Raw genomic sequence first — 56,526 nt, forward strand, 5'->3', positions numbered from 1 at the left:
ATCATCGGCGGACATGAAGCTCTCATCGGCGAGCTTGCTGGCCTGAATGGGGCTGGCGGTCGACATCGCAGGCTCTTCCTTCGCTGGTTGCGGCCGCCGCGGGCGTTCCGCCCGCGGCGCTGCGCGACGGGTTCAGATCTTCTGGACGTGGATGGCCTCGGCGAAGATGAGGTCGACCATGTCGCCGCGCCGAAGCCGCTTCAGATCGTTCGCAATCTCGGGATCGACCACTTTGTGGGTCCGCGGCCCCGCCGGGCCGACATAGCTGACGATGCCGGTCGCGGGATCATAGCGCTCGAACTTCGCGGTCAGGGTGAGCGAACGCTCGACGAACCGGTCGGGCAGATTCTGGAAGCGCGGCTGGCTGACCTCTTCCATGTAGACGATCTCCGGCCGCGCGCCCCTCTTCGCGCGCCGGGCGCCAAGCAGCGCCCCTTCGACGCGCCGGATCTGCAGCCGGTCGCCCGGACGCAGGGCATTCAGATCGCCGAAGATCTCGGGCACCATCAGCCGCCAGGCATAGTCGCCCTGGCGGATGGCGACGATCCGGGTCGCCGGGTTGACGGTGACGACATCGACATCGAGCCGCTCGACCTCGACCGCCCCGACGCCGGCAACGACCACGGTTTCACTGGTCACCGTGGGATAGGTCGCGCAGCCCGCGGCGCCGAGCGCCAGAGAGAATGCGAGAATCCAGCTTGCATGCTTCGACATCGGAACTCTCCACCCAGAAGGTCAACGCCCTGCTCTATTCACCAGACCTGCGGAACCGCCGCGGCTGGCGTTCGTGAATTGCCTGCCTGAGCTCCGCTTCGAGCCCATCGATCAGATGCCTGTACTCATCGCACCGCGCGGCGGCCCCGGGCATCTCCGAAGCTTCCCAGCGACGCAGCGCCGTCTCCGCCTCGGCGAGGTCTCCACAGATATTGCGGAAGCTCTCGCTGCCGCGCACCAGCTCCTCGATCACAGTCTTGTGTTTCGGCAGACGCCGGATGGCAGCCAGAACGCCCGTATCCATAGGATCGAGCCCCCCGCGAAAGGCCACAATTATGTGGCCGCAGAGACGGGTTGGGAGTAAATAACGAGAGGTTACGCAGAGACTGCCGCCTTGCCTTGCCTTTTCTGATCGGATTTCCGGCTCGGGGGAGCCTATTCCGTGGAGCAGCAACGGTCCTGGAATTGCGATGACGACACCGCCGCGCCGCCGGGGCCGAACCCGCCGGAGCAGGAAATCCGCGCGCAGCTCGACCGAATCCTCGCCAGCACCGAATTCAATGTCCCGGCGCGCGTGCGCCAGTTCCTGATCTATGTGGTCAACGAGACGCTCGCCGGACGGGCGGACCGGATCAAGGCCTATACGGTGGCCGTCGAGGTCTTCGGTCGGGACGCCAATTTCGACATCCAGAACGATCCCGTGGTGCGCATCGAAGCCGGCCGCCTGCGGCGTGCGCTGGAGCGCTATTACCTGCTGGCCGGAAGCTCGGCTCCGGTCCTGATCGAAATCCCCAAGGGGGCCTATGTTCCCCGCTTCCACTGGCAGCCGGAGCATGAGGATGACGGGCCGCCCGGCTCGCAGCCTGCGTTCCTAAGCCGGCATGGCAGCGCCGCCGCCCCGGCATGGCGCGGGCGGTACCGGCTCGCTGGCTCGCTGCTCGCGCTGGGCACGCTCGCCGCCGTTGCTCTCGTCTGGGCTGTGGACTGGCCGCAATCCGCAGGCACCGCTGCAGCCCTGCCCACTCCGCCGGGTCCGTCCCTGACGCTCAAGCCCTTCGCCAACCTCTCCGGCCAGCCGGAAGTGAACTACTACGCCGCCGGCCTCACCGATGAACTGCTGGCACAGCTCGTCCGCTTCAAGGAGCTGACCGTGCTGGCGCGCGACGTTTCGGGAGATGCGCCGCCGGGCGACATGGCGGGCAAGGCTCCGCGCCTCGCCGGCAGCCGCTACCTGCTGGAGGGCGGCATCCGCCTTTCCGATGGCAAGCTGCGGGTATCGGCGCGCGTGCGGGACGGCGAGAGTGCGGCCATCCTGTGGGCGGGAATCTATGATGCCGACCCGCGCGAAAAGACGATCGTCGACATCGAAACGACGATCGCCGCGACGGTCGCGACCGCCATCGCCCAGCCCTACGGGGTGATCTTCGCCAATCCGCCCCGCCCCCGACCGGACAAGCGCGGCCCGGACCTGCTGCCGCAGGAATGCTCCTACCGCTTCTACCATTACCGCACCGTGCTCGCCCCGATCGAACACGCGCAGGCGCGCGAATGCCTCGAGCAGGTCACGGCGCGCTATCCCGAGCATGCGACCAGCTGGGCGATGCTGGCCTATCTCTATCTCGACGAGGAAAGGTACAAGCTGAACCGCAGCCCGGGCTCGCCGCCGCCCATGGCGCGGGCGCGCGCCAGCGCCGAGCGCGCGGTCCGGCTCGCTCCGGAGAATGTCCGGGGCCTGCAGGCACTGATGACGGTGCTCTTCTTCAGCGGAGAGGCCAGCGAGGCACTGCGTATCGGCCTGCAAGCGCGCGCGCTCAACCCCAACGACACCGAACTGCTCGGCGAGTTCGGCGCCTGGGTCGCCCAATCCGGGAACTGGGCGCGCGGCGCCGGCATGATCGAGGAGGCGATGGCCAAGAATCCCGGCCAATCAAGCTATTATACCGGGCAGCTTGCCCTCGCCTCCTATATGCAAGGCGAGGATACGCGTGCCGTCGCCCTGATCAAACGGGCCAATCTTCAGAATTTCTCGATCTATCACTTCGTCGCGGCACTGATCTTCGCCCGTCACGGCATGTCTCACGAGGCGTCTCAGGCCCGTGCCGAGTTTCTGAAGCAGCGTCCTGGGTTTTTCGCCGATTTCGACGGCGAGCTCGACCGGCGCAACTTCAACGCGAGAGATCGCGCAATCCTGATCCGGGGCGCGCTTCAGGCCGGTTTTCCGGTGCGGACGCAGCTCTCCGCCTGGGATGAACGGTCCTCCAGCGCGGCGCCTGCCGCGGAGCCGAGCCAGGGCTCGGCCCAACGTAGCCAACCGTAACCTACTTCCCGAGACGGCATTTGCGACCTGCACTGCATTGCGAAGTGGAGTGCAGCGGCTGGCGGCGATGCGGCAGAAGCCGGTTTCGCCTCGGCGTTCGGGTTCCCCCGCGCCCGCGCCCGACTGCAGCCACTCTACCGCCGGAGGTCCGATGCTCGCACCGATCCATCGTCAGGCGCCGCTCGCCGCGCTGCTGGCCATAGCGCTGAACGGAGGCACGGCCGCGGAAGCTGTCGCGCAGATGCCGACCGGCGCGTTCCAGGGCGCATGGATCGAACAGGGCGAGGTCTGTGCGAGCGCCTTCGCCCTGAAGGGAGGCGCGATCGTCTTCCGGCGTCCGGCGAGCGTCTTCGCCCCGGCCTTCATCGTCGCCGGCCGGCGACTGTCGACACCGCTCGCCTCCTGCCGGATCGTCAGCGTCAGCCCGAAAGGGGAGCGCCAGATCCTGAATCTGAGCTGCACGACGAGCATCTCGGTCGGTGCAGCCCATGCCATCGTCGCGCCGGCCGAAGGCGGAATGCTGACGCGCTATTTCAGCGCCGACGGCGGAAGTGGAACCAACTACCAGCGCTGCGGCCTGGACGCGCTGAAGCCGCCCTGAGGCCGGGCGCAGTCCGAAGGTGACCGGCGGAACGGCGGTCCGCCGACCAGGAGATCGGAGGAAGCCATGTCAGCTCTCGTGCACATTGTGGACGGTGATTCATCCTCCCAGGCAGGGATAGACGACCTGCTGCGGGCCTGCGGCTACCGGACCAAGGCTTATGGCAGCGCCGACGAGATCCTCGGCCAGATTGCGGACGACGCGAGCGCGGGCTGCATCGTCCTCGACGTTCAGGTGCCTGACACCGTCGTGCCCGATCTGTTCGACAGGCTGAGCAAGGCCGGTTCGTGCCTCCCGGTCATCTGCCTCGCAGGGGAAAGTGACGTCCGCACCGGCGTCAAGGCGATCAAGGCCGGCGCCGAGGATTTCTTCACCAAGCCGGTGGCGTCGGAGGAACTGATCGTCGCGATCGATCGCGCCATCGCGCGGCACCGCCTCGCCAGCGAGCAGGAATGCTGGAGCCGCGCCGCGAGGCAAAGATTGCGGCTCCTCACCCCGCGCGAACGCGAGGTCTTCGACCTCGTCATCCGGGGCAAGCTGAACAAGCAGGTCGCCTTCGCCCTCGGAACGACCGAGCGGACGGTGAAGGCGCATCGCCGCAAGGTGATGGAGAAGCTGCAGACCCGCTCGCTCGTCGAGCTCGTATCCTGCGCCGAGCGCCTCGGCCTCCTGCGCAATGACGATCCTTAGCCCGGCCGGCATCTTCACCATCAGACGGGGTCGAGCATCGTGTCGCCCGCCCACCACATGCCCGCCGGGTTGAAGGCGCCGCGCGCCGCGGCGTTCGCCGGCATCCTGTTCTCCATCCTCTTGCTTTCGGCGATCCTCTTGGTGCTGCAGACGCTGCGGCTGCATCCGCGCGACCCCGGCGACTGGCTCGGCGCCCAGGCCTGGAAGGTCGAGCTCGCGCTCCACCTGATCCCTTTTGCCGGCATCGCCTTTCTCTGGTTCATGGGCGTGCTGCGCGACAGGCTGGGCACGCAGGAACATCCGTTGTTCGCGACGGTCTTCCTCGGCAGCGGCCTGCTCTTCGTCGGCATGCTGTTCACGGCGGCAGCGGCCATCGGCGCGATCCTCACCGCACATGCGGCGCTGCCGCGCGAACTCGCCGGCTCGGCGACCTTCATCCTGGCGCGGTCCTTTTCCTATTTCCTGGTCAGCGTCTACGGGCTCAAGGTCGCCGGCGTATTCCTGATGACCGCCTCGACCATCCTGCTGCGCACCGAGATCACCGCACGCTGGACCGCCCTCTGCGGCTATGCCGCGGCCGCCTTCCTCTTGCTCGGCAGCCATGTCGTCGACGGCGCCTTCCTGGTCTTCCCGCTCTGGGTGCTGATCATCAGCGGTGACATCCTGGTCCGTGAATACCGCCGCAAGGACGCCGCGCTAGACTGATCCGGAGAGCCCGTCGTCCGCCGGTCCCTGGCTACCGATCCTGGCCGACGCCGGCTGTCCGGCAGAGCCGGGCTCGCGGCCGGCGAGCGCACTGACCGCGTCCTCGACATCGTCGAAGATCGTCGTCGCCTCCGGCCCTTCGAAGAAGCCCGCCCGATGCAGGATCTCCCAGGGCTCCCGGTGGAGTTCAGCGAAAACCAATGTCAGGCCGAGCCCCGACAGATCCGTCCGCAGCTTCTGCAGCATGGCCACCCCGGTCGTATCGATCTGCGCGACGGCGCTGGCATCGACGAGGAACCATTTGGTGCCCGGCGGCACCGATTGCGCCGCGCTCTCGAAACGGCCGCGCAGGAAATCGGTATTGAAGAACAGGATGCTGCCCTGCACCAGAAAGATCACCATGCCCGGCACCGGCGCCGCGCGCTCGCTGCGATGGAGCTTGTAGAAGCCCGGCCTGCCGGCGATCCGTCCGAGCAGCGCGACGCGCGGTCGCATCTCCTTGAGCAGGACATGCAGCAAGGTGCCGGCGATCGCGATGACGACACCGCTGAGCACGCCGAGGCTGATCGCGCCCCACATGCTGATCAGGGCGAAGGCGAACTCGGTTCGGCTGACGCGCCAGATCTCGCGGAAACCGCCGAGATCGATCAGGCTGAGCGCGGCGAAGGCGAGGATCGCGCCCAGCGCCGGATTGGGCAGCAGGCGCAACGTATCGTTGAGATAAAGCAGCAGCGCCGTCAGTGCCAAGGCCGCGACGAGCCCGGCGATCTGCGAGCGCCCGCCCGCGGAAATGTTGATCGCCGTGCGCGAGTCCGAGACGGTGATCGGAAAGCCGCTGAAAAGGCCCGAGAAAATATTGCCGAAGCCGAGCCCCGTCAGCTCCCGGTCGGCATCGACGTCGAACTTGTCGCGTGCGGCGAAGCTGCGTGCTGCAACGAGGCCGGAGCTGACGCTGACGAGCCAGACCGCAGCGGCTCCCTGGAGCAGCTCTCTCATCGGCAAATGCGAGACGTCCGGAAGCTTCAGCGAGGGCATCGAGCTCGGCAGGCTGCCGATCACCTTCATGCCGTGCCCCTCGAGATCGAACAGGGCCGAGGCGACGGCGGCAAGCGCGACGACAACCAGAGGTCCGGGGATCGGCGAGCGCAGCCGCGCCAGCAGTACGAGCAGCCCGAACATCGCGGCGCCGAAGCCGAGGGAGGGCCAGTGGATCTGACCGACTTTGCGGGCGATCTCGAGCAGCGGCTGGACGAGCCCGTCGCTCTCGATGCGGACGCCGGTCAGCCGGCCGATCTGCCCGATCAGGATCGAGATCGAGATGCCGCTGATGAAGCCGATCAGGATCGGGCGCGAGAGGAAGGACGCGACGACACCGAGGCTGAGCCTGCCCGCCAGGATGCAGAGCAGGCCGACCAGCAAGGCCAGAGCCGCGGCGGCAGCGACACGATCGGCCGGATTGTCGAGCGGCATGGTCGCCAGCGCCGCGGCCAGCACCGTCATCGTCGCGGCATCCGGGCCGACCATCAGCTTGCGGGATGGCCCGAACAGCGCGTAGCCGACCAGGGGCACGATGCTGGCGTAGAGCCCGACCTCGGCCGGCAGGCCCGCGATCGCGGGATAGGCGATGGCGCTGGGGATGGCGACGGCCGCGACCGCGAGCCCCGCGGTGACGTCGAAGCGCAAATACTCCAGCCGGTAACCCACCAGGCTCGCAGGAAACAGATCGCGGACTCTCATCGGCACGGTCCCGCGCATCGTCCGGAAAGCTCTTCCGGAGGCGCGTATCGAGCCGAAAGGCAGGAAATACGGGCTCGAAGCATCCGAAAGGCCACCACTTCTGCTACTGGCCGGGCGAGACCTTCTCCCAGCCTTCGTCGGGGTTGAAACGACCCATCCGGGCGGCGACCCGCCCGGTCCGGGGGCCGAGGTCCTTCTGGTAGACCGTGCCGGCGTGGTTGAGCATGAAGCTCATCACTCCGGACCTGCCATACTCCGCCGGATAGGCCAAGATGGCGAAGCCGCCGATCATCCGCCCGCCTGCGACATAATCGATCTGGCCGCCGGGTGCCGCCGCCCCCTGCCGGGTCAGCACCTTGAAGTAATAGCCGTGATAGGGCCGGCGTTCCTCGCCGGCCCGGTAGCCCTCGGCGGCTGCCTCGGCCGCGAGTTCACCCAGCGGGCTCGGCTCCTCGCCGGCAGCGCTCGGCCAGTACAGCCCATCACGGGTGCCGGGCCGACTGACGATTCGTCGCGCGTAGACGCCCGGTCCCTTTCCCGTCCGATCCTTGGCGGCATAGTCCTGCTGCGCGTCGAAGAACGCCAGGATCGCCTGCATGGCGGCGAGTTCGTTGCGCCCAATCCGGCGGGCTGTGATCTCCCGGCTCCCAGCCTCGGAATCGAATGTCCAGCGCTCGCCGGCACGCACGATCGGGATCGGGAAGGGAAACTCGTCCTGCCCCACCAGCAAAGTAGCGGTGCCGTCCTTTTCTCTCAGCGCATGGCGGTTGTCGTAGGCAACGACGAAGCGCTCGCGATCGGCCGCATCGGCGACCCGATCGCCGGAGGAGAGGATCGAGCCGACCCGTGGCCCGAGAATGCTGCGCAAGCGCGCGCTGTCGCCACCGCGTGCCGCCTCGACCAGGGCGGCAGCGGCCTCGTCCGCCGTCTTGAAGGGCTGCTGGGCCCAGGCGGTCGTTGCCGGCGAGAGGGCGATGGTCGCCCCCGCCATGAGCAGGAGAACGAGCCGATGGGGCGCTGGCCATGGCCTTGTCATTGAACCAATCCCGGAGGTTGAACGAACCGGCGCCGCATATCCCTGGTCAATCCACGCCGCCGACGCTGACGAAAGAGGGGCTGGCGGAGGCTCGCCACTGGGCGAAGCTCCGGAACGGGACGCCGAGCCGACGATAATCGACCCGCAGATAGCCGTCGGCACCACGGCTCACCGCCCAGGGCGCGACGCGCAGGACCTCCTGGGCGATCACGCCGACGTGGCGCTTTTCCGAGCCGCCATAGGCGAAACTGTAGAGCCCGAGGCCGTTGTCGAGGTGCCCGAGCAGCACGACGTCGTGCTTGAGCCGAATGTCGGATCGACGGCCGCCACCGCGGCCACCGCCCATGCCGCCGCGGCTCACCCCGCCGCCCCTGTTCATGGCGGCGCCCCGGTTCATGCCACCCCCGCGGTTCACGGCAGCGCCGCGCCCCATGCCGGGACCGCCGGCATGCATGGCCCGCGGCCCGCCACCGCCTCGGGCATGCGCCAGGCTCGCCTGCCCGCGCTGCGACTGCAGATTCGCCGCCCGGCCCTGCTGGACATTGCCGAAGGCGCTGTCGCGTCCCGGCCCGGCACGCCCTGCGCCCGCCTGGGGACGTCGGGGCTGCGTCGCGGCGCGCGCGCCCTGCCCCCGGCCATCGCCGCCCGGACGCGCCTCGCGGCCGGGGCCGTCGGCGCGGTTGCCGGCGCCGGCCCGGTCGCCCGGACCGCGGTCCGGCCGGTTGGCGACATTGGCGCGGTCTCCAGCGCGCTGCTCCGGGCGCGCACCGCCACCGAGATCGCCACGCTCGCCACGCGGTTGCAGAACCTGGTCGCCGCTGCGGCCGCGAAAATCCATCCGGCCTTCGCTGCCGGCGCGAAGATTATTGCCGGAAAACTTCTGCTGGACGGCGTTGTTGCGATACTGGACGCCGTGACGGTGCTGGGGATTGTGCTCCCAATGCGTCACGCGGTTCCTGTCGATATTGATGTTGTTGTTGCCCCAGTTGACGTTGCCGCCCCAGTAGCCGCCAGTGCTCCAGCGCCCGAGCGCATAGGCGGTTCCGAAGGCGAGCCCGGTCGCGAGCAGGCCGGTGGCGACATAGCCCGGCGCCGGGAAATAATAGGGCGGATAATCAGGATAGGGCCAGGAGCCATAGGCCACGCCCGGATCGTAATAGGGCACGTAGAGCGTGTCGGGCTGGGTCGGCTCGATCTGGATAACCTGCTTGCCGCTCTCCTGCGTGACGGTGACCGTCTGCTCGGAACCGGATGAGAGCTTCTTGGCGTCATAGGCGCGCGCCCGCATCCTCTGGATGCCGTCCATGATGTCCGGCTGCTGCGCCAGGACCGCATCGCCAAGCTTCTGCGTCCAGTCGAGGTTCTTGCTCATCATCTCGAGCACGGAGGGCGTCGCGACCAGCGCCTTGACGCTGGCATCCCAGGACTGCTGCTCGGCGGCGGCCTTGAGCTTGTCGCCTTCGAGCTTCTTGTTGGCGGCGAGCCAGCGATCGGCCTGGACGATCTCGAGCGGATAGGTCGAGGCCATCAGCACCTGCGCCAGCAATGTGTCGGGATAGAGCGCGATTGGCGCGACGAGCGCCTCGAGCTGGGCGCTGCTCAGCAGTTGCGCGGCCTGGACGGCCGGCGTCGCGGCGGGGGGCGGCGCAATCGGGGCCGGCGGCGCCTGGGCGGGTTGCTGGGCGAGCGGCTGGGAGGCCAGGCCACAAGCGAGGAAACAGGCCAAGGCGAACCGCATATCCATGAGCTTCTCCCTGGCGACCCGTCTGCGGGATGGCAGGTGCCCGGCACCGGGACCGATCAGACAGCCGTGCTAGTACTTCCTGACAGTCGTCCGGGGCTGCCTGCCCTGCTCGGCCTCGCGTAGCGCGCGGAAGGCCTCGACATTGTCGCGGGCCTCTCGCATCGCCTCATTCATGCGCCCGTCCTGCATCATCGCATCGCTTTCCTCCCGCGCGTCCATGACGCATCCGGCGATCTTGTTGCAGGCCTGGGCCGGCCGGCTGTCACCGGTCAGCCAGACCGCGCCGGCAAGGAGGAGAAAGGCTGCGCTGGTAACGATCCTGCTGATCATGGCGTGAACTCCGAAGCGATTGCACCATAGTCGCGCTGCGCACCGGCCGGACGAGCCGGGCGGAACACCGTGCTCGCAAGCGGGCTTCGATCGTTTCAGGTCTCCGGCGGCAGTCCGATACTAGCGAATTCGGCAGCGCAATAACCTGTCCCTAAGGACAATACGCCGAACGCACCGGTTGTGTTGAGCTTGCCGGCATCGAGTATTGGACGGTGCGGCGGCACCTTCCAACCCTGCTCCGGATATCACGGCCGGCCCAAATCACGACAGAGATGGGGCATCGAGATGGCTTCCACTACCCAGGAATCGCACTCTATCGACCATTTCTTTTCGGCGCCCTCGGGACGCCACGACCGGTGGCGGGAGCTCCATGCGACCGCCCGTGCCTGGGCCGGAGGCACTGGCGAGCGGACGGCGGTCGAGACGGCGCTCGCCGATGTCGGCGTGATAGAGGAGTTCCACGCCTTCCCGGGCATCGAACTGATGAGCGTGCTCCGCGAGAAGCTGCTCGGCGACGACAAGGCAGGGTTCCTTGCGCTGGCGAAGCGCATCTCGGTCGGGATCATCACCGGCAACTACAAGCACGACGCACGGGAGTGGCAATCGGGAGACCTCTCGCTGCCCGAGCCGGGCGATCTTCTGCCCCCGGCGCTCAGCGAACCCCAGAGCTATCGGCCATATTTCGAGCTCCTGGCCGTGACGCCGGCGCCCGCTTCACGCTGGTCCCATATCGCCAGCGAGTTCCGCCGGCTGCGGCGGGCGGAGGACGCATTCATCTACGAGGCCATTCCGGTGGGCAGCCTCGAGGATGCGGTCTGCGCCGCCGTGGTGAACCCCGACATCGCAGCCGTAGCGATCTATGAGGGCTTCGCCTTGCGCTCGCGTCACGATGCGCCGGTGCTGCGAAGCGTGCTCGCCGCCCAGCAGCCGCTGCTCGCGACCGCGGACGAAGCCGATCTGTCGCTGCGCCTCGCCGCCGGGCTGAAGGCGATCCGCCCCGAGCTCGACATCTACCTGCTGTCCGACCGGCGCGTCGAGAAGCTCGCCGGCGATCCGCGCGCCGCGATGATCCGCCGGGTGATGTACCAGATCGAGGAACCGCTCGAACTGCATCTCTCGGTGCTGGAGGGGATCAAGGCGCGCTACGAGACGCCATTCTTCGACAATCTCAAGCTGTATGCGCAAAGGCCGATCGCCACCTTTCACGCGCTGCCGATCGCGCGTGGCAAATCGGTGTTCCGCTCGCCCTGGATTCGCGACATGGGCCAGTTCTACGGCATCAACCTTTTCCTCGCCGAGAGCAGCGCCACGACCGGCGGCCTCGACAGCCTGCTGGAGCCGACCGGCAACATCAAGCGGGCGCAGGAAATGGCGGCGCGCGCCTTCGGGGCCGACCACGTCTTCTTCGTCACCAACGGCACCAGCACCTCGAACAAGATGGTGCTGCAGGCCCTGGTTGCGCCCGGCGACATCGTCATCCTCGACCGCAACTGCCACAAATCGCACCATTATGGCCTCGTGCTGAGCGGCGCCCAGCCCTTCTATGTCGAGGCCTTCCCGATGGTGGAATTCTCGATGTACGGGGCCGTACCGCTGCGCACGATCAAGAAGGCGCTGCTCGATTTGAAGGCGGAAGGCCGGCTCGACCGGGTCAAGATGGTCGACCTGACCAACTGCACCTTTGATGGCCACATCTACAACACCCGCCGGGTGATGGAGGAATGCCTCGCGATCAAGCCGGACCTGATCTTCCTCTGGGACGAGGCCTGGTTCGGCTTCGCACGCTGGTCACCCTTCCTGCGTCCGCGCACCGGCATGGGCGCGGCCGCCGATATCGAGGCCTGGGCCCAGACGCCCGACGCCATCGCCGAGCATGAGCGCCAGCTCGCCGAGCTGGGCGCCCCCCCTTCGCTCGAGAAGCTGCTCGATACCCGCCTGGTCCCCGATCCCCGGGCCATCCGCCTGCGCGTCTACCAGACCAATTCGACCCACAAATCAATGTCGGCGATCCGCCAGGGCTCTATGGTGCTGGTACGCGACGTCGATTTCCACAAGGTCGAGGCGCAGTTCCACGAGGCCGTCTTCACCCACGCCTCGACCAGCCCCAACCAGCAGCTGATCGCCAGCCTCGATGTCGCGCGGCGGCAGATGGAGCTCGAGGGCTACGGGCTGGTGATGAACGCGATCGAGGTCGCGCTCGACATTCGCCGCGAGGTCAATTCGCATCCGGTGATCGCGAAGTATTTCAGCATCGTCGGCGCGGACGGCATGGTACCCGCCGAATACCGCCGCAGCGGCTTCGTCGACTTCCTGGCGCCCGGAACCCGTTGGGACGACCAGTTGCGCAGCATGCGCGAGGACGAGTTCTGCCTCGATCCGACCCGCATGACCCTGGTCTGCGGCACGGCCGGCTTCGACGGTACCAGCTTCAAGGGGCTGCTCGCGGCGCAATACAACATCCAGGTCAACAAGACCTCGCGCAATTCCGTGCTGCTCCAGTCCAACATCAACAACACCCGCAGCGACGTCGCCCTGCTGATCAGCGTCCTCCTGAAGATCAGCGAAGGCATCGAGACGCGCCTCAAACATGGCGGGGAGTCCGAGCGCAAGGCCTTCGCCGCGAAGGTGCAGAGCCTGATGAAGGACGTGCCGGACCTGCCGAACTTCAGCCACTTCCATGAGTCCTTCCGGCAGGATGCCGGCGACACCACGCCCGAGGGCGATATCCGCTCGGCCTTCTTCGGCGCCTATCGCGAAGAGCAGTGCGAATACGTCCCGGTCGACGGCCCGGAATGCGACCGTCGGCTCAAGGACGGACCGGAGATGGTCTCGGCCAATTTCGTGATCCCCTACCCGCCGGGCTTCCCGATCCTGGTGCCGGGCCAGGTCGTGACCCACGAGACGATCACCTTCATGCGCAAGCTCGATGTGAAGGAAATCCATGGCTACGAGAAGGCCAGAGGCCTGAAACTGCTCAAGGTCGACAGTCTATCGGGCAAGAAAAGCGCCAGCCACGAAACCGGCCGCAAGAAATCGCGCCCCCCCTGATCGCCCCTGCCCACCTTCGATACAGGAACTGCGTCGCCAGATCAGGAGACCTCCCATGTTCGACTGGTTCGCCAGTACATTGCGCAGTTATCCGGAGATCGCGCTCTTCCTGTCACTGGCCATCGGCTATTATGTCGGCGGCTTCGCCTATAAGGGCTTCAGCCTCGGCGCAGTGACCTCGACGCTGATCGCCGCGGTCGTCATCGGCCAGCTCGGCATCACGATCTCGCCCAACGTCAAATCGACCTTCTTCCTGATGTTCCTGTTCGCCGTCGGCTACGGCGTCGGACCGCAATTCGTCCGCGGCATCGCCAAGGACGGCGCGCCGCAGGCAATCTTCGCGGTCGTCGTCACCGTCTTCTGTCTGGCGATCCCGGTCATCATCGCCAAGATCGCCGGATACCATCCCGGCTATGCCGCCGGCCTCTATGCGGGCTCACAGACCATTTCGGCCTCGATGGGGCTGGCGACCGATGCGATCAACCGCCTCGGCCTCTCACCCGAACAGACCAAGGAATATCTCGACGCCATGCCGGTCGCCTATGCGGTGACCTACATCTTCGGCACGGTTGGGTCGGCGATGGTTCTCGCCCTGCTCGGCCCCAAGCTGCTCAACATCGATCTCGTCCAGGCCTGCAAGGACTACGAAGCGCGGCTCGGCGGCGACAAGGAAATCGGCGGCGCCGGTTCGGTCTGGCGGCGCTTCGAATTGCGTGCCTTCCGGGTCCGGGCCGGCGCCAAGGTCGCCGGCATGCGCGCGGCCGAGGCCGAGGCGCTGGTGCCCGATGCGCGCGTCTTCGTCGAGCGCATCCGCCGCGACGGCGTGATCATGGATGCGACCACCGACACCATCCTCCAGGAAGGCGACATCGTCGCCGTCGCCGGGCCGCGCGAAGTGCTCGTCAACCTGATCGGCCAGAATGCCGAAGAGGTCGAGGACCCCGAGCTGCTCGACGTGAAGGCAGAGGGCGTCGACGTCTACGTCACCAGCAAGGAAGCCGATGGCAAGACGCTGGCCGAACTCTCACGGCTGCCATCGGCCCGCGGTGTCTTCCTGCGCAGGATCGTGCGCGGCGCCACCGCGACCCACATCCCGATCCACGCCAACACCGTGATCCATCGCGGCGACATCCTGACCATCGTCGGCCGCACCCAGGACATCGCGGCTGTCGCCAAGGTGATCGGCCATCCCGACCGGCCGAGCGATGTCGCCGACGTCGCCTTCATCGGCGGCGCGATCACGCTCGGCGCGCTGATCGGCGCACTCGTCTTCAAGGTCGGCGGCGCGCCGCTGACGCTGTCGACCGCCGGCGGCGCGCTGATCTCAGGTCTGGTCTTCGGCTGGCTGCGCTCGGTGCGCCCGCTCTTCGGCCGCATTCCGAGTTCGACCGTCTGGTTCATGAACTCGGTCGGCCTCAACATGTTCATCGCGGTCGTCGGCATCTCGGCCGGGCCCGGCTTCGTCAAAGGCCTGCAGACGCAAGGTGTCGGCCTCTTCCTCTGGGGCGCACTGGCCACGACCATCCCGCTGATCCTGGCGATGTTCGCCGGCAAGTACATCTTCCGCTTCGACCCGGCGATCCTGCTCGGCGCCTGCGCCGGGGCACGCACCACGACCGCCGCGCTCGGCATGATCTGCGAGACCGCCAAGAGCCAGGTCCCCGCCCTCGGCTACACCGTGACCTATGCGGTCGGAAACACCCTCCTGACGATCTGGGGCATGGTGATCATCATGCTGCTGACCTAGGCGGGCCAAGGAAAGCCTTCGATCTCAGCCTCTTACCGGGAGCATATCATGGATCCTGTCACGCTGCGGACCTTCGAGACGCTCAGCCCCTTCGAGATCAAGGACGAGCTGATCCGGCTCGCCAAGCTAACCGCCCAGAATTCCTCGATCGCCATGCTCAATGCCGGGCGCGGCAATCCGAACTGGGTTGCGACGACGCCGCGGGAAGGCTTCTTCCTGCTCGGTCAGTTCGCGATCACCGAAAGCCGGAGGGTGATGAGCAAGCCGGCGGGCGTCGGCGGCATGCCCAAGGCCGATGGAATCGCCATGCGGCTGGACGAATGGCTCGCCGCACACAAGGATTCCCCCGGCGCCACCTTCCTGCGCGACATGGTCGCCTTCGCCGTCAAGAAATTCGACTTCAAGCCCGACGCCTTCGTGCATGAGCTCGTCGACTCGATCATCGGCGACAACTACCCGGTTCCCGACCGCATGCTCGTCCACAATGAGCGCATCGTGCACGAATACCTGATGTGGGCGATGTGCGGCGAGCCGCGTCCCGCCGGCCAGTTCGACCTCTATGCCGTCGAGGGCGGCACGGCGGCGATGTGCTACATCTTCAAGTCGCTGAAGGCCAACCGGCTCCTCAACCCCGGCGACACCATCGCGCTGGCGACGCCGATCTTCACCCCCTATCTCGAAATGCCGCATCTCGAGGATTACGGGCTCAATATCGTCACGGTGGCGGCACCCCAGGAGAACCGCTTCCAGTTCACCGACGAGGAGCTGAAGAAGCTCGAGGATCCGAAGATCAAGGCCTTCTTCGTCGTCAACCCCGGCAATCCGTACGCGGTCGCCCTCAGCGAGGAGACCATCGCCAAGATCGTCAAGCTCGTTAAGACCAAGCGTCCCGATCTGATGCTGCTGACCGACGACGTCTACGGCACCTTCGTGAAGGGCTTCCGCGGCCTGCTCGGCGCCCTGCCCCACAACACGATCGGCGTCTACTCCTATTCCAAATATTTCGGCTGCACCGGCTGGCGGCTCGGCGTCATCTCGATCCACCGCGACAACATCTTCGACAAGGCGATCGCAAAGCATCCCGCGAACATCCAGACGGCGCTCGACAAGCGCTATGGCGCGCTCACCCTGAAGCCGCGCGAGATCAAGATGATCGACCGCATCGTCGCCGACAGCCGCGACGTGGCGCTCAACCACACCGCCGGCCTGTCGCTGCCGCAGCAGGTGATGATGTCGCTGTTCTCGCTGTCGGAGATGATGGACGAGGCCAAGCTCTACCAGAAGACCTGCATGGAGATCGTCCACTCGCGCGCCCAGCGGATGGTGGAGGGGCTCGGCATCGAGGTGCCAGACAACCCGCTCCATGACCGCTATTACGGCCTGGTCGACTTCGAGTTCTGGGCCAACAAATATGTCGGCCCGGAGGTGGTGGCCTATATGAAGGAGCACATCCACCCGCTCGACATCGTCTTCCGCCTGGCAGAGGACCACGGCATCGTGCTCCTGAACGGCGGCGGCTTCCATGCTCCGGACTGGTCGGTCCGCGTCTCCTTCGCCAATCTCGACGACGAGGTCTACAGCCAGATCGGCCGCGCCACCCGCGCCGTGGCACGCGGCTACCGCCAGGCCTTCGACGCCTACAACCAGGCGCTCGCCACCACGAAATCGCCAGGAGGCGCCAAGAAGGCATGACTGTGCCCGTCGTGACGTCCGCCAGTTGATCTTGCGTCCGATGCCGGTCCGCCGACGGGACGGCCCGGCTTTCCAGCGAGGCAGGAGATGGGTTTCGTTGTCGAGGGTCTGCGCAACAATCCCGAGCTCGCAGTCTTCCTGACGGTCGCGCTCGGCTTCCTGATCGGCCGGCTGAAATTCGGCAGTTTCAGTCTGGGCGTGGTCGTCGGCTGCCTGATGGCCGGCGTGCTCGTCGGGCAACTCGACATCAAGGTCCCGGCCACCGTGAAGGCGGTGTTCTTCGATCTCTTCCTGTTCACCACCGGCTACAAGGTCGGGCCGCAGTTCTTCCGTGCCCTGAAACGCGACGCCCTGCCGCAAATGGCGCTCACCGTCGTGCTCTGCGTCACCTGCCTGCTGACGGCCCTGACCTTCGCGAAGCTGCTGGACTTCGACATGGGCACGGCCGCCGGCCTGCTTGCCGGCGCCTTTTCGGAATCGACGGTGATCGGCACCGCCGGCGAGGCGATCCAGCGGCTCGACCTGCCGCAGGCGCAGCGAGACGCGCTCGTCAACAACATCCCCGTTGCCTATGCCGTCACCTATCTGGTCGGGACCGCCGTGCTGGTCTGGTTCCTGCCGAAAATCGGCCCGAAGCTGATGCGCATCGATCTCCGCGAGGCGGCGGCGGCCATGCAATCGGCGGCGGGCGCTGCCGCCGGCCATGCGGAGGGCGTAACCTCGGCCGCGCGGCTGTTCGATGTCCGCGCCTATCGGGTCGAGAACCCGACCCTGGCCGGCAAGACCATCGGTGAACTCGAAGCTTCCACGAAGGGAGTCCGTGCCTTCGTGCTGCGGGTCCGCTCCGGCCCCTCCCTGTTCGACCATGCCTCCGACCACCGGATCCAGGCCGGCGATGTCATCGCCGTGATGGCGAAATACGAAATCCACGCCGCCCGGGGCGACGTCATCGGTCCGGAGGTCAGCGACCCCGAGCTGCTCGACATCCCGCTCGAGGCGCTCGACGTCGTCCTGACCAATCGCACGATCGATGGCCGGTCCCTGGCGGAGCTGGCGCAAGGCACCTTCGCGCGCGGCGTCTTCATGTCCAAGCTGACGCGGGCCGGCATCGCGATGCCGATCACTCCGGCGACGAAGGTCAACCGCGGCGATATGATGTCCCTGGTCGGGCCGCTGGCGGAGGTCGAGCAGGCCGCCGCCGAACTCGGCTATCCCGACCGCCAGACCTCGGCGACGGACATGATCTTCGTCGGACTGGGCATTTTCCTCGGCGGCCTGTTCGGCCTGCTCTCCGTGGTCGTCTGGGGGATCCCCCTGACGCTGACGGCGAGCGGCGGTGCGCTGTTCATGGGCCTGGTCTTCGGCTGGCTGCGTTCGGCCTATCCCTTCTTCGGCCGCATTCCCGAGCCGGCCATCTGGATCTTCGACACGGTCGGGCTTTGCATATTCATCGGCATTGTCGGAATCGGGGCCGGACCGAGCTTCGTCGCCGGGCTCAAGGCGACCGGAGCCAGCCTGATCGTCGTCGGCCTCGTCTCGTCGCTGCTGCCGCATATCGTCGGCATTCTCTTCGGCTACTACGTGCTGAAGATGAACCCGCTCATCGTGCTCGGCGCCTGCGCCGGCGCCGGCACCATCACAGCCGCACTCAGGGCCGTCCAGGACGAGGCACAAAGCAGCATCCCCGCCCTCGGCTACACGGTGCCTTATGCGATCGGCAACATCCTGCTCACGGCCTGGGGGCCTATCCTTGTCGCCCTGATGGCGAGATAAAGGTCTGGCGCGCGCCTCCCGGCGACGTCAGCTCCTGCCCACGCCCTTTCCAAGGAAGCGATCCATGCACAGACCAGATGCAGACAGACGCAAGCCCACCAGGTTCATTGCAGTGAGCTGCATCATGGCCGTACTGCTCTCGCCCGCCCTGTCCGGTTGCGTATCGACCGGCGCGCCGCCCTCCTCCGAAGGGCCCCGCTACACCCAGCCGGGCATCGGCGCGCCGACACGCCAGACCGACCTCTTCGGCAACAGCGTCCTTCCCTGAAACTGCGCTCCCTGCCGCGCGCCGAATCCACGGCGTGCAGCAGGCTTCAGTCAGGACCGGCCGCAGACCCGGCAGGTCCCGACCCATGCACCCCGACGCCGGGCCGGCGGCCCAGCCCGGCTCGAGGGCGTGATGTTTCCGCGCCTGCCCCGGTGCATCCCGCTCGTGAGGGCCTCGCTGCGCTCGGCATCGTCCGCCGGGCCAGCAAGGCCCTGCCGACGGGCCGGATACGCCGAGGCGGCTATGGCATCGGACCGAAAAGTGGACTCCACGTTTCGGAAAACTCCAATGCGATAACAAAAACATAGATCACCGTGACCGCGTCCGAACGGACGCGCGGCGATCTAGCTGACGCGCAAAGCGGAGGCGCCAATCTGCGCTGGCTACCCGTGGGAACGGCCGGCTTCGGCGCTCCCGACGATCGGAGGCCTGCCGTCCGGCACGCAGAAGCCCTGGGCGCGGCCCTCGCTTATCAAGCTACATATGGTCAGGCCGACAGCATCGCCCTCGCTCGCCCGTCCCGCGCGATAATGATCGATCTGTTCGCGCTCCAGTTTCGCCAGTCGATCCAGCCATTCCTTGTTCGTCATGGATAGCGGCCTCCCCGATGCGGCAGGAGAGTCTAGACCTTGGGCGGCAGGCGCCCATGACGCAAATCAATTTCCGAGCGCCCCGCTTCGGAAAAATGAGGAAACCGCATCGGCGCGGCCCAGGCGGCCTCGCGGACCGGGCTTCGAGGGTCAGAATGGCAAGCCTGCTGACGAGATTGCGCGCGCCGGCGCGGCTCAGCTTGTTCCAACCCAAACGGATCCGGCTCTACAGGGTCCGCACCCATTCCCTCAGATTGCTGAAAAACGCGTCGGATACCGGGCCACGGCACTGGTAGCGATCATAGAAGGTCTGGGCATCGCGTTTTGCGAAAGCGGCTTGCTGCTGAATGCTCGCGGATACGACCGCGCCGACCGTCAGCCCGTTCTCCAGCGCCGCTTCACGGCTGCCATAGCCGTGCCGCCCTTCGCCGGCCGCGAAGCCACGCATCATGTCTCCCATCATTTTTCGCTTTGCCAATCGCTCCAGATCATAGACCGCAGCACCAATGCCGATATTTTTACATGTATTATTGAATAGAGATGAAAATTCATAAGCGTAATAAACAGCACTGGAAAAATCAAAAGTCGGCTTTTTGCTCGCCACGATCTCTGAAAGAACGCCTTTCGCCGAGAATGAATCACCAGAAAATGAATAATTTTCTATTTCTGTTTTTGCGACCGAAACCCCGCCAGCTAAAGCCTTCTTGAAACCCTCGAGGGCCTGATCATATTTCCGTTCATTGTGATACCCGATGGCGATGTTGAAGTCGGCCATCGGATAGTCCAGCGCGGACGCCTCCCGATACAGGGCATTTGCCTTGGAAAGGTCTTTTCCAGCCTCGAAGGCACGCCCGAGCTGATATTTGAAGCGAGCGACCTTCGGATGCTGCTTTATTGACTTGCCGCACTCTTCGATCGCGCTTTCAAATGGCAGCTTTCCCAGCGCGACGCCTGCGCCCTTTTTTCGGGGGTCGCTGGGGTGGGCTGCGAGTGCGTCGCAAGCCGTCGCCTCGACATTCTGGTCACTAAAGGATTCGGAAATGAGGTAGACGCTGCCGGCGAGCGCCACGAATGCCGCTGCCGCGACGATGCGCTTGTTCTGCATAGCCAATCCGAAGCCTCTCGACCGTCTTATACTACGGAAGCTTCCGGAAACCGCAATTGCGCCGCCACTGTTCTAAGAGAGCATCCACGCCAACGGATTTCGCAGGAGCAGCTGCGCCTGTGCGTGCCGGCGGCGATCGACGACCTGTTGCATGACAGCGACGCTGACACGCCACCGGCTTCGCCGCGCCGATCGATGCAGGTGGATGGGGGCGATCCAGGTGGCCGGTCAGTCGTGCCAGGGCAGCTCCGGCGCCCGATCAGCCATCTCAAGAAACACGGCCGCGGACGCCAGACAGGCGATGGCGAAATAGATCATGCGGCAGCTCCAGATCGCCATCCGTTTCGAGGCGATCTTGGCAGCCCTGGGTAAAGCTTCGCCTAACGCCCGGTCGGCCGTCGAACGGCAAACCCACGGCCGCGCGGCCTCACGCACGGCGTCGATCGCGGAGGGCAAGACAACCTTTTGTTAACTCTGCGCGCCTCTGTTGAAGCCCTCAACGAAGGAGCCTCCAATGAATCGACGTTCATTTCTCACTGCCCTGTTCGGCGGCATCGCCGCTACGGCGGTCGGAACCGTGGTCGCAAGCGAGGCGGCAAAAGCGTCCCAGCTGCCGCTCGACACGGCCGCCAAGCTTGACGAGACCCCGTCGGAATTCACCCAGTACTACCGCGGCCGGCCTTATCGCGGCCCGCGTCGGCAGCGCCAAGTCTGCACCGTAACGCGGGACCGGTTCGGACGCCGCCGGCGGGTTTGCCGCTGGGTGTACTGATAAGACCGCCCCGGCCCCGCATGAGCAGGGCCGGGGCGCTTCACGGCAGGATAGCCGGAGGCCTGCGCCGGGCGAACAGGTTCAGCCGCGCACGCATCATCACGGCTCCGGGCAAGATTGGACCGAGCGCCGGGTCATTATTGCCGGAGAGCTGCCAACCGCCGCGCTCCGACCGGCTTTGCGGAGCGCTGACGAACACAGCCAGCGCGGCACGGGCGGGCATGCGCAGCTTGTGCAAATATCGCCTGCAGCGATCCGCAGCGGCATCATTCATCGCCTTGCCGACGGGATAAGGAGCTTTCCGGGCGCGGCTGCGGCGCAAAAACGTCGCGCAGCTCAGTGAGCTCCGCAATCATTCCTGAAGTCCGCCCTGATTGCGGGGCATGCGTTCACGAGCTGCCTGATCGCCTTCGCCGCCCCGGTCAGTGGTACCCGCTTTGTATCGACCAGTTTGTGCAGGTCGCCGTCACCCCTGATCTGCTTCTCGATACCGCGCTGCGTCAACGTCAGGATGGTCTCCTTGCCGCGGACTTCGAGGCCGACGAAAACCCCGTCGGGAAAAAGGATAGCCCTGCCGCGCTGCGTGTCCTGGATAATGCCGCAGGCATTGCTCTTGAGTTGCAGGAACCCGCGCGGGTGGTTTTCGAACACCACGCTCCCCCCCGCCCCCGGCCTGCCCTCGACAACATAGAGCCCGCGCATTGGCTTGGTTGATTCGGGCGACAGTCCCCGCGTCATCCGGACCAGGACCGAGTCGCCCCGCATGAGATCGACGCCGCGAAATCCGCAGGCGAGACCAAAGCTCTCTCCGTCCACGTCGATATGGGCAGACAGGCCGAACAAGGCGTGATTGCCATAGCGCCAGTTCGCCTGCTGCTCTCGCGGCGGCTGGTCCCGTGGGGCTGCCGGCACGCTCTGGGAGACAGCATGCGTCGGGGCGCCCCGTGGCGACTCGGATAAAGGTGTGTTGAGCAGCACTTCACCATCGTCCTGCTCGGCGGCGACAACGCCCGTGCTCCTGCTACCGACGCTGGCGAGGCTGCCGCGAAACGCGGCCTCCAGTAACGCCTTCTCCTCGGGGCCGGGATTGCCGAAATATCTGCGGGAGGTCGGGTTGGCCTTGAGGAGCAAGCCCCAGAGGTTGCGATTCTGGCGATCGATAATCACCGCAAGCTTGTTGTCGGCGCAGTCATGTGGCTGGCAGAGTTCCGCGACCGTCCAGCTCTTGCCCGATGCGTCCCGCATCGTCTCAGGAGCGGAGGCGACGCCCGACAGGTCGCCGACCCAAGAGTTATTGAATCCTGAGCCCTTTATCGCGTGAGACCACTTCGCCTTGATCCAAGGCTCCTTCAGCAAGTGCATAGGGTGATCTTGAGACAACACCGGCGATGCCAAGAGCGCCATTGTCAAAGTCGCAGCCAGTCTAAGCATCATATAGCCCCTGTCGGATCGCCCCAGCGTCACCTTGCGGCTTGGCTGCGGTCAAGGGGCTACCTGCACCACGTCGCATCTCGCCGGCTCTCGTCAATGCGAGCCTGTACGGCGACCTCCTAGGAGAGCCGCCTGGCAATCCACGTCGCAAGCGCCTTCCGCATCCTCAGGGATCCAGACAGGTGAGACGGGTCGGCGAGACGGAGGCGCTGACCGGCGCAATCCTCGATCTGTTCAACCATGTGCGGGAGATTTCTCGAATCGCAGCCGGCGGCGGCCCCTGACGGTCCGCCTGTCGGCAGCTATTGCAACTTGCCCGCAAGGGCAAAAAAATGGATCATCTCAAGGGAAGTGGCGGACAGGGAGGGATTTGAACCCCCGATACCCGTGAAGGTATGCCGCATTTCGAGTGCGGTGCATTCAACCACTCTGCCACCTGTCCGCGGTGCTCAAGTCGAAGCGGGGTGCTTGTTACACACGAGTCCCGCGCTGCACAAGCCCGTTCATGCAGAACTCGACAGCTCTTCGCTCGAGCGCCCCGCGCCCTCCGTCGAACGCGGAGTTTTCCTTGACGCAAGCGCCCTCCGCGCCTAGAGAGCCTCATCCGGCGTGGGGAAACCCGCGCCTGATCTCTTTTGGCCGAAGCCTCGTCAGGTTCGAGATCGAACCGGCAGCGACAGGCCCGAGGAGCGAACCCAAAACGCAACGACTGCCAAAAAGCCGCCCCGCATGCGCTCCCTTCGCGGATCCATGACCGGGCGGGGCCGAACATGGAGAACAATGATGTTCGCAGTCATCAAGACCGGCGGCAAGCAATTCCGCGTCGCCACCAATGACCGCATCACGATCGCCAAGCTCGAGGGCAACCCGGGCGACACCGTCGCCTTCGGCTCCGTGCTGATGCTGACCGATGGCGAGAAGTCGACGATCGGCGCACCCTTCCTGGGCGACATCACCGTCGCCGGCGAGATCGTCGAGCAGACCCGCGGCGAGAAGGTCATCGCCTTCAAGAAGCGCCGCCGCCAGAATTCGAAGCGCAAGCGCGGCTTCCGCGCCGAGCTGACCGTGGTGCGCATCACCGAGATCCTCACCGGTGGCAAGAAGCCGGAGATGAAGAAGGGCGAAGCCGCCCCCGTCGCGCTCAAGGCCGGCAGCAAAGCCGTCAAGGGCAAGTCGACCAAGGCCGCCAAGGCCGAGGGCCTCGACGCCTCGAACCTCTCGCTGATCTCGGGCGTCGGCCCGACCATCGAGAAGAAGCTGCGCGCCGCCGGCATCACCTCGTGGAACGACATCGCGTCGTGGACCGAGGCCGACATCGCCAAGTGGGACGAGGAGCTCAAGCTGCGCGGCCGCGCCACCCGCGAAGAGTGGGTCGAGCAGGCCAAGGAGCTGCTCGCCGGCAAGCCGCCGCGGGCCAAGGCCGACCAGGCCGAGCTTGCCTCGGGTGAGGACTACTGACCCCGGCTGTCAGCCTCGCAAGAGCTTCGTTTCCGAAACGGGTGGCATTTGCCGCCGATTCGGGTTACATGGACTGAAGAGTTTTCAAGGTAGGGCGTTATGGCTCACAAAAAAGCAGGCGGCTCGTCGCGCAATGGTCGCGACTCCGAAAGCAAGCGTCTCGGCGTGAAGCGCTTCGGCGACCAGGCGGTCGTGGCCGGCAACATCATCGTGCGTCAGCGCGGCACTAAATTCCATCCCGGCGTGAACGTTGGCCTTGGCAAGGATCATACCCTTTTTGCCACGGCGAACGGCCGCGTCCGATTCACGACGAAACTCGGCCGAGCTTTCGTCAACGTAGTCCCGGCCCAAGAGGCCGCAGAATAAACGGCGGATAGGGAACTCTCTCGATCCGTCGGTTCCATCGAACCGGACGATCGAGAAGGGGCAAAAACCCGTCACGGGTTTCCCGAAGGTCAGCGAACCGGGGGAGATGGGACCAAAGCCCATCTCCCCTTTCTCGTTGCGCCGACGGAGAGACCTGATGTTCCCCGAACTGACAAGAGACGACGTCTTCCGGCTCGAGACGCGGCGGCTGTGGCTGCGCTGGCCGCGGGTGGCCGATGCTGCCGCGATCCTGCGGCTCGCCGGCGCCAAGGCCGTGGCCGAAATGACGGCCTCGATCCCGCACCCCTACCCGTCCGGAGCGGCCGAGCCCTTCATCTTCGCAATGCGCAAGGGCAACGCGCTCGGCGAGCATCTGGTGCTGGCGATCACGCCGCGCGACCGGCCCAATGAGCTGATCGGGATGATTGGCGCGCACCCGCAGGCCAGCGGGCGCCCCTTCATCGGCTACTGGCTCGGCACGCCGCACTGGAACAAGGGCTACGCGACCGAGGCCGTGCAGGCCCTGATCGATACGCTGTTCTCTCTGGTCGAGATCGAGGCTGTCGAGGCCGACAGCCGCGTCATCAACCCGGCCTCGCGCCGGGTCCTGGAGAAGAGCGGCTTCCGCCAGGAGGGCTCCTTCCTGAAGTCTCTGCCGGCGCGCGGCGGTCTCTTCCCCTGCGAGCAGTTCCGGCTCGACCGCTCGACCTGGGCCGCCCTGAAGAGCTGGAGCTCTTCAGGCTGGGCTCCGGCCCAGCAGCGGCAGCAGCAGGAGCAGAGCTCGAACCGCAGCGAAGAGCCCTGCATGGCCTGAGCCCCGGCGGGTTCGCAATCGGGCGAACCCGCGCCGCCGGCATTGCTTCGGCGGACACATACGATTAGCTAGCCGCCATGAAATTCCTCGACCAAGCCAAGATCTATGTGAAGGCCGGCAATGGCGGCGCCGGCTGCGTCTCGTTCCGGCGCGAGAAGTTCATCGAGTTCGGCGGGCCCAATGGCGGCGACGGCGGGCGCGGTGGCGACGTCATCGTCGAATGCGTGCAGGGCCTGAACACGCTGATCGACTTCCGCTTCCAGCAGCATTTCAAGGCCAAGACCGGCGAGCACGGCATGGGCAAGGACCGCCATGGCGCCAATGGCGCGCCGGTCGTGCTCAAGGTCCCGCCGGGCACGCAGATCCTCGACGAGGATGGCGAGACGCTGATCGCCGACCTCACCGAGCCGGGCCAGCGCTTCGTGCTGTGCAAGGGCGGCAATGGCGGCTTCGGCAACGCCTATTTCAAGACTGCGACCAACCAGGCGCCGCGCCACGCCAATCCCGGGCTCGACGGCGAAGAGCGCTGGGTCTGGTTCAGGCTGAAGCTGATCGCCGATGCCGGGCTGGTCGGTCTGCCCAATGCCGGCAAGTCGACCTTTCTGGCAACCGTCACCGCGGCCAAGCCGAAGATCGCCGACTACCCGTTCACGACGCTGCATCCCGGCCTCGGCGTGGTCAGAATCGACGGACGCGAGATGGTGCTCGCCGACATCCCAGGGCTGATCGAGGGCGCACATGAAGGCCATGGCCTCGGCGACCGCTTCCTCGGCCATGTCGAGCGCTGCCGGGTGCTGCTGCATCTGGTCGAGGGCACCAGCGAACATGCCGGCAAGGCCTACAAGACCGTGCGCAACGAACTCGCCGCCTATGGCGAGGGCCTGGCCGAGAAGCCGGAGATCGTCGCCCTCTCCAAGGTCGACGCGCTGACGCCCGAAATGCTGAAAGAGCAGCTCGCTCGTCTGAAGCGCGCCTGCAAGCGCACGCCGATCGCGCTCTCGGCCGCATCCGGCGAAGGCGTGGAAGCTGCGCTGCGTGCCGTGCTGGCCGTCGTCGAAGGCGCGCGTGCCGAGGAGGAGCGCGAGCGTGCTCCGGCGCAGGAAACCGGCTGGCATCCCTGATGAGCGTCCAGAGCACGTCCACGCTTCCCTGAAGAGCGGACGTGCTCTGTTTTGCTTCCTTCCATCGCTTTTCCCAGCGACCAGGTGGGCGCTGCGCGCGAAGCGTTTCCGGCTCGCTCGACCTGCCGCGGGACGCATCGAAGACCATGTCCTTGCCTGGACACCGGACTGGCGCGAAGATCGCGCGCGACTGCTCGGCGCGAAGCCCGGAGGGCTTCTTGCCGCCAGCCGCCCTTGCGCTTCAACTCGGCCTCCCCGCCAATCGATCCGGTTCCGCCATGCTGACCAAATCGACGCTCCTCGCACTGCTGTCGACGCTGGTTCTGACAGGGCCGGCCTTCGCCCAGACGCAGCGCCCGGCGCAGTCCGCCCCGTCTGCTTCCGTCCCGGGCGCGGTCTCCCAGCCCGACAATACCACTGCGACCTATGGCGACTGGCTGTTGCGCTGCCAGCAGGGCGTCGGCACCCGCGTCTGCGAGATCGTCCAGACCATCGAGCAACAAGGGCAGCGCGGGCCGATCGCCCTCGTCGCTCTCGGCCGCCCAGTCAAATCCGAACCCTATAAGCTCGTCGTCCAGGTGCCTCCGAACCTGACGCTCGGCAACAATGCCGGCGTCCGGGTGAGCGCCGGCGAGAAGGAGGATGCGCTCGCCGTGTTCCAGCGCTGCACGCCCGGCGGCTGCTTCGGCGAAGCGCAGCTCAGCGACGATGCCTTCAGGCGCTGGCGCGCGCTCAGCGATGCCGGACAGCTGCGCTATCAGGACGCCGCCAAGCGCGAGGTGACACTGCCGATCTCCTTCCGCGGCTTCACGGCCGCCGCCGACGCGCTGCTTCGCGAGCAGCCCTGACGGCGATCAATGCCCGCCGGAGAGGCGGGCATCGCGCAAGGTGGTGAGCGCCACCGCCATGCAGAAGATCATGCCGGCGACCGCGATCAGCGCGACCGCATGGAAGCCGGTCATGAAGGCCGCGCGCGCCGCCTCGAGCAGATGCGCGGACTGTTCCGGCGCAAGCCGCTCCGCGGCGGCGAGCGCACCGCCGAGCGTCGCACGCGCCGGCGCCAGCGTCGCATTGTCGACGCCCGCGACCGAGAGCCCGGCCATGTTCTGACGATAGAGCGCCGCGCCGAGGCTGCCGAAGACGGCGACGCCGAGCGCTCCGCCCAATTCGATGCTGGTCTCCGACATGGCGGAGGCGGCCCCTGCCCGCTCCTGCGGCGCCGAACCGACCACGATCCCGGTCGTCAGCGCGACCACGGGCGTGAACCCGATCGAGAACACGATCGAGGAGGCGACGATCTGAACGAGCGTCGGCGCGAACGCGAGCCAGGCAAAGCCGAGGCCCGAGAGCACCATGCCACCCGCCATCAGCGTCGCCGGCCTGAAGCGGATGGACAGCGGCGTGACCGCGAAGGAGGCGAGCGTGAAGGCGACTGCCGAGGGGAGCGACCAGATGCCCGCTTCCAGCGGCGTCAGCCCGGCGACGAGCTGGAGATACTGCGCCATGAAGATGAAGCTGCCGAACATGACCATGATGCCGGCGAGGTTGATCGCCAGCGCCGCGCGGAAGGCGGCAATCCCGAACAGGGCGAGGTCGACCATCGGGTCTGCGAGGCGCTTCTGCCGGCGCGTGAACACCACGCCGAACCAGAGCCCGGCAACGATGCAACCGGCGGCATAAACCGAGAGCCCGAACTCGGCCCAGTGCTTGATCCCGTAGATTGCCGGGAGAATCGCCGCCAGCGAGAGCAAGGCACTCGGCAGATCGAGGCGTCCGGCCTGAGGCGCCTTGTATTCCGGCAGCAGGATCGGACCGATCACCAGCAGCACCAGCATCGGCGGCACCGCGATCAGGAACACCGAGCCCCACCAGAAATACTCGATCAGCGCGCCGCCGATCAGCGGGCCGATCACGGCGCCGGCCGAGAAGCTCGCGATCCACATCGAGATGGCGAAGGTGCGCTAGGTCTCATCCTCGAACATCACTGCGATCAGCGACAGCGTCGAGGGCGCCAGCGTCGCCCCGGCGATGCCGAGCAGGGCCCGCATCACGATCAGCATCTCGGTGCTGGTCGAAAAGGCGGCGACGGTGGACGCCAGGCCGAAGGCGGCTGCCCCGATCAGCAAGAGCTTGCGCCGGCCGATCCGGTCGCCGAGCGTTCCCATGGTCATCAGGAAGCCGGCGACCATGACGCCGTAGATATCGATGATCCAGAGCATCTGCCCTGCCGATGGCTTCAGCTCGCGTATCAGGGTCGGCACCGCGAGGTTCAGCACCGTCAGATCCATCGAGTAGATCATGCAAGGCACGGCGATAGCGATCAGGCCGAGCCATTCGCGGCGCGTGGCCTTGCGCGCCGGCGCAGCGTCTGTGGTCGAAGTCGTCACGTCGAAGTCGCTTTTCAGTTCTTCTGGAGCCGAACCTTGCCAGCCGAATGCGGCAGGTCCTGTCAGCAGCGGCAGCGCGGGCGCCCGATGCGGGAGCCGACTCTCAGTCCTCGGCGAATTGCAGCCGATAGAGACGCGCATAGGCGCCCTCCCGCGCGATCAGCGCATCATGGCTGCCGGTCTCGATGACGCGGCCCTCGTCGAGCACGACGATCCGGTCGGCATCGCGCACGGTCGAGAGCCGATGCGCGATGACGAGGGTGGTACGCCCCTTCATCAGCTGCGTCAGCGCCTGCTGGACCACGCGCTCGGACTGGGTGTCGAGCGCGCTCGTCGCCTCGTCGAGCAGCAGGATCGGCGCGTCCTTGAGGATGGCGCGAGCAATGGCGAGGCGCTGGCGCTCGCCGCCCGAGAGACGCGAGCCGCGTTCGCCGACCCGGGAATCATAGCCTTCCGGCATCGCCATGATGAAGTCGTGGGCAGCCGCCGCCTTCGCCGCAGCGATGATGTCCGCCTCGCTCGCGCCACGCCGGCCGAAGCCGATATTGGCGCGCACGGTATCGTCGAACAGCACGACATCCTGGCTGACCACGCCGATCTGGGCGCGCAGGCTCGCCAGCGTGACGTCGCGCAGGTCCTGACCGTCGATCTCGACACGGCCCTCGTTCGGATCGTAGAGGCGCGGCACCAGCGCCAGCATGGTCGACTTGCCGGAGCCGGAGCGGCCGACCAGCGCGGTGGTCTTGCCCGCCTCGGCCACGAGATCGATGCCTTCGAGCCCGCGCGCATCGTCGCGATAGCGGAAGCGTAGGTCGCGGAAGGCGACTTCGCCGCCGGCGATGGCGAGCGGCTTCGCATCCGAGCGCTCGGCGACCAGGGGCTTCTCGTCGATCAGCGCGTAATAGCGCTTCAGCGAGGCGCCCGCCTCCTGCACGATGGCGTTGAGATTGCCGAGAGAGCGCATCGGCTGGGCGGCCAGCAGCAGGGCCGAGACATAGCCGGTGAAGTCGCCGACGGTCGAACCGCCCGAAGTGATGCGCACGCCGATGGCGGCGAGCACGCCGGCGACGGCGAGGCCGCCACCGACCTCGAGCAGCGGGTCGAGCCGGCCGCGCGCATTGGCGGCCTTCATCTTCAGGGCGCGGATCGCCTCGAAGGCGCCGGCGGCGCGGTGCTTCAGATAGGGCTCGAGCGAATCGGTCTTGGCGACGCGCGCGCCCTGCAGGCTCTCGGTCACCAGACTCGCCATCAGCCCGGTCTGCTCCTGCTGGGAGGCCGCCATGCGACGCAGCTTCTTGCCGATCCGGCCGATCGGGCTCGCCACCACCGGCGCGACCAGCAGCACGACCAGCGTCATCTTCCAATCGATCCAGAGCATGGCGCCGACCAGCGCTATCGCGGTCACCACATCGCGGATGGCGATATTGATGATCCGGGTCAGCGCCTCCTTAATGAAGGTGAAGTCGGTGGTGAAGCGCTGGGTCAGTGAGGCCGGATTCTCACGCTGCAGCTGCGCCAGATCGGCGTCGATCAGATGCGCATAGAGCGCGCTCTGCATGTCGGCCTCGACGCGGCTGACGACGCTGTTGGTCAGCACGGTCTGGGCCAGCAGGGAGAAACCCTTGATCGCGGTGACGATGACCACGACGATCGCGACCGCGTTGACGACGCCGATCTCGATACCGATCGACTTCGAGACCAGCCGCTCGGCCCGGCGCACGAAGCCGGTCGATTCGGCGGTCAGCGGGTCGGCGAAGGCGTCGAAGGCCGCCTTGATCAGGAGCGGATAGAAGCTCGTCGTCGCCGCGATGACGACGACGAGCCCGAGAATCATCGCGATCTGCGGCAGGTAGGAGCTGATCCGCTCGCGCCAGACCCGGGCGAAGAGCGCGAGGGTATCGTCGGTGACCTTGCCAATCTTCATGCGGCGCGGCCTATCATGGCCGCCATGCGAGCGCCACTGCCGGTCTTGCTCGCGACACGATGCTGACGTCCGATAGCCGGATTGATTCACCAGCCAAAGGGAACTCATGCCTCTCGCCCCGCCGGCCCAGCCCGGACAATCCTTCGCCGAGATCGACACTCCCGCCCTGATCCTCGATCTCGACGCCTTCGAGAGGAACCTCGTGACCATGGCCGCCTTCGCGGAGGCTGCCGGCGTGCGCTTGAGACCACATGCCAAGACGCATAAGAGCCCCGAGATCGCGCTGCGCCAGATCGCCCATGGCGCGGTCGGGCAATGCTGCCAGAAGGTCGGCGAGGCCGAAATCCTGGTTGCCGGCGGGGTGACCGACGTGCTGGTCACCAACGAGATCGTCGGCGCCGCCAAGCTCGACCGGCTGGCCAGGCTCGCCCGCGAGGCCCGGATCGGGCTCTGCGTCGACCATATCGACGGGGTGCGCGAGGCCTCGGAGGCGGCCGCCCGCCATGATGTCGTGCTCGACGTCCTGGTCGAGCTCGATATCGGCTCGCGCCGCTGCGGCGTCGCGCCCGGCGAGGCGGCGGTGCGCCTCGCCGAAGCGGTGGCCCGCAGCAATACGCTGCGGCTTTCGGGCGTGCAGGCCTATCATGGCAGCGCCCAGCACATGCGCTCGATCGACGAACGCCGCGAGGCGATCGAGCGCGCAGGGCTGCTGACCCGCAACGTCGTCGAGAGGATCCGGCAGGTCGGCCTGCCCTGCGAGATCGTCAGCGGCGCCGGCACCGGCACTTTCGACCTGGAAGGTCGCTCCGGCATCTGGAACGAGCTGCAGGCCGGCTCCTACATCTTCATGGACGCCGACTACGCCCGCAACCGCAATGCCGACGGCTCGCCCTTCCAGACCTTCGAGCATGCGCTGTTCATCCTCGCCGGCGTGATGAGCAAGCCGGTGCCGGACCGTGCCATCGTCGATGCCGGGCACAAGACCGCGGCCATCGATTCCGGCATGCCGACAGCCTTCCGGCGCGATGGCGTGATCTACACCAAGCCGTCCGACGAGCACGGCGTGCTCACCGGAGACCCCGTCGCCCTGCCGCATCGCGGCGACCGGCTGTTGCTCGTGCCCGGACATTGCGACCCGACGGTCAACCTGCACGACTGGTATGTCTGCGTCCGCGGCCTGCATGGGCCCGATGCCCATGTCGAGGCGGTCTGGCCGGTGGCGGCACGCGGCGCCCTCACCTGAGCGCGTGCTGGCCCAGCTCGCCCTGCGTGCGCTGACACCGGCCCTACCGCTGGCACGTCGCTTCGGCCTGCTCCAGGAAAGCGTCGCACTCTGGTCGCGAGGCCTGCGCCAGCGCAAGGCCTGGGCCGAGCATCATGCCCGCTGTCGCAGGCTGGTCGCGGACGTCGCCGCCGAGCTGCCGCAACACCGGAAGGCCGTGATCCTCGGTTCCGGCTTCCTGCGCGACATCCCGCTGAACGCGCTCTGCCAGGGCTTCGACGAGGTCGTGCTGGTCGACATCGTGCATCTGCCGCCGGTGCGCCTGCGGCTGCTGCCGCGCAGGAATGTCCGTCTCCTGACCAGCGACCTCACCGGCGCCATGGCCTGGCTCGCCGGCGAGGCCGAAGGCCGGGCCGATCCGCTCGCCGGACTGATCGCCGATGAAGCGGTGGACCTCGTCGTCTCGGCCAATCTGCTCTCGCAGCTCGCCTGGCCGGTCGCCGACTGGCTTGAGGATCACCCCGCACGCGCCGCCGCGCTGCCGTTCGATATGCCGGCCCGTTGCATCGCCTGGCATCTCGACGATCTCTCTCGCTTCAAGGGCCATGTCTGCCTGATCAGCGATGTCGAAATGGTCGAGCGCGAACGCGACGGCGCGATCCATGACCGGCTCGACCTGACCTATGGCGTCAAGCTGCCGCCAGAGGACGAAAGCTGGCTCTGGCCGGTCGCGCCATTCGGCGAGGCGGAACGGGACCGGGAGTTCGTGCACAAGGTCTGCGCCTGGCGGGACTTCCAAGGAAGCCGGTCGCCGCGTCTCGCATCGGGCGAGAACTGACGACCTGGTCCGAGCTCGGGCTAAACGCCTCTTTTATTGCAAATGCATCTCAATGACAAGTAATTGAAATCACTTATCAATTGACTTTGAAAGCGTTGTTTCCTAGGGCATCGCCATCGGGGAGTAGCGGCGCGCTGGCGCGCGCGATCGTGTCAACACGCTCGCAGCGAGGACTGCGTGGCGCGATCAGCCGGACCAGTCCGGCCAAGCGAGACCGTGACGGTGACGCCTTGCGGACAAGGCCCGCAATCCGTCCGGTCCCCAGTCCGCGCATGAGAACAGCAATGTCACCCGTTTCCATCGCCGTCCTCGCCGTCGGCATGTCGGTCGACGCCCTTCTGGCGTCCATTGGTCGGGGCGCCGCGGCGCAACGTCCCCGCTTCGCCGAAGCGCTGCGCACCGGCGCCATCTTCGGTATGGTCGAGGCGATCACGCCATTGCTCGGCTGGGGCGCCGGATTGGCCGCAAGCGGCTACATTGCGGCCATCGATCACTGGATCGCCTTCGTGCTGCTCGGGATCGTCGGCGGCCGGATGATCCTGCACTCGCTCCTCCCCGCAACGGAACGCGCGGCGGTGGCGCGCGGCAACTCGCTCTGGACAGTCATGGCGACGGCGATCGGCACCAGCATCGATGCGATGGCGGTCGGCGTGTCGCTCGCCTTCCTGGACGTGAACATCATCGTCGTCGCCTTGGCGGTCGGCTTTGCGACCTTCCTGATGTCGACGGGCGGCATGATGGCCGGAAACCTGATCGGCGTCCGATTCGGCCGCTGGGCCGAACGGATCGGCGGCATGGCCCTGGTCGGCCTCGGCATCTCCATCCTGATCAGCCATCTCTCGGCAGGCTGACGAGGCACGGGGCCGTTTCCCTATAGCATCGGACCGAAAAGTGAAATCCACTTTTCGGAAAATTCCGATGCGGTAACAATGAGATAGATCACCGTAACCGCGCCCGAACGGACGCGCGGCGATCTAGCGGTTGAGCCTGACCGAGCCGCTGATCGACAGATCGTAGCCGCCGAACTCCCTGGCGCGCGCCGCCATGTCCGGCCCGCGCATCCAGCCGAGAAGCTTCTGCGCTTGCGGCTCGAAATAGCTACGGCGGCGCATGACGAGATCGACATGCTCCCAGACCAGCGGCTGGAATTCGAGGCCGAAGGCCATGGCGACGGCGCGTGCCGCGATGCCGCAATCGGCACGGCCGGTCCGGATCGCCAGAGCGAGGTCCTGGCCGGTGGCGCATATGCCCTCCGCCGCGACCATCCTGCCCGAGCCGACGCCAGCCCGCTCCAGCAGGCTCTGCAGCAGCAATTGCGCGCCGGCGCCGCGCTGGCGCTGGGCGAAGCGCGCGCCTTTGGCGATGGCGCTGGCGAGACCGTCCAGCCCCAACGGATTGCCGGGCGCCAACAGCAGGCCCTGCTCGCGCCGGGCGAAATTGATCACCACCGCGTCGTGCAGCATGCCCTCGGCCCGGATGGCGACGAGGTTGGCGGCCTCGTCATCGGGAGTGGCATGAAGATGCAACGCCGCGATCGCCACCTCGTTGCGCAGCAGGCGGTCGAGCCCGGCCTGTGAGCCCTCGGCCAGCAGCGCCAGTCCGCAGCCCGATTCCCGAATGGCGAGTTCGAGCAGCGAATCCTGGCTGCCGCCGACGATCGGTGGTGGCGGTGCCGGCTCCAGCCCTTCCGGGCGTGCCAGACCCGCCTCCAGCCAGCGGTCGAGGCCGGCGCGCGGAAACAGCCATTTACCGGAAACCTTGGTGCAAGGCACGGCGCCCTGCGCCACCAGCTCATAGAGCTTGCGCTCCTTGAGCCGGACATAGGCGGCCGCCTCTTCGGTGGTCAGCCAGGACTGATCCTGCATTCAGATGTTCCTGCCTGCACAGGCTACGCGATTGGCTTTTGGTCGCATTGAACTCTACCAATTGCAAATGCTTGCAATCGGATGCGGGCATTGGCGGGAGTGGAGTGTGGAGGTCGGCGCGATATTCCAGGCGGCTTTTGCGCTGGTCGTCGGGCTCGATCCCGACTTCCTCGGCATTGTCGGCCTGTCGCTGCGGGTAACGCTGACAGCAGTCGCGGTCGCGGCGCTGATCGGCCTACCGCTCGGCGCGGCGCTGGCGCTGGCGCGCTTCCCGGGCCGCTCGGCGATCATCGTCTGCCTGAACGCGCTGATGGGGCTGCCGCCGGTGGTCGCCGGGCTCGCCGTCTTCCTGATGCTGTCGCGCTCCGGGCCGCTCGGACCGCTCGGCCTCTTGTTCACGCCGACCGCGATGATCATCGCGCAGGTCATCCTGGTGCTGCCGATCGTGATCGCGCTGACCCGGCAGGTGATCGAGGATCTCTGGGGCGAATATCGCGACCATCTGCGCTCGGTCGGCCTCGAAGGCATGCGGGCGATCCCGACCCTGCTCTTCGACGGGCGCTTCTCGCTGGCGACCGCCCTGCTCGCCGGCTTCGGCCGGGCCAGCGCCGAGGTCGGCGCCGTGCTGATCGTCGGTGGCAACATCGCCGGCTACACCCGCACCATGACCACGGCGATCACGCTCGAAACCTCGAAGGGCGACCTGCCGCTGGCGCTCGGCCTCGGCATCGTCCTGCTCTCGCTGACGCTCGCCATCAATGCCGTCGCCTTCGGCGCCAGCCGGATCGGCGCACGCTATGCGGGATAGGCGCCATGCTTGACGCGACCTCGATCCTGCCGCTCACCGTCGACGCCGTCTCCTTCTCCGGCGGCGGCAGGCAGTTGCTGGAGCCGAACAGCTTCGTCATCCCTGCCGGCGGCCTGACGGTGGTGCTCGGCCCCAACGGCGCCGGCAAGTCGCTGACGCTCAGACTCTGCCACGGCCTGCTGAATCCGAGCCGCGGCACGGTGCGCTGGGCCGATGCGCCTGGCGGCCAGCACGCCGCCAGGAGGCAGGCCAAGCGCCATGCCATGGTGTTCCAGAAGCCGATCATGCTGCGCCGTTCGGTCGAGGCCAATATCGCGCATGCGCTGGCGGCGTCCGGCACGGCGGGCGCGGAGCGCAAGGCTCGCACGCAGCAGGCGCTCGCCCGCTTCGGCCTGGCGGAGCGCGCGGCGCAGCCGGCACGGCTGCTCTCCGGCGGCGAGCAGCAGCGCCTCGCCATCGCCCGCGCCTGGGCGCTGCGGCCGGAACTGCTCTTCCTCGACGAGCCGACCTCGCAGCTCGACCCGGCCGCGACCCGCCAGATCGAGGACCTGCTCACCGCCCTCGTCGCCGAGGGCATCACGGTGATGATGTCGACCCATGATCTCGGTCAGGCCCGCCGCCTCGCCGACCGGGTGCTGTTCCTGCATCGCGGCCGCCTCGTCGAGGACGCGGCTGCCGCCAGCTTCTTCGCCGGCCCGCAATCGGCCGAGGCGCGCGCCTTCCTGGCAGGAGAGCTGCTGTGGTGAAGCCGCGCACCGTCCGTCACAGCCGCGGCCCTCATCCCGAGGAGCGGTGGCCGACAGATCTCGAAGCATGCTCAGCAGCACGCCGAGCTATCCTTCGAGGCGCCGCAGAGTTTGCCTCGGCCGGCCGAAAGCCGGGCCGGGGAAGGCTCCGCAGGACGAGGTCTGAAGGAACATGTCCGACAGAAACCAAGGGGATGAAACAATGTCATTGATCCAGCGCCGCTCCCTCATCGCCGCCGGGCTCTTCCTCGGCCTTGCCGGCCATGCCCTCGCCCAGGCTCCCGCCGCCGCACCGCCGGCCGCGACAGCGCCGGCCGGAAGCCGCTTCATCACCGTGGCGTCGACGACCTCGACCCAGGATTCCGGGCTGTTCGGCCATATCCTGCCGATCTTCAAGGCAAAGACCGGTATCGAGGTCCGCGTCATCTCGCAGGGCACCGGCCAGGCCCTCGACACAGGCAGGCGCGGCGATGCCGACGTCGTCTTCGTCCATGCCAAGGCGCAGGAGCTGAAATTCGTCGAGGAGGGCTTTTCCACCGAGCGACGCCCGGTGATGTACAACGACTTCGTGCTGATCGGCCCGAAATCCGACCCGGCCGGCGTCGCCGGGACCACGGACATCGTCGCCGCCCTGAAGAAGATCCAGGAGAAGGGCGCGCCCTTCGTCTCGCGCGGCGACAAGTCCGGCACCCATGCCGCCGAGCTCAATCTCTGGAAGGCGGCCGGCATCGACATCGCCACGCAGAAGGGCCCGTGGTATCGCGAGATCGGCCAGGGCATGGGCGCCGCCCTCAACACCTCCGGCGCGATGGGCGCCTATGTGCTCTCCGACCGCGCCACCTGGATCTCGTTCAAGAACCGCGGCGACCTCGTGATCTCGGTCGAGGGCGACAAGCGCCTGTTCAACCAGTACGGCGTGATGTCGGTCAGCCTCGCCAAGCATCCGCACGTCAAGTTCAACGACGGCAAGCTCTTCGCCGACTGGCTGACCAGCCCGGAAGGCCAGAAGGCGATCGCCGACTACAAGATCGACGGCCAGCAGCTCTTCTTCCCCAACGCCGGGCAGGCCGGGGCGTGAGACGGTGCGCCGCCTCGCCCTCGCCGGTGTTGTCTGCCTGATGGCCGGGATCGCAACCGCACAGGAACCGGTGCTGCTCCACGCAGCCGGCAGCCTGCGCGGCGCCCTGACCGAGGTCGCGCAGGCCTTCGAGGCGCAGACGAAGCTCGCCGTGAAGCCCGTCTACGGGGCTTCCGGCCTGCTGCATGACCGTATCGCCAAGGGCGAGGCGGCGGAGGTCTTCGCCTCCGCCAATATGGAGCATCCGCAGGCCCTGGCGCGGACAAACCGTGCCGGGCCGGTCGTGCTCTTCGCCCGCAACGAGCTCTGCGCCTTCGTCCGGCCAGATCTGTCGGCAACCAGCGAGACCCTGCTCGAGCGCCTGCTCGATCCCAGGGTGAAGCTCGGAACCTCGACGCCGCGCGCCGACCCGTCCGGCGACTATGCTTTCGCCGTCTTCGCCCGCGCGGAGGCGGTGAAGCCCGGCGCCCGGGCCACCCTCGAGGCCAAGGCCCTGCAACTCACCGGCAGCGCGACCAGCATGCCGGCGCCGGCCGGCGTCAATGTCTACGGCCACAAGATCGCCAGCGGCGAGGCCGACATCTTCCTGGCCTATTGCACCAATGCCCAGCCCTTGGCGCAGGAGCAGCCGGGCATCCGGCTCGTCCGCCTGCCGCCGGCACTCGCGGTCGGCGCCGATTACGGGCTGACGGTGCTGAACGGCGCCTCGCCAAACGGCTATCGGCTCGCCATGTTCATCCTGTCGCCGGCAGGGCAGACGATCCTGGCGAAGCATGGCTTTTCGGCGCCGGGATTGCCGCGTCCGCAACAATAGGTGGTCGTCCCGGGCGACCGCAGGGAGACCCGGGACCCATACCGGAACTTTGCCGAGGAAGGCTCGGGCATGGATCCCGGATCGGCGCCGCTGACGCGGCTTGTCCGGGATGACCCGGAAGAGGTGGAGAACTTGGTGGTAGGCGAAATGATGGATTGGCAAGCGACGCGGCCGGGCGAGACCGAGGCCCCCCTGCCCGAGCGAAGCGATGCGCATCTCGTCTTCATCGGCCGCATCCGCACGCCTTTCGCGACGCGCGACCAGTGCCCGCGCCGCGGCAGCCAGGATGGGCCGCTCTGCCGGATCGAGCTCGATCCGGCCTTTCGCCCGGCGCTGCTCGGCATCGAGGCCTTCGACGAGCTCGACATCCTCTACTGGATGCACGAAGCGCGGCGCGATCTGCTGACGCAGACGCCGCGTGGTGGCTCCGTCTCCGGCACCTTCGCCTTGCGCTCGCCGGTGCGGCCGAACCCGATCGCCCTGTCGCGGGTGAAGCTGGAGGGCGTCGAGGACGGCGTCCTGCTCGTGCGCGGGCTCGACTGTCTCGACGGCACGCCGCTGGTCGACATCAAGCCCTGGCGTTGCCCGCATTCGTCCGCCCGGGTGGAGAAAAGCCATGCTGGGCCCTGACAGGCGCGCCCTGCTGGCAGGCGTCGCAGCCGTGCTGGCGGCGCCGCGCCTCGCCCGCGCCGCGACCGTTCGCGACGGCGCCGGGCGCGAGGTGCCGGTTCCCGGCAAGGTCGAGCGCATCTTCCCGGCCGGCCCGCCGGCAGCGATCCAGATCTACACGCTCGCGCCTGAATTGCTGCTCGGCTGGCCGCGCGCCAATCGGCCGGAGGAGCGCGAATTCCTGCTGCCGGGCATTGGCGACCGGCCCGAGATCGGCCGGATCACCGGGCGCGGCAACAGTGCCAATCTCGAGGCGGTGCTGCAGCTCAAACCGGACCTGATCATCGATTCAGGCTCGACCGGCCGGACCTATGTCGAACTGGCCGAGCGGGTACAGTCGCAGACCGGCATCCCCTATGCGCTGCTGGACGGGCGTTTCGCTCAGATCCCCGCGAGCTATCGGATCCTCGGCCGTCTCACTGGCCGCTCCGAGCGGGCCGAGACGCTGGCGCGCTGGTGCGAGGAGACGATGGCGACGATAAGCGGGCGCATCGCTGCAATCCCGGCCGAACAGCGGCCACGCGTCTACTATGCCCGTGGCCCGCGCGGGCTGGAGACCGGGCTCGGCGGCTCGATCAATGTCGAGACGCTCGGCTTCGTCGGCGCCCGCAATGTCGCGGCAGATCAGCCGGGCAGCGGCCTCGCCCAGGTTTCGCTGGAACAGGTGCTGGCCTGGAACCCCGACGTGATCGTGACGATCGACCTTGCCTTCGCCGAGAGCGTGCGCAGCGATCCGAGCTGGGCCGGGGTCAGAGCGGTGCGCGAGGGCCGCGTCCATCTCTCGCCGAAACTGCCTTTCGGCTGGGTCGACTTCCCGCCCTCGGCCAACCGGATGATCGGCCTCTGGTGGCTGGCGAAGCTGCTCTATCCTGCACAGTTCCCGGAAGATATCCGCAAGCTCGCCCGCGATTTCCACAGCCTGTTCTACCAGGTGACGCCGAGCGAGGCGCAGCTCGACCGCGTGCTCGCGGGGCGGGGGTAACCCCTTGGCCTCGTCTCCCCTGCGCGGCAACCTGATCGCCCTCGGACTGCTCGGGCTCGCCGTGATCGGCGCTTTCGCGCTCGGCCGGTTTCCGGTCGGCCCGGGCGATATCATCGGCTCGATCTGGGCATGGCTCTCGGACAGACCATCCGATCTGCCGCCGCAGGTCGAGACCGTGATCTGGAACATTCGCGGCCCACGCGTCCTCGCGGCGATCCTGTGCGGCGCGGCGCTCGCCGTCGCCGGCGCCGCCTTCCAGGGCCTGTTCCGCAACCCGCTCGTCTCCCCGGACATCCTCGGCGCCTCCTCCGGCGCGGCGCTGGGTGCGGTCATCGGCATCTATCTCTCGCTCGGCCTGCTGGCGATCCAGCTCGCCGCCTTCATCGGCGGGCTCGTCGCCGTCGGCGCGGTTTATGCGGTCGGCTCGACGATCAGACGCGGCGATCCGGTGCTGGTGCTGGTGCTGACCGGCGTCGTCGTCGGCTCGCTGCTCGGGGCCGGAATCGGGCTGATCAAATACTGGGCCGACCCCTACAACCAGCTGCCGGCGATCACCTTCTGGCTGCTCGGCAGCCTCGCGGGCACCGCCAGGCCCGATCTCCTGCCTTTGCTCGGCCCGGTCCTGGTCGGCACCGGCGTGCTGCTCGCCTTGCGCTGGCGGATGAACGTGATGTCCCTTCCGGAGCAGGAGGCCCGGGCCCTCGGCCTAGCCACCGGTCCCTTGCGCATCGCCATCGTCGCCGCGGCGACGCTGGTGACGGCTGCCAGCGTCGCGGCCGCAGGCATCATCGGCTGGGTCGGCCTCGTCGTGCCGCATCTGGCGCGCTTCCTGGTCGGGCCGGATTTCAGCCGGCTGCTGCCGACGGCGGCTATCCTCGGAGCCGGCTATCTCCTCGCCATCGATACGCTCGCCCGCACCGCCGCGCCGGTCGAGACGCCGCTCGGCATCCTCACCGCCGTGATCGGGACGCCCTTCTTCATCTGGCTGCTGGCCTCGGCACGCGGGGGCTGGTCGTGAGCCTCGCAGCCAGCGCCCTCGCCTATGGCTATCGCGAGCGCGAGATCGGCCGCGACATCGAACTTGCCCTGAAAGCCGGCGAGGTCATGGCGCTGCTCGGCCCGAACGGCCATGGCAAGACCACCCTGCTCAAGACCCTGCTCGGCCTGCTGCCTGCCCGCGGCGGCGGCCTCAGCCTCGACGGCCAGCCGCTGGCCGCGCTCGGTATCGGCGCGCGGGCGCGGGCGCTCGGCTATGTGCCGCAGGCCCATGCCGGCACCTTCGCCTTCACCGTCGCCGAGATAGTCCTGATGGGCCGCACGGCTCATGCCGGGCTCTTCGCCGCCCCCTCGGCCCATGATCGCGCCGTCGCGCAGGCCATGCTGGAGCGGCTCGGCATCGCCACGCTGGCACAGCGACCTTACACCGAGATCTCCGGCGGCGAGCGGCAACTCGCGCTCGTCGCCCGCGCTCTGGCGCAGGAACCGCGCTACATCATCCTCGACGAGCCGACCGCCAGCCTCGATTTCGGCAACCAGGGCAAGGTGATGGCCCAGATCCGGCGCCTCGCGGCGGAAGGGCTCGGCGTGCTCTTCACGACGCACGACCCGAACCAGGCACTGCGCTATGCCGACCGGGTGATGCTGCTGCGCGACGGGCGCGCCTTGGCGAGCGGGCCCGCAGCCGCCCTGCTGACACCGGATAATCTCGTCGCGCTCTACGGCAGCGCGGTCGAGACTGTGCGCGATGCCGATGGCCGGCTCGCCTTCCTGCCGGGCTGACACCGGACCGACACAACCATCTGGTCAGAATCTCCCGATCCTGTTTACCTAACGGCAGACAAGACCATGCGAGCTTGCGGCCACCTGCCGGGCCGCCGCGTCTCCTAGCCGCGAATTCTCGGCCTTTTCAATGTTCTGGAGCGACTGGATGAAGCGTTTCCTGGGAGCCACCTTTCTGCGCGGCCTTGCGCTCGCCGGCGCGTTGACCGTCAGCGGCGTGCAGGCGCAGGAGCCGAGCCAAGCAACGATCGAAGCGCTGTTGCCGGAGCTGGAGAAGCAGATCGCCGCCGGCATGAAGGCGTTTTCGGTGCCCGGCGTCGCGCTCGGCATCGTCCATGACGACAAGCTGATCTACGCCAAGGGTTTTGGTGTCAAAGCCCAGGGCAAGCCCGAAGCGGTGGGCGCGGAGACGCTGTTCCAGGTCGGCTCGACGACAAAGGCCTTTCTCGGCGTGACGCTGGCGCAGGCGGTCGATGCCGGCCGGGTCGGCTGGAACGACCCGGTGATCGACCATCACCCAGCCTTCCAGCTCTCCGATCCCTGGATCACCCGCGACTTCCGCGTGCTCGACCTCGCGGCGCAGCGTTCCGGGCTGACGCCTTACGTCAATGACGCCCTCGCCCTGCTCGGCTTCGACAAGGCAACACTGATCCGCTCGATGCGCGTGGCGCCGCAGACAGGCGCCTTCCGCTCCGATTTCCGCTATCTCAACATCCCGCATATCGTCGGCGGCGAGATCGTCGCCAAGGCCAATGGCACGCCCTCCTGGTTCGCCTCTCTGAAGCGCGGCGTGCTCGACCCGCTCGGCATGGCATCGACCTCGGCGAGCGCCGAGGCGATCGAGAAAGCCACAGACCACGCGACCGGGCACCGGCTCGACGCCGCCCCCGTCGCGGTGCCGTTCCATCCCTCCTTCCCCTATGCGCACGGGCCCGCCGGGGGCCTCAACTCGAACGTGCCCGACATGGCGAAATGGCTGCGCCTGCAGCTCGGCCGCGGCATCTTCGACGGCAAGGTCGTCGTCTCGGAAGAGCATCTCGACGTAACCTGGACGCCGCGCGTCGCCATGAACGAGCGGACCAGCTATGCGGTCGGCTGGATCATCAGCGCGACGCCGCGCGGGCGGGTCATCTGGCACAATGGCGGAACCTTCGGCTTCGGCGCCCATGCGGGCTTCCTGCCCGATGCCAGGACCGGCATCGTCATCCTGACCAATCTCGAGAATAGCGGCATGGCGGACGCGTTGGGCATGTGGTTCTACGACCGCGTCCTCGGCAATCCGGTCGTCGACAATATCGCGCTCGGCGCCGCCGCCGCGAAGGCAAAGCGCGAAGCCGCGCTGAAAGAGGCCGCCGGCTTCGTCCCCGGATCCCTGGCTGCCAATGCCTCCGCCCTCGCCGGAACCTATGTCTCGCCGATCCTCGGCGAGGCGACCATCACCCTGGTCAACGGCAACCTCCAGATGAAACTGGAGGCGACCGAGGCAATCGGCCTGCTCGAAGCGAGTCGGGACGACCCTTTCCTGTTCGCGGCGACGCTCGCACCGGTCGGCGACTTTGCCGCCCCGGTGGCGATGAGCGGCGGCGAGGCCTTCACCCGTCTGCGCTTCGAGCCCGACAACAATGGCAGGATCACGCAGCTGCGCTGGCTCAGCCCCGAGCTGCCGCATCTCTTCAGCCGAGCGCCGGCACAGTGATGCCGGCCACAGCGAGGATATCCGACATGATTCTCCGCCCTGCCCTCATTCTGAGCCTGGCCGCCTTCATCGCGGCCGCGCCGGTCGCGATCGCGGCGCCCGCCTTCGCGCCCTTGCCGGTCGGCACGCAAGCCCTGCCGGTCGAGCCCGCGCGCTCGCTGCTGAAGAACTTCCTCGACGCGCTCGGCGACGACGATGTCCATGACGACCATTACGACTGGAAGGACTACCGCAACTCGACCTCGCGCAAGGAGCGCATCCGCGACTATTACGAGATGCAGCGGCAGGACCAGAAAGCCTATTGGAAGGATCAGAAGGAGATGCAGAAGCGCGCGATCAAGGCCCAGCGCGGCTGGTGACGGAAGACGTCAGCTAGATTTGTCGCCCCCCCTACCTCTCCCGATGCGCCTGTTGCATAGTCAGCCCCAGCGCCGCGCATGACGCCTAAGGACGCAGGGGAGCGACATGAAGACCATCTATCTCGCAGGAGCCATCTTCGCCGGGAGCGCCTCGATGGCGCTCGCCCAGCAGCTCGCGCCGAGCCCGACGCTCGATGCCGTCAAGGCGCGCGGCCATATCGAATGCGGCGTGCATCTCGGCCTGCCCGGCTTCTCCTTCGCCAATGACAAGGGCGAATGGACCGGCCTCGACGTCGACTATTGCAAGGCGCTGGCTGCCGCCGTGCTCGGCGACGCCACCAAGGTCAAGTTCACGCCGACTTCGGTGCAGCAGCGCTGGCCGATCCTGCAATCGGGCCAGGTCGACCTGCTCTCGCGCAACTCGACCATCACCTTCTCGCGCAACGCCACGCTCGGCCTGAACTTCCAGGGCATCAACTTCTACGAAGGCCAGACCTTCATCGTCCGCAAGAAGGCGAATGTGAAGTCGGCAGAGGATCTCGACGGCGCCTCGATCTGCGTCGCAGCCGGCTCGACCGAAGAGAAGAACGCCGCCGACTGGTTCCGCGAGCGCAACCTCAAGGTCACCATCACCAACTTCCAGAAGAATGACGACGCCATCACCGCCTATGACAGCGGTCGCTGCGACGCCTATACCGCCGGCGTCGGCGCCCTCGCCGGCCAGCGCGTCAAGCTCAAGGTCCCGGACGACCACATCATCCTGACCAAGCCGATCTCGAACGACCCGCAGGGCCCGGTGACGCGCTGGGGCGACGAGCGCTGGCAACTGATCGTGCGCTGGGTGCTGAACGGGACCATCGCCGCCGAAATGCTCGGCGTGACCTCCAAGAACGTCGACGAGATGAAGGCGAACTCGAAGAACACCGAGGTCCGCCGCCTGCTCGGCGCCGAGGGCGGCTTCGGCGCGATGATGGGGCTGCCCGACGACTGGATGTACAAGGTGATCAAGCAGGTCGGAAACTATGGCGAGAGCTATGAGCGCACCGTCGGGATGGGCTCGACGCTGAAGCTCGAGCGCGGCCAGAACCAGCTCTGGACCAAGGGCGGGCTGCTGTTCACGCCGCCCTTCCAGTGAGAGCGGGACGGCGGCTGCGCCTCAGGCGCCGGAACCGCCGTCATTCCGGACCAGCGGCTTAGCCGCGCAGCTCCGGAATCCATCGTGGAGCGCCTCGCCCTGCGATGGATTCCGGCCCTTCGCTTCGCTGCGGCCGGAATGACGGCCCGCACTTTCAGCCTTCTCAGCGAGCCTGCGATCGTGAGCAAAGCCCTCGCCTTCATCAACGACAAGCGGGTGCGCGACTGGTTCTACCAGGCCGCGCTGCTGATCGGACTTGCGGCGCTGCTGATCTACTTCATCCGCAACGCCTCGCAGAACATGGTCCAGGCCGGCATCGCCTCGGGCTTCGATTTCCTCTGGCGGACCTCCGGCATCGAGGTCCCCTTCGTCATCACCAATTACACCCAGTCCGACAACATCCTCTCCCTGTTCTGGGCCGGCGTCGCCAATACGCTGCTGGTGACGGCGATCGCGCTGGTGCTCTCGACGCTGCTCGGCTTCCTGATCGGCATCGCCCGGCTCTCCTCGATCTGGCTCGTCCAGGCCATGGCCGGCGCCTATGTCGAGTTCGTCCGCAACATCCCGCTGCTGTTCTTCGTGCTGTTCTGGTATTTCGGCGTCATCGCCGCCCTGCCCGCGCCGCGCGAGAGCCTGTCGGTCTTCGGCGTCGCCTTCCTCAACAATCGCGGTCTGACCATCCCGCTGCCCGATGCCGGCGCCAACTTCCGCTACGCCTTCATCGCGATTGCGGCCTCCTGCCTGCTGCACTGGCTGTTCCTGCGCTGGGCCAGGCGTCGCAAGGAAGCGACCGGGCGCGACGCGCCGGTGCTGCGTATCGGCCTGCTGCTGCTCGTCCTCGTCCCCGTCCTCGCGCTTGCCTGGGCGACGCTGGCGACGCGCTGGGACATTCCCGTGCTGCGCGGCTTCAACTATCGCGGCGGCTTCGTCGTCATCCCGGAATTCGTCGCGCTGCTGGCGGCATTGGTCACCTATACCGCCGGCTTCATCGCCGAGATCGTGCGAGGCGGCATCCAGTCGGTGCCGCACGGCCAGATCGAGGCCTCGGCGGCGCTCGGCCTCAAGCCCGGCCCGACGCTGCGGCTCGTCACCATCCCACAGGCGCTGCGGGTGATGACGCCGCCAATGACCAACCAATATCTCAACGTGCTGAAGAACTCGTCCTTCGGCGCCGCGATCGCCTATCCCGACGTGGTCAGCCTGTTCATGGGCTCGGCGCTCAACAATACCGGCCAGGCGATCGAGATCATCGCCATGACGCTCGCCGTCTATCTGGTCATCGGCCTCGCCGTCTCGGCCTTCATGAACTGGTACAATGCCCGCATCGCGCTGGTGACGCGATGAGGACCGGCGTCCCGACCAGCTGGCGCGAGCGCCTGTTCGGCACGCCGATGACGGCGGTGGTGACGCTGCTGCTCGCCGCCGCCATCGCCTGGATCGCGACCCCGATCATTCGCTGGGCGCTGATCGACGCGACATGGAACGGGCAGACGCGCAATGACTGCACCGGCACCGGCGCCTGCTGGGTCTTCGTCAAGGCCCGCTTCGGTCAGTTCATGTACGGCTTCTATCCGATCGAGGAGCGCTGGCGGCCGAATCTCGCCGGGCTCGCCTTCCTGCTCGGCGGTGGCGCCGTCGTCTTCGCGCCGCAGCGGCTGAGGCTGCGTTTCGGCCTTGCCGCGCTCGTCATCCTGCCGCTGCTCGGCGTCTGGCTGCTCGGCGGCGGATATGGCCTGAGAGCCATCGAAACGCGCGAATGGGGCGGGCTGATGCTGACCGTCTTCATCTCGATCTATGCCAGCCTGATCGCGATCCCGCTCGGCATCCTGCTGGCGCTCGGCCGGCAGTCGGAACTCAAGGTCGTCCGGCTGATCGCGGGGCTGTTCATCGAGTTCTGGCGCGGCGTGCCGATCATTGCGGTGATCTTCCTCGCCTCGCTGCTGCTGCCGCTGATCATGCCCACCGGCATCGGCGTCGACCGGCTGGCGCGCGCCGTGATCGGGCTCGGCTTCTGCATCGCCGCCTATATGGCGGAAGCCGTGCGCGGCGGCTTGCAGGCCCTGCCCAAGGGCCAGCGCGAGGCCGCAACCGCTCTCGGCCTGACCTATTGGAAGGCGACCTCGTTCATCATCCTGCCGCAGGCGCTGCGGATCTCGCTGCCGGCGATCACCAACGAGTTCATCGCACTGGTGAAGAACACCACGCTGGTCCTCGTCGTTTCGATCCTCGACCTGCTCGGCATCGCCCAGGCCTCGCTCGCCGATCCGAACTGGGTCGGCATGAACATGGAGGCCTATGTGTTCTCGGGCGGCATCTACTGGCTGATCTGCTTTGCGCTGTCGCGCTGGAGCAAGAGCCTGGAGACGAAGCAGGGACGATAGCCGTGGCGCTCCTGCCGGGACGCTCTCTGAGAGATCGATTCCGCCCCCGTCTCTAAACGACTGTCATTCCAGGAAAACGCGCGCGCTCACCGCTCCTGCGGCGGCACGGCCCGCAGGCGCTGCGCCAACTCGCGGCGCTGCTCTGGCGTCCATTTCGAATGCTTGCGGATGGTCGAGGCCGGGCGATTGGCGAGGCCGAGCCCGATGCCGCGCAGATCGTTGACCGGGCGGATCGGACGCTGGACGAAGCCCCCGCCGCAGCTCGGGCAGACGTTCTCCAGCACCCGCTCGGCGCACTCCGCGCAGTAGGTGCATTCATAGCTGCAGATCCGCGCCTCAAGCGAGGCCGGCGGCAGGTCACGGTCGCAGAGTTCGCAGTTCGGGCGCAGTTCCAGCATCGTCGTCCTCCGGCGGGCCCGTCCGTGACGGGGACGGCGCGTCCGATTGAAACGAAAGCCGTCATCCCGGACAAGCGACGATCGACGCGGCTCAGCTCACCCCCAACTCGACCGGCACCGAGAAGGAGCGCTTGACCTGGCCGAGCGCGAAACTCGATTCGATCGAGGCGACATTGTCGAGCCTCGTCAGCTTGTCCTTCAGGAAGCGCTCATAGGCGGCGAGATCGCTGACGATGATGCGCAGGAGATAGTCGCGCTGGCCGGTCATCAGATAGCAGTCGGCGACCTCCGGCCAGCGCTGCACGGCCGCGCCGAAACGGTCGAGCTCCTCCTCGCGCTGCCGCTCCAGCTTGATCGAGGCGAAGACCGAGACGGGAAGGCCGAGCTTCTCCTGGTCGATCACCGCGACATAGCCCTTGATCACCCCGGCCTCCTCGAGAAGCCTCACCCGCCTTGCGCAGGGGCTCGGGGACAGGCCGACCTGGGCGGCGAGGTCCAGAATGCTCATCCGCCCGTCGGCCTGTAGGGCCTGCACGATGCGGCGATCGATATCGTCGAGTTTGGGATTTGGCATGAATTCTCGCTCCTCGCCGCAACCTTAGCGAAATCCGCCAAGTTAAGAAGAGCGTAGCGTCGTCTTTAGCTGCTTTCGCCAGAGCGGATGTGCATGATACGCTAATCCAAGGAGCGCGCCCGATGTCCGATCCCCGCCTGCCCATTCTCGCCGAACTGGAAAAGAAGATCCTCTGGCTGGCCTCGTGGACGATCCACAACGCCAACCATCTGCGCGACAATGGCGACGGCATGAAGGTCGGCGGCCATCAGGCCTCCTCGGCCTCGCTGGCCACCATCATGACCGCGCTCTACATGGCCGCGCTGAAGCCGCAGGACCGGGTCGCGGTGAAGCCGCATGCCTCGCCGATCTTCCACGCCATCAACTATCTGATGGGGCTGCAGACCCGCGAGAAGCTCGAGAATTTCCGCGGCTACAAGGGCGCGCAGAGCTATCCCTCGCGCACCAAGGACATTGACGACGTCGATTTCTCGACCGGCTCGGTCGGCCTCGGCGTGGCACAGACGCTGTTCTCCTCGCTGACCCAGGACTATGTGAAGGCGCATGGCTGGGCGAAGGACCGGCCCGAAGGCCGCATGGTCTCGCTGATCGGCGATGCCGAGCTCGACGAGGGCAACATCTTCGAGGCTCTGATGGAGGGCTGGAAGCATGGCGTGCGCAACACCTGGTGGGTGATCGACTATAACCGCCAGTCGCTCGACGCCGTGATCCGCGAAGGCCTCTATGACCGCTTCGAGACGATGTTCCGCAATTTCGGCTGGGACGTCGTCACCCTGAAATACGGCTCGCTGCAGCAGGCCGCCTTCAAGGAGAAGGGCGGCGAGCGGCTGAAGGCCTGGATCGATTCCTGCCCGAACCAGCTCTATTCGGCCCTGACCTTCCAGGGCGGCGCGGCCTGGCGCAAGCGCCTGATGGACGATCTCGGCGACCAGGGCCCGGTGACCAAGCTGATCGAGAAGCGCTCCGATGCCGAGCTCTCGAAGCTGATGTGCAATCTCGGCGGTCACGATTTGCCCTCGATCCTCGAAGCCTTCGAGGCGATCGACCATGACCGGCCGGTCTGCTTCCTGGCCTACACGGTCAAGGGCTTCGGCCTGCCGCTCGCCGGGCATAAGGACAACCATGCCGGGCTGATGACCAAGGAGCAGATGGAAGGCTTCAAGCAGGCCAACAAGGTCCGCCCGGGCCATGAATGGGACCTGTTCGAGGGCCTCTCCCTGTCCGAGAGCGAGATCCGCGCCTTCCTCGACAAGGTGCCGTTCTTCGCCGAGGGCCGCCGCCGCTACAGCGCCCCCGCTCTCCCCGTGCCGGAGAAGCTCGAAGCCGGGATCCAACCGGTGATGTCGACGCAGATGGGCTTCGGCAAGGTGCTCGACGAGCTCGCCAAGCTGGGCGGGCCGCTGGCCGACCGCATCGTCACCACGGCTCCGGACGTCACGGTCTCGACCAATCTCGGCCCCTGGGTCAACCGGCGCGGCCTGTTCGCGCGCGCCTCGATGGCCGACACCTTCAAGGACGAGCGCATCCCCTCGATGCAGAAATGGGAGTTCTCTCCCAAGGGCCAGCATATCGAGCTCGGCATCGCCGAGATGAACCTGTTCATCAATCTCTCGGCCCTCGGCCTGTCGCATTCGATCTTCGGCGAGCGCCTGATTCCGATCGGCACGCTCTACGACCCGTTCATCTCGCGCGGGCTCGATGCGCTGAACTATGCCTGCTACCAGGATGCCCGCTTCATGGTCGTCGCGACGCCGTCGGGCGTCACGCTGGCGCCGGAAGGCGGCGCGCATCAGTCGATCGCGACACCGCTGATCGGCATGAGTCAGGACGGGCTCTGCGCCTTCGAGCCGGCCTTCGTCGACGAGCTTGCCGTGATGATGCGCTGGTCCTTCGAGTATCTGCAGAAGGATGGCGAGGGCGATCCGGACGAGCGCACCTGGCTGCGCGACGAGACCGGCGGCTCGGTCTATCTCAGGCTCTCGACCCGCCAGGTCGAGCAGCCCAAGCGCGCCATGACGCCGGAGCTGGAGCGCGACATCATCGACGGCGCCTATTGGCTGAGGAAGCCGGGCCCGAACGCCTCGGTGGTGATCGCCTATACCGGTGCCGTCGCTCCGGAAGCGATCGAGGCCGTCGGCCTGCTCGGCGAGGATCGCCGCGATGTCGGCCTGCTCGCCATCACCTCGGCCGACCGGCTGAATGCCGGCTGGCAGGCGGCGGAACGGGCGCGCCAGCGCGGCAATCATCGCGCCACAAGCCATGTCGAGCGCCTGCTCGGCGAGCTCTCGCGCGATTGCGGCATCGTCTCGGTGCTGGACGGGCATCCGGCGACGCTGGCCTGGCTCGGCAGCGTCCACGGCCACAAGCAGAAGGCGCTCGGCGTCGAGCATTTCGGCCAGACCGGCACGGTCGCCGACCTCTACCGCCATTTCGGCATCGATGCGAACGCGATCGTTCACGCCGCGCAGGCGGCCGCGCCCGGCCGCCCGGTGAGGTATCTGAAGGCGCTGCCGTAAGACCGCGCTTGCCTTCTCTCCTTGCGGGAGAAGGTAACCCGAAGGGCCGGATGAGGGGGGCGCGCTGCGCTCCTTCACGTCATGGTCGGGCTTGTCCCGACCATCCACGTCTTGCTTCGGGCCTTGCGGTTCAAAGACATGGATGCTCGCCACAAGGGCGAGCTTGACGGAAGCGGTTCAGGCGGGCGCAGTCAGCCCCGCCTCACCTTCACGCCGGCGATCAGCCAGGCCCCGGCCAGGAAAAAGCCGATCAGAACAGCGAGCCCGGCGCGCTGACTGGCGAAGAGGCTCGTCGCCAATGCGACCAGGGTCGGCCCCATGAAGGACGTCACCTTCCCCGACAGCGCGAACAGGCCGAAGAACTCGCCGATCCGGGCCGGCGGGGCGATGCGGGCGAGCAGGCTGCGCGAGGAGGCCTGCAAGGGCCCGGCGACGAGACCGATCAGGAGGCCCAGCCCGAGATAGACCTTCTCCGGCAGCGAGGCGAAGAGCCCGTCGCCGGGAGCCGCCGGCACCGCCTCGATGAAGAAGAAGACCTGGCCCGGCCCGAGCGAGAGAATGCCGAGACAGGCGAAGAGCAGGCAGGCGATGGCGCCGAGGATCACCGGCTTGCCGCCGAAGGCATCGTCGAGCTTGCCGCCGAGGAAAGCGCCGAGCGTGCCGGTGATGGTAAGCAGGATGCCGAAGACCCCGAGCTCGATCGTCTGCCAGCCGAACACCCCTGCCCCGTAAATGCCGCCGAAGGCGAAGAGCGCGACCAGCCCGTCCTGGTAGATCATATTGGCGAGCAGGAAACGGCCCAGGCCCGGCAGGCTCGGCAGCTCGGCCAGCGTCGCCTTCAGCCGCGCCACGCCGCCACCGGCAGCCTCGCGGAAGGATATGCCGGTGCGCGGCGAATCCGGCGTCAGCAGGAACATCGGCGTGACGAAAATCACGAACCAGAGCGCTGTCAGCGGCCCGGAGAACCGGTCCCCCTCGCGGCTCGCCGTATCGAGCCCGAAGAGCGGCGAGAGGCCGACGAGCGTCTTGCCGGTGTGCGGATCGGCGGCGAGCAGGCCGAGCGTAAGGGCCAGCGATACGAGCCCGCCGAGATAGCCGACGGCCCAGCCGGTACCGGAAAGCCGCCCCAGACGCTCGGGCGGCACGAGCCGCGTCATCATCGCATTGTTGAAGGTGGTGGCGAACTCGGCGCCGATCGTCGCCATGACGAAGCCGGCGAGCGCGATCGGCACGGCCGCAGGCGAGCCGGGCTTGGCGTACCAGAGCATGCCCGAGCCGATGACGAGCAGCGCCCCGAAGCTGGCGATCCAGGGCTTTCGCGGGCCGGTCCGGTCGGCGATGCCGCCGAGCAAGGGCGAGAGCAAGGCGATGCAGAGGCCGGCAAAGCCCGTCGCATAGCCCCAGAGCGCCTGCCCCTGGGCCGGATCGGAAGCAAGCGCGGCGGCGAAGAAGGGCGCGAAGACGAAGGTCGTGACGAGGGTGAAGAAGGGCTGCGCCGCCCAGTCGAAGAAGATCCAGGCGACGACCGAGCGCCTCGGCGGATAGGTGATCGCCACACGGCCATCACTGCTCGAATGATTCATCGCCGGGCTCGGAGCATCACGCTGTGGGTTCGGTGGGAGCGAGACCGCGTCGGACCGGATCGGTAAGTCGCGGCGCGCCGGAATGGCACGGGAAGGCGGTCTATTCGTGACGGCTCACTGCAGCGTCGTGTCCGGATCGGAGCCGCCGCGGGCGAGCTCGATTTCCGTGATCGCGACGAGAACCTCGGCGCGGCTGCGCAGATCAGGTGCCTCGAGCAGGGCCTGCTTCTCGCGCGGGCCGAACGGGCACATCATCGAGAGCGCGTTGACCAGAGCCTCGTTCGGTGCCTCGTTGACGCCCTTCCAGTCGATCTTCAGCTCGTTCGCCTTGGCGAAGCTGCGCAGCGCCTTGAGCAGGCTCGCGCGGTCGACGGCCTCCTCGCCGGCCCGCGCCTGGAAATCGACCGTGAAATCGTCATAGGAAACCCGTGCCTGGCGATAGGCGGTGCTGACCGAAAGCTCCTCGAGCAATCGAAAGCGGGAAATGCCGGTCAGGGTCAGGATATAGCGGTCGTCGCCGGTCTCGGCGAACTGGGTGATGCGGCCGAGGCAACCGACCTGCAGCAGCGGCGGCGCCGTCGACTGCCGGCCGTTTTCCGGCTCGGGCTGGATCAGTCCGATGACGCGATGCGTGCGGATCGCGTCGTCGACCATGGCGAGATAGCGCGGCTCGAAGATGTTGAGCGGCATCTGCCCGCGCGGCAGCAGCAGCGCGCCGCTGAGCGGAAACAGCGGGATCACCGCCGGGCAATCCTCAGGCCCGTGATAAACCGCGTTCATGCCCATCGGCGCCTGCCCATCTGCTCCTGGCCTTCCTGTTCCGGCTCTCACTTTAGGATAGAGACCGCTTTGCCGATCGGCTTGCAGAACCAGCCGATCGGCACGAGCTCTAGGCGAAGAGCGCGGTCGACAGCTTGCGCCGGCCGGCGACGCTATGCTCGTCCATCGGCCCCCAGGCCTCGAAGAACTGCAGCAGCTGCTTGCGCGCGCCATCCTCGTTCCAGCCCCGATCCGCCTTGAGAATGGCGATCAGCTGGTCGACCGCCTCCTCGCGCCTTTCGCGGGCGTTCAGCGCGAGCGCGAGGTCGAAACGCGCCTGATAATCCTTCGGGTTCGCGGCGACTTTGGCCTCGAGCTCGGCGGTGTCGCCGAGCGAGGCCGCCTGCTCAGCGAGCTCGATCGCGGCGCGCAGCGCCGTCACGGCCTGGTCCTCGGCCTTGTCGGCCGGCACCATGGCGAGGAAGCCCTTGGCGCCCTCGATGTCGCCCTCGTCGAAATGCAGCCGGGCCATGCCGGCGATCGCCGCGACATTCGCCGGCTCCACCGCCAGCACCTCGGCATAGAGTTCGCTCGCGCCGCCCGCATCGCCGGCCTCGATTGCCTCGGCGGCGGCGGCGAGCATCTCCTCGACCGGCCCCGGCCCCATCGGCCCGACGAGCTTCTCGATGAAGGCCTTGATCTGGCCCTCCGGCTGGGCGCCCATGAAGCCATCGACCGGCTGGCCGCGCTGGAAGGCGATCACCGCCGGAATCGACTGAATGCCGAGCTGGCCGGGAATCGCCGGATGCTCGTCGATGTTCATCTTGACCAGCTTGACCTTGCCGCCGGCCTCGTTGATCACCTTCTCGATCACCGGTGTCAGCTGCTTGCACGGGCCGCACCAGGGCGCCCAGAAATCGACCAGCACCGGCTGGTTCATCGATTCCGCAATGACATCCTGCCGGAAGCCCTGCGTCGTCGTATCCTTGATCAGCCCGTTGGCCGGTGCCGCTTCGCCATTGACCAGCATGGGTCGTCCTTCATCTCGTCAACAAGCCGGGCGCCGCGCCGGCAGGGTCGCAGCCCCGCCTTTTAGGCTATCGCACGGACAATCGAAACCGCCGGGCAACGCTGCCCGATCTGCGCCCCATAGATGGGGAGCTTCATCCGTTCTGTCCATTGCCCCGGCGCATCTCATGCGGCGTCCGGCGCAGGTTTTCGACCTCAGGCCTCTGGCGGCGCCGGCAGCGCGACGATCAGCGGCTCGTGGCCGCTCGCGCGCAGGAAGGCCAGCATGTCGTCGCGGGCGATGCCGAGCGTCGCCGTATTGACCAGCGGATGGAAGTTCATCGGCTCCCCCGTCATCAGGCCGGCGTCGAGAACCATGGTCACATCGCCGGCCCGGTCATTGATCACGGCGAAGGCGGTGACGGAGCCCGGCGTGACACCGAGCTTCTCCATCAGGAGCTCGGCCGAGCCGAAGGAGAGCCGGCCGCTGGCACCGAGCGTCTCGTGCAGGCGCTTCAGGTCGATTCGCGTGCTCTCCAGCGCGGAGAGCAGGAAAAGTCGGCCCTTCTTGTCCTTGAGAAAGAGATTCTTGGTGTGATGGCCGCTGATCGCCCCACGCAATTCCTTGGATTCGGCGACGGTGAAGACCGCCTCATGGTCGATCCGGGTGGTTTCGATACCGAGCTTGTCCAAGGCGGCGACGAGATCCTGAGGCGAAATTGGCGCGGTCATCATTGTCCTGAAAAACGCGAAAAAGCTGAGATTTCCTAGCCTTCCCTCTGGGTAGGAGCAAGCCTGACGCCTCATACGCCGCCCTGCCGGGAAGCGAGTTGTGAAATTCCTGCAATAAGGCACTTGCGCTCCTCGCGGCGATGGGCAATAAGCCGCCCATCGCCGCTGCGGCGGCGATGAATGTCTCGGATGCGGGTGTAGCTCAGGGGTAGAGCACAACCTTGCCAAGGTTGGGGTCGTGGGTTCGAATCCCATCGCCCGCTCCAGACAGTCTCTACTTAAGAGAAGCATGCAAGCGTCGGGTTTCCCGGCGCTTTTTGCTTTTCTGGCCTGAGCATTTTGAGAGCATTTCCGAAGGTGCTCGAAAGCCCGTGGTTACTTCGCGGTTACAAGTAGCATCCGGAGCCGCAAAGAGCGCCTCGCCCCGCTCCCGCTAGCGCTTCGCGCGCTTCTCAAATCCAGCCATCCGGCCACGGCTCGCTCGGGTCCACATGCCAAGCTTGAAAGCCCTCCGACGCAATCGCCTCAACCCATTCTCAAACGGTCTTTTAGAGTCGCCAGCATCGGCAACAAAATTTGCCCGCCAGGGCCGTTTTCGCCTACGTGAACGCGTTGTTTTTGAGTATCGATACTCAATTGCAAGGAAAATAAAAATTTAAGATCACCTTACGGAAACTCTCTTGCTCGCGGTTGTTTTCTAGAACTTGAAAAACGCGCGGACACAATTAGAATTAGAATTCAGCGCGCATCTCTATCCGAAATCGAAGCAATTTATTGTTGTGCCTATGAGAGAATCGGGGAGGCACATGTCAGAGGCCGAGGCTCGCGCGACTTTGCGGAGGCTCGATCCATTTGGCACCGAGCGCGAAAGCGCTTTCGACGAAATCACGCGTGTTGCGGCCTTCGTATGCGACACGCCGATAGCGCATATCAATTTCGTAGACGATGACCCTCAATGGACCAAGGGTGGGGTGGGGCTCGATCTCCATGATGTTCCGCTGATAGAATTGATCTGCGGGTACGCGATCCGCCAGCCTGAGGCGTTTATTGTTCGCGACCTTTGCGATGATTTCCGTTTCAACCACATAGTGAGGAAGCGTGAGGGCGCGCGCCTGAGGTTCTATGCCGGAGTGCGTCTGGAAACAGCAGAAGGGCTGGCGCTGGGCATGTTGTCCGTGCTTGACGATAGGCCTCGGCCAGACGGGCTCACCGTCACGCAGGGCGCAGCCCTGCACCTGTTAGCCAAATCTATCATGAACCATCTTGAACTGCATCGCGCCAACGCAAAGCTGGCCGAGCGGGAGATGCGTTTTCGAACAATTTTAGACGCTATCCCGCAAAAAATCTGGACAGCCCGCCCTGATGGCGTTCGCGACTATTTCAATCAAAGGTGGCATGCCTTTACGGGCACGCAGCCGGAACAATGCCAAGGAGACCGGTGGCTGGGACTGATCCACCCCGAGGATAGAAGGCGGCTCCAGGCCCGTTGGCAACATTCACTAGAAACCGGCGAAAATTACGAGATCGAATGTCGCTTGAGGCATAAGTCGGGTGAGTATCGCTGGATGCTGGCTCGGGCTCACGCAATCCGCAGCATGAGCGGCAAGATCGATCGCTGGCTGGGGACTAGTACCGACATTCACAAGACCAAAGCAGTGGAGAAGGCGCTCGCCGTACGCGAAGAACACTATAGCGGGCTGCTCGAAGCCAGTGCCGTTGTCGTCTGGTTTGCAGGCCCAGACGGAATGATCACTCACAGCAAAGGTTGGACCGAACTCACCGGGCAGACTGAGCAAGAATATGTTGGCGTCGGATGGCTCATGGCAGTCCACCCCGAGGATCACACGCGTGTTATTCCCATCTGGGAAGCGGCGCAGGGGTCGGAGGCCTTTTACCAAGCCGAGTTTCGAGCGAAGAGCCGCGATGGGGACTACCGCTGGATTTTGGCAAGCGCGGTGCCGATCCATGACGCTGATGGGAGGCTTCGGGAGTGGGTTGGCAGCATCGTTGATATTCACGATCGCAAGCTGGCGGAACAGAGACTTCATGCCAGCGAAGAGCGATTGCGACTGGCGATCGAGACGACGGGGCTCGGCATTTGGGACGTTGATCTGATTTCGGGCGAGCGAGAATGGTCTCGTGAAGCGAAGGCCATAATGGGGCTGCCCGCCGACGCTCCCGTTACGCGCGATAGCTTCCTCAATCGCCTCCATC

The 56,526-nt window shown here is 66.6% G+C and carries 52 protein-coding genes, 2 tRNA genes and 1 pseudogene (2 of these 55 only partly in view); 34 read left to right on the forward strand and 21 right to left on the reverse strand.

The window, feature by feature from the left end:
- The 3 genes from ACWGRX_RS03665 to ACWGRX_RS03675 form a co-directional block, all read right to left on the reverse strand.
- A protein-coding gene (locus ACWGRX_RS03665; RefSeq protein WP_452116441.1) for a hypothetical protein crosses the window boundary here: on the reverse strand, positions 1-66 show its start. It extends 420 nt beyond the left edge of the window; the window shows 66 of its 486 coding nt (coding positions 1-66); its start codon is at positions 64-66; its stop codon lies beyond the left edge, outside the window.
- Positions 67-132: 66 nt separating this feature from the next.
- Positions 133-714: a hypothetical protein gene (locus ACWGRX_RS03670; protein WP_452116442.1), complete on the reverse strand. Its 582-nt coding sequence runs from the start codon at positions 712-714 to the stop codon at positions 133-135.
- Positions 715-748: 34 nt separating this feature from the next.
- Positions 749-1,018 carry a hypothetical protein gene (locus ACWGRX_RS03675; protein WP_452116443.1) on the reverse strand — a complete coding sequence of 90 codons (270 nt, stop codon included), beginning with the start codon at positions 1,016-1,018 and terminating at the stop codon, positions 749-751.
- A 138-nt stretch (positions 1,019-1,156) separates the two neighbouring features.
- Between ACWGRX_RS03675 and ACWGRX_RS03680 the strand changes: the two genes are divergently transcribed.
- The 4 genes from ACWGRX_RS03680 (at position 1,157) to ACWGRX_RS03695 (ending at position 5,027) form a co-directional block, all read left to right on the forward strand.
- Positions 1,157-3,031, forward strand: a complete 1,875-nt coding sequence (locus ACWGRX_RS03680; RefSeq protein ID WP_452116444.1) for an adenylate cyclase — start codon at positions 1,157-1,159, stop codon at positions 3,029-3,031.
- 151 nt (positions 3,032-3,182) lie between these two features.
- Complete coding sequence (locus tag ACWGRX_RS03685; RefSeq protein ID WP_452116445.1) at positions 3,183-3,632, forward strand: hypothetical protein; 450 nt, start codon at positions 3,183-3,185, stop codon at positions 3,630-3,632.
- Between the two features lie 66 nt (positions 3,633-3,698).
- A complete protein-coding gene (locus ACWGRX_RS03690; protein ID WP_452116446.1) occupies positions 3,699-4,322 on the forward strand; it encodes a response regulator transcription factor in 624 nt (207 codons plus the stop codon).
- 39 nt (positions 4,323-4,361) lie between these two features.
- The gene (locus ACWGRX_RS03695; protein WP_452116447.1) at positions 4,362-5,027 is read left to right on the forward strand and encodes a hypothetical protein; all 666 of its coding nucleotides are present in this window, start codon (positions 4,362-4,364) and stop codon (positions 5,025-5,027) included.
- On the opposite strand, the gene ACWGRX_RS03700 is transcribed toward ACWGRX_RS03695, so the two are convergent.
- The 4 genes from ACWGRX_RS03700 to ACWGRX_RS03715 form a co-directional block, all read right to left on the reverse strand.
- Positions 5,019-6,764 carry a SulP family inorganic anion transporter gene (locus tag ACWGRX_RS03700; protein ID WP_452116448.1) on the reverse strand — a complete coding sequence of 582 codons (1,746 nt, stop codon included), beginning with the start codon at positions 6,762-6,764 and terminating at the stop codon, positions 5,019-5,021. The two genes, ACWGRX_RS03695 and ACWGRX_RS03700, sit on opposite strands and share 9 nt — an antisense overlap.
- Positions 6,765-6,867: 103 nt before the next feature.
- Positions 6,868-7,800 (reverse strand): DUF2950 domain-containing protein, encoded by a 933-nt coding sequence (locus ACWGRX_RS03705; RefSeq protein WP_452116449.1) that lies wholly within the window; start codon positions 7,798-7,800, stop codon positions 6,868-6,870.
- Positions 7,801-7,846: 46 nt separating this feature from the next.
- Positions 7,847-9,544 (reverse strand): DUF3300 domain-containing protein, encoded by a 1,698-nt coding sequence (locus tag ACWGRX_RS03710; RefSeq protein ID WP_452116450.1) that lies wholly within the window; start codon positions 9,542-9,544, stop codon positions 7,847-7,849.
- Positions 9,545-9,613: 69 nt separating this feature from the next.
- Entirely contained in the window at positions 9,614-9,874 is a 261-nt protein-coding gene (locus tag ACWGRX_RS03715; protein WP_291640375.1) for a hypothetical protein, read from the reverse strand.
- Between the two features lie 285 nt (positions 9,875-10,159).
- On the opposite strand from ACWGRX_RS03715, the gene ACWGRX_RS03720 reads away from it, so the two are divergent.
- The 5 genes from ACWGRX_RS03720 to ACWGRX_RS03740 all read left to right on the forward strand — a co-directional run bounded on the left by ACWGRX_RS03720 (position 10,160) and on the right by ACWGRX_RS03740 (position 18,402).
- Positions 10,160-12,922, forward strand: coding sequence for a decarboxylase (locus tag ACWGRX_RS03720; RefSeq protein ID WP_452116451.1), 2,763 nt, complete (start codon positions 10,160-10,162; stop codon positions 12,920-12,922).
- Positions 12,923-12,977: 55 nt separating this feature from the next.
- Positions 12,978-14,669, forward strand: a complete 1,692-nt coding sequence (gene aspT / locus ACWGRX_RS03725) for an aspartate-alanine antiporter (protein WP_452116452.1) — start codon at positions 12,978-12,980, stop codon at positions 14,667-14,669.
- 48 nt (positions 14,670-14,717) lie between these two features.
- On the forward strand, positions 14,718-16,361 hold the full coding sequence (locus tag ACWGRX_RS03730; RefSeq protein ID WP_452116453.1) for a bifunctional aspartate transaminase/aspartate 4-decarboxylase: 1,644 nt from the start codon (positions 14,718-14,720) through the stop codon (positions 16,359-16,361).
- Between the two features lie 87 nt (positions 16,362-16,448).
- On the forward strand, positions 16,449-18,134 hold the full coding sequence (aspT, locus tag ACWGRX_RS03735; protein WP_452116454.1) for an aspartate-alanine antiporter: 1,686 nt from the start codon (positions 16,449-16,451) through the stop codon (positions 18,132-18,134).
- 124 nt (positions 18,135-18,258) lie between these two features.
- Positions 18,259-18,402, forward strand: coding sequence for a hypothetical protein (locus ACWGRX_RS03740; RefSeq protein WP_452116455.1), 144 nt, complete (start codon positions 18,259-18,261; stop codon positions 18,400-18,402).
- A gap of 383 nt (positions 18,403-18,785) precedes the next feature.
- Here ACWGRX_RS03740 and ACWGRX_RS03745 read toward each other — a convergent pair whose 3' ends face one another.
- Both ACWGRX_RS03745 and ACWGRX_RS03750 read right to left on the reverse strand, forming a co-directional pair.
- On the reverse strand, positions 18,786-18,992 hold the full coding sequence (locus ACWGRX_RS03745; protein ID WP_452116456.1) for a hypothetical protein: 207 nt from the start codon (positions 18,990-18,992) through the stop codon (positions 18,786-18,788).
- A gap of 226 nt (positions 18,993-19,218) precedes the next feature.
- Positions 19,219-20,097, reverse strand: coding sequence for a tetratricopeptide repeat protein (locus ACWGRX_RS03750; RefSeq protein WP_452116457.1), 879 nt, complete (start codon positions 20,095-20,097; stop codon positions 19,219-19,221).
- Positions 20,098-20,611: 514 nt separating this feature from the next.
- Here ACWGRX_RS03750 and ACWGRX_RS03755 point away from each other — a divergent pair.
- On the forward strand, positions 20,612-20,869 hold the full coding sequence (locus ACWGRX_RS03755; protein WP_452116458.1) for a hypothetical protein: 258 nt from the start codon (positions 20,612-20,614) through the stop codon (positions 20,867-20,869).
- A gap of 40 nt (positions 20,870-20,909) precedes the next feature.
- Here the strand turns inward: ACWGRX_RS03755 and ACWGRX_RS03760 are convergent, their stop codons facing one another.
- The 3 genes from ACWGRX_RS03760 to ACWGRX_RS03770 all read right to left on the reverse strand — a co-directional run bounded on the left by ACWGRX_RS03760 (position 20,910) and on the right by ACWGRX_RS03770 (position 22,742).
- Positions 20,910-21,143 (reverse strand): hypothetical protein, encoded by a 234-nt coding sequence (locus tag ACWGRX_RS03760; RefSeq protein ID WP_452116459.1) that lies wholly within the window; start codon positions 21,141-21,143, stop codon positions 20,910-20,912.
- A 62-nt stretch (positions 21,144-21,205) separates the two neighbouring features.
- Entirely contained in the window at positions 21,206-22,231 is a 1,026-nt protein-coding gene (locus ACWGRX_RS03765) for an Ivy family c-type lysozyme inhibitor (RefSeq protein WP_452116460.1), read from the reverse strand.
- A 421-nt stretch (positions 22,232-22,652) separates the two neighbouring features.
- Positions 22,653-22,742 (reverse strand) — tRNA-Ser (locus ACWGRX_RS03770).
- Between the two features lie 341 nt (positions 22,743-23,083).
- Between ACWGRX_RS03770 and rplU the strand changes: the two genes are divergently transcribed.
- From rplU to ACWGRX_RS03795, 5 genes are all read left to right on the forward strand, one after another.
- Complete coding sequence (gene rplU / locus ACWGRX_RS03775; protein WP_452116461.1) at positions 23,084-23,758, forward strand: 50S ribosomal protein L21; 675 nt, start codon at positions 23,084-23,086, stop codon at positions 23,756-23,758.
- Between the two features lie 99 nt (positions 23,759-23,857).
- Positions 23,858-24,124 (forward strand): 50S ribosomal protein L27, encoded by a 267-nt coding sequence (rpmA, locus tag ACWGRX_RS03780; protein WP_291638852.1) that lies wholly within the window; start codon positions 23,858-23,860, stop codon positions 24,122-24,124.
- Positions 24,125-24,281: 157 nt separating this feature from the next.
- Positions 24,282-24,938, forward strand: a complete 657-nt coding sequence (locus ACWGRX_RS03785) for a GNAT family N-acetyltransferase (protein WP_291647073.1) — start codon at positions 24,282-24,284, stop codon at positions 24,936-24,938.
- 77 nt (positions 24,939-25,015) lie between these two features.
- Complete coding sequence (gene obgE / locus ACWGRX_RS03790) at positions 25,016-26,059, forward strand: GTPase ObgE (protein WP_291647072.1); 1,044 nt, start codon at positions 25,016-25,018, stop codon at positions 26,057-26,059.
- Positions 26,060-26,337: 278 nt separating this feature from the next.
- Positions 26,338-26,907, forward strand: coding sequence for an invasion associated locus B family protein (locus tag ACWGRX_RS03795; protein ID WP_452116462.1), 570 nt, complete (start codon positions 26,338-26,340; stop codon positions 26,905-26,907).
- Between the two features lie 6 nt (positions 26,908-26,913).
- On the opposite strand, the pseudogene ACWGRX_RS03800 reads toward ACWGRX_RS03795, so the two are convergent.
- A pseudogene (locus tag ACWGRX_RS03800) lies at positions 26,914-28,446 on the reverse strand (MFS transporter).
- Between the two features lie 103 nt (positions 28,447-28,549).
- Positions 28,550-30,370 carry an ABC transporter ATP-binding protein gene (locus ACWGRX_RS03805; protein WP_452116463.1) on the reverse strand — a complete coding sequence of 607 codons (1,821 nt, stop codon included), beginning with the start codon at positions 30,368-30,370 and terminating at the stop codon, positions 28,550-28,552.
- Between the two features lie 106 nt (positions 30,371-30,476).
- Between ACWGRX_RS03805 and ACWGRX_RS03810 the strand changes: the two genes are divergently transcribed.
- From ACWGRX_RS03810 to ACWGRX_RS03820, 3 genes are all read left to right on the forward strand, one after another.
- Positions 30,477-31,613 (forward strand): DSD1 family PLP-dependent enzyme, encoded by a 1,137-nt coding sequence (locus tag ACWGRX_RS03810; protein ID WP_452116464.1) that lies wholly within the window; start codon positions 30,477-30,479, stop codon positions 31,611-31,613.
- A gap of 4 nt (positions 31,614-31,617) precedes the next feature.
- Entirely contained in the window at positions 31,618-32,430 is an 813-nt protein-coding gene (locus tag ACWGRX_RS03815) for a hypothetical protein (RefSeq protein WP_452116465.1), read from the forward strand.
- 284 nt (positions 32,431-32,714) lie between these two features.
- Positions 32,715-33,281, forward strand: a complete 567-nt coding sequence (locus ACWGRX_RS03820; RefSeq protein WP_452116466.1) for a manganese efflux pump MntP — start codon at positions 32,715-32,717, stop codon at positions 33,279-33,281.
- Positions 33,282-33,404: 123 nt separating this feature from the next.
- Here ACWGRX_RS03820 and ACWGRX_RS03825 read toward each other — a convergent pair whose 3' ends face one another.
- Entirely contained in the window at positions 33,405-34,295 is an 891-nt protein-coding gene (locus tag ACWGRX_RS03825) for a substrate-binding domain-containing protein (protein ID WP_452116467.1), read from the reverse strand.
- Positions 34,296-34,401: 106 nt separating this feature from the next.
- On the opposite strand from ACWGRX_RS03825, the gene ACWGRX_RS03830 reads away from it, so the two are divergent.
- The 13 genes from ACWGRX_RS03830 (at position 34,402) to ACWGRX_RS03890 (ending at position 46,742) form a co-directional block, all read left to right on the forward strand.
- Positions 34,402-35,103 carry an ABC transporter permease gene (locus ACWGRX_RS03830; protein ID WP_452116468.1) on the forward strand — a complete coding sequence of 234 codons (702 nt, stop codon included), beginning with the start codon at positions 34,402-34,404 and terminating at the stop codon, positions 35,101-35,103.
- 5 nt (positions 35,104-35,108) lie between these two features.
- Positions 35,109-35,849 carry an ATP-binding cassette domain-containing protein gene (locus ACWGRX_RS03835; protein WP_452116469.1) on the forward strand — a complete coding sequence of 247 codons (741 nt, stop codon included), beginning with the start codon at positions 35,109-35,111 and terminating at the stop codon, positions 35,847-35,849.
- 202 nt (positions 35,850-36,051) lie between these two features.
- A complete protein-coding gene (locus ACWGRX_RS03840; RefSeq protein WP_452116470.1) occupies positions 36,052-36,927 on the forward strand; it encodes an ABC transporter substrate-binding protein in 876 nt (291 codons plus the stop codon).
- Positions 36,928-36,931: 4 nt separating this feature from the next.
- Complete coding sequence (locus ACWGRX_RS03845) at positions 36,932-37,741, forward strand: molybdate ABC transporter substrate-binding protein (RefSeq protein WP_452116471.1); 810 nt, start codon at positions 36,932-36,934, stop codon at positions 37,739-37,741.
- 147 nt (positions 37,742-37,888) lie between these two features.
- Entirely contained in the window at positions 37,889-38,371 is a 483-nt protein-coding gene (tsaA, locus tag ACWGRX_RS03850; RefSeq protein ID WP_452116472.1) for a tRNA (N6-threonylcarbamoyladenosine(37)-N6)-methyltransferase TrmO, read from the forward strand.
- On the forward strand, positions 38,358-39,392 hold the full coding sequence (locus ACWGRX_RS03855) for an iron ABC transporter substrate-binding protein (protein WP_452116473.1): 1,035 nt from the start codon (positions 38,358-38,360) through the stop codon (positions 39,390-39,392). Before tsaA ends, ACWGRX_RS03855 begins: the two co-directional genes overlap by 14 nt.
- Before the next feature lie 4 nt (positions 39,393-39,396).
- Positions 39,397-40,410, forward strand: coding sequence for a FecCD family ABC transporter permease (locus tag ACWGRX_RS03860; protein ID WP_452116474.1), 1,014 nt, complete (start codon positions 39,397-39,399; stop codon positions 40,408-40,410).
- Positions 40,407-41,171, forward strand: coding sequence for an ABC transporter ATP-binding protein (locus ACWGRX_RS03865; RefSeq protein WP_452116475.1), 765 nt, complete (start codon positions 40,407-40,409; stop codon positions 41,169-41,171). The genes ACWGRX_RS03860 and ACWGRX_RS03865 overlap by 4 nt, the downstream gene beginning before the upstream one ends.
- A 148-nt stretch (positions 41,172-41,319) precedes the next feature.
- Positions 41,320-42,867: a serine hydrolase domain-containing protein gene (locus ACWGRX_RS03870; RefSeq protein WP_452116476.1), complete on the forward strand. Its 1,548-nt coding sequence runs from the start codon at positions 41,320-41,322 to the stop codon at positions 42,865-42,867.
- A 26-nt stretch (positions 42,868-42,893) separates the two neighbouring features.
- Complete coding sequence (locus tag ACWGRX_RS03875) at positions 42,894-43,226, forward strand: hypothetical protein (protein WP_452116477.1); 333 nt, start codon at positions 42,894-42,896, stop codon at positions 43,224-43,226.
- A 106-nt stretch (positions 43,227-43,332) separates the two neighbouring features.
- Complete coding sequence (locus ACWGRX_RS03880; RefSeq protein ID WP_291647058.1) at positions 43,333-44,361, forward strand: amino acid ABC transporter substrate-binding protein; 1,029 nt, start codon at positions 43,333-43,335, stop codon at positions 44,359-44,361.
- A 180-nt stretch (positions 44,362-44,541) separates the two neighbouring features.
- A complete protein-coding gene (locus ACWGRX_RS03885; RefSeq protein ID WP_452116478.1) occupies positions 44,542-45,705 on the forward strand; it encodes an amino acid ABC transporter permease in 1,164 nt (387 codons plus the stop codon).
- The gene (locus tag ACWGRX_RS03890) at positions 45,702-46,742 is read left to right on the forward strand and encodes an amino acid ABC transporter permease (RefSeq protein ID WP_452116479.1); all 1,041 of its coding nucleotides are present in this window, start codon (positions 45,702-45,704) and stop codon (positions 46,740-46,742) included. Before ACWGRX_RS03885 ends, ACWGRX_RS03890 begins: the two co-directional genes overlap by 4 nt.
- Positions 46,743-46,828: 86 nt before the next feature.
- Here ACWGRX_RS03890 and ACWGRX_RS03895 read toward each other — a convergent pair whose 3' ends face one another.
- Both ACWGRX_RS03895 and ACWGRX_RS03900 read right to left on the reverse strand, forming a co-directional pair.
- Positions 46,829-47,140: a DUF1272 domain-containing protein gene (locus tag ACWGRX_RS03895; RefSeq protein ID WP_452116480.1), complete on the reverse strand. Its 312-nt coding sequence runs from the start codon at positions 47,138-47,140 to the stop codon at positions 46,829-46,831.
- Positions 47,141-47,231: 91 nt separating this feature from the next.
- Entirely contained in the window at positions 47,232-47,714 is a 483-nt protein-coding gene (locus tag ACWGRX_RS03900) for an Lrp/AsnC family transcriptional regulator (protein WP_291638874.1), read from the reverse strand.
- A gap of 122 nt (positions 47,715-47,836) precedes the next feature.
- On the opposite strand from ACWGRX_RS03900, the gene ACWGRX_RS03905 reads away from it, so the two are divergent.
- Positions 47,837-50,230, forward strand: coding sequence for a transketolase-like TK C-terminal-containing protein (locus tag ACWGRX_RS03905; RefSeq protein WP_452116481.1), 2,394 nt, complete (start codon positions 47,837-47,839; stop codon positions 50,228-50,230).
- Positions 50,231-50,421: 191 nt separating this feature from the next.
- Here ACWGRX_RS03905 and ACWGRX_RS03910 read toward each other — a convergent pair whose 3' ends face one another.
- The 4 genes from ACWGRX_RS03910 to ACWGRX_RS03925 all read right to left on the reverse strand — a co-directional run bounded on the left by ACWGRX_RS03910 (position 50,422) and on the right by ACWGRX_RS03925 (position 54,312).
- Positions 50,422-51,813: an MFS transporter gene (locus tag ACWGRX_RS03910; RefSeq protein ID WP_452116482.1), complete on the reverse strand. Its 1,392-nt coding sequence runs from the start codon at positions 51,811-51,813 to the stop codon at positions 50,422-50,424.
- A 114-nt stretch (positions 51,814-51,927) separates the two neighbouring features.
- On the reverse strand, positions 51,928-52,599 hold the full coding sequence (locus ACWGRX_RS03915; protein ID WP_291638877.1) for an LON peptidase substrate-binding domain-containing protein: 672 nt from the start codon (positions 52,597-52,599) through the stop codon (positions 51,928-51,930).
- A 103-nt stretch (positions 52,600-52,702) separates the two neighbouring features.
- The gene (gene trxA / locus ACWGRX_RS03920; protein ID WP_291638878.1) at positions 52,703-53,602 is read right to left on the reverse strand and encodes a thioredoxin; all 900 of its coding nucleotides are present in this window, start codon (positions 53,600-53,602) and stop codon (positions 52,703-52,705) included.
- Between the two features lie 194 nt (positions 53,603-53,796).
- A complete protein-coding gene (locus ACWGRX_RS03925) occupies positions 53,797-54,312 on the reverse strand; it encodes a prolyl-tRNA synthetase associated domain-containing protein (protein WP_452116483.1) in 516 nt (171 codons plus the stop codon).
- A gap of 191 nt (positions 54,313-54,503) precedes the next feature.
- Between ACWGRX_RS03925 and ACWGRX_RS03930 the strand changes: the two genes are divergently transcribed.
- Positions 54,504-54,578 (forward strand) — tRNA-Gly (locus ACWGRX_RS03930).
- 540 nt (positions 54,579-55,118) lie between these two features.
- A protein-coding gene (locus tag ACWGRX_RS03935) for a sensor domain-containing protein (protein ID WP_452116484.1) crosses the window boundary here: on the forward strand, positions 55,119-56,526 show its beginning. 1,892 nt of this gene lie beyond the right edge of the window; only the first 1,408 of its 3,300 coding nucleotides appear in the window; its start codon is at positions 55,119-55,121; the stop codon falls past the right edge of the window.

Source organism: Allobosea sp. NPDC055594, from assembly GCF_053618995.1.

Bases quoted from the DNA above. Each gene is read 5' to 3' on its own strand.
- obgE (WP_291647072.1), top strand. From the start codon at position 25,016: ATGAAATTCCTCGACCAAGCCAAGATCTATGTGAAGGCCGGCAATGGC.
- ACWGRX_RS03765 (WP_452116460.1), bottom strand. From the start codon at position 22,231: ATGCACTTGCTGAAGGAGCCTTGGATCAAGGCGAAGTGGTCTCACGCG.
- ACWGRX_RS03670 (WP_452116442.1), bottom strand. From the start codon at position 714: ATGTCGAAGCATGCAAGCTGGATTCTCGCATTCTCTCTGGCGCTCGGC.
- ACWGRX_RS03895 (WP_452116480.1), bottom strand. From the start codon at position 47,140: ATGCTGGAACTGCGCCCGAACTGCGAACTCTGCGACCGTGACCTGCCG.
- ACWGRX_RS03870 (WP_452116476.1), top strand. From the start codon at position 41,320: ATGAAGCGTTTCCTGGGAGCCACCTTTCTGCGCGGCCTTGCGCTCGCC.
- ACWGRX_RS03700 (WP_452116448.1), bottom strand. From the start codon at position 6,764: ATGAGAGTCCGCGATCTGTTTCCTGCGAGCCTGGTGGGTTACCGGCTG.
- ACWGRX_RS03740 (WP_452116455.1), top strand. From the start codon at position 18,259: ATGGCCGTACTGCTCTCGCCCGCCCTGTCCGGTTGCGTATCGACCGGC.
- aspT (WP_452116454.1), top strand. From the start codon at position 16,449: ATGGGTTTCGTTGTCGAGGGTCTGCGCAACAATCCCGAGCTCGCAGTC.
- ACWGRX_RS03875 (WP_452116477.1), top strand. From the start codon at position 42,894: ATGATTCTCCGCCCTGCCCTCATTCTGAGCCTGGCCGCCTTCATCGCG.
- ACWGRX_RS03840 (WP_452116470.1), top strand. From the start codon at position 36,052: ATGTCATTGATCCAGCGCCGCTCCCTCATCGCCGCCGGGCTCTTCCTC.
- ACWGRX_RS03745 (WP_452116456.1), bottom strand. From the start codon at position 18,992: ATGACGAACAAGGAATGGCTGGATCGACTGGCGAAACTGGAGCGCGAA.
- ACWGRX_RS03690 (WP_452116446.1), top strand. From the start codon at position 3,699: ATGTCAGCTCTCGTGCACATTGTGGACGGTGATTCATCCTCCCAGGCA.
- aspT (WP_452116452.1), top strand. From the start codon at position 12,978: ATGTTCGACTGGTTCGCCAGTACATTGCGCAGTTATCCGGAGATCGCG.
- ACWGRX_RS03820 (WP_452116466.1), top strand. From the start codon at position 32,715: ATGTCACCCGTTTCCATCGCCGTCCTCGCCGTCGGCATGTCGGTCGAC.
- ACWGRX_RS03730 (WP_452116453.1), top strand. From the start codon at position 14,718: ATGGATCCTGTCACGCTGCGGACCTTCGAGACGCTCAGCCCCTTCGAG.
- trxA (WP_291638878.1), bottom strand. From the start codon at position 53,602: ATGCTGGTCAATGGCGAAGCGGCACCGGCCAACGGGCTGATCAAGGAT.
- ACWGRX_RS03805 (WP_452116463.1), bottom strand. From the start codon at position 30,370: ATGAAGATTGGCAAGGTCACCGACGATACCCTCGCGCTCTTCGCCCGG.
- ACWGRX_RS03890 (WP_452116479.1), top strand. From the start codon at position 45,702: ATGAGGACCGGCGTCCCGACCAGCTGGCGCGAGCGCCTGTTCGGCACG.
- ACWGRX_RS03755 (WP_452116458.1), top strand. From the start codon at position 20,612: ATGAATCGACGTTCATTTCTCACTGCCCTGTTCGGCGGCATCGCCGCT.
- ACWGRX_RS03675 (WP_452116443.1), bottom strand. From the start codon at position 1,018: ATGGATACGGGCGTTCTGGCTGCCATCCGGCGTCTGCCGAAACACAAG.
- ACWGRX_RS03905 (WP_452116481.1), top strand. From the start codon at position 47,837: ATGTCCGATCCCCGCCTGCCCATTCTCGCCGAACTGGAAAAGAAGATC.
- ACWGRX_RS03925 (WP_452116483.1), bottom strand. From the start codon at position 54,312: ATGACCGCGCCAATTTCGCCTCAGGATCTCGTCGCCGCCTTGGACAAG.
- ACWGRX_RS03835 (WP_452116469.1), top strand. From the start codon at position 35,109: ATGCTTGACGCGACCTCGATCCTGCCGCTCACCGTCGACGCCGTCTCC.
- ACWGRX_RS03750 (WP_452116457.1), bottom strand. From the start codon at position 20,097: ATGCAGAACAAGCGCATCGTCGCGGCAGCGGCATTCGTGGCGCTCGCC.
- ACWGRX_RS03760 (WP_452116459.1), bottom strand. From the start codon at position 21,143: ATGAATGATGCCGCTGCGGATCGCTGCAGGCGATATTTGCACAAGCTG.
- ACWGRX_RS03915 (WP_291638877.1), bottom strand. From the start codon at position 52,599: ATGGGCATGAACGCGGTTTATCACGGGCCTGAGGATTGCCCGGCGGTG.
- ACWGRX_RS03855 (WP_452116473.1), top strand. From the start codon at position 38,358: ATGCTGGGCCCTGACAGGCGCGCCCTGCTGGCAGGCGTCGCAGCCGTG.
- ACWGRX_RS03720 (WP_452116451.1), top strand. From the start codon at position 10,160: ATGGCTTCCACTACCCAGGAATCGCACTCTATCGACCATTTCTTTTCG.
- ACWGRX_RS03715 (WP_291640375.1), bottom strand. From the start codon at position 9,874: ATGATCAGCAGGATCGTTACCAGCGCAGCCTTTCTCCTCCTTGCCGGC.
- tsaA (WP_452116472.1), top strand. From the start codon at position 37,889: ATGATGGATTGGCAAGCGACGCGGCCGGGCGAGACCGAGGCCCCCCTG.
- ACWGRX_RS03900 (WP_291638874.1), bottom strand. From the start codon at position 47,714: ATGCCAAATCCCAAACTCGACGATATCGATCGCCGCATCGTGCAGGCC.
- ACWGRX_RS03810 (WP_452116464.1), top strand. From the start codon at position 30,477: ATGCCTCTCGCCCCGCCGGCCCAGCCCGGACAATCCTTCGCCGAGATC.
- ACWGRX_RS03685 (WP_452116445.1), top strand. From the start codon at position 3,183: ATGCTCGCACCGATCCATCGTCAGGCGCCGCTCGCCGCGCTGCTGGCC.
- rplU (WP_452116461.1), top strand. From the start codon at position 23,084: ATGTTCGCAGTCATCAAGACCGGCGGCAAGCAATTCCGCGTCGCCACC.
- ACWGRX_RS03825 (WP_452116467.1), bottom strand. From the start codon at position 34,295: ATGCAGGATCAGTCCTGGCTGACCACCGAAGAGGCGGCCGCCTATGTC.
- ACWGRX_RS03710 (WP_452116450.1), bottom strand. From the start codon at position 9,544: ATGGATATGCGGTTCGCCTTGGCCTGTTTCCTCGCTTGTGGCCTGGCC.
- ACWGRX_RS03785 (WP_291647073.1), top strand. From the start codon at position 24,282: ATGTTCCCCGAACTGACAAGAGACGACGTCTTCCGGCTCGAGACGCGG.
- rpmA (WP_291638852.1), top strand. From the start codon at position 23,858: ATGGCTCACAAAAAAGCAGGCGGCTCGTCGCGCAATGGTCGCGACTCC.
- ACWGRX_RS03705 (WP_452116449.1), bottom strand. From the start codon at position 7,800: ATGACAAGGCCATGGCCAGCGCCCCATCGGCTCGTTCTCCTGCTCATG.
- ACWGRX_RS03910 (WP_452116482.1), bottom strand. From the start codon at position 51,813: ATGAATCATTCGAGCAGTGATGGCCGTGTGGCGATCACCTATCCGCCG.
- ACWGRX_RS03795 (WP_452116462.1), top strand. From the start codon at position 26,338: ATGCTGACCAAATCGACGCTCCTCGCACTGCTGTCGACGCTGGTTCTG.
- ACWGRX_RS03880 (WP_291647058.1), top strand. From the start codon at position 43,333: ATGAAGACCATCTATCTCGCAGGAGCCATCTTCGCCGGGAGCGCCTCG.